We start from the raw sequence: 56,552 nt of genomic DNA on the forward strand, positions 1-56,552 counted from the left end.
AACTGGAAGTTGTCAAGATTGAGTTGGGACATGATCTCCACGCCTTGATCAAATCCTAACTCTGAGCAGGTCATCCCAACTAAAGCGGCTACGGAGAGGCAGGGCCGAGTTGGGAGGTTGTGGCGCCCCGTGACGGAGAAGTGGGGGGAAAGTGTGGGGCCGGGGGCTGGAAAGTGCGGGGTGGGCTGACCTGCGAAGCTGTACGCGGCGATCAGCTCGGCGGTAGGGTTGCGCGCGTTCCCCAAGAGCGTGTATATGGAGGCCCCGTGTCCCCCTCGGCCCTCCCGAGTCCGGTCCGCTGGACCCTCGGGATCGTCACCGGCCCGATGATGCTGATCGCGGCCCTCACGAACTTCGACCACCTGATCAACCTCGGGCGCGCGATCGGCATGGGCGGCCTCGCGTGGTCGCTGCCGGTGGCCGTCATCACCTACGAGGTCATCTCGACCGCCGTCTTCTTCACGACCCCCCGCCAGCACGCCGGGCTCCGCAAGTCGGCCGCGATCGGCGCGGTGCTCGGGCTGTCGATGACCATGGGGCTCAGTGCGCTGTGGCAGTCGATCGCCGACGGCGCGGTGGAGGTCAACCTGCTCTGGAAGCTCGTCCTCGTGCCGGTGCCGTCGCTCGTCGGCGCCGCCTTCCTCCACCAGCTCGTGCTGGCGATCTCCGGCGGCCACGGGGAAGCGGAAGCGGAAGCGGAAGCGGAAGCCGACGCGGAAGCGGACGCAGTGATCGCCGCGCTCCGGCGGCCGGAAGCGGAAGCAACTGAGACGGCAACTGAGACGGCGGCACCGGAAGCGGTGGTCTCAGTGGAAGCGGAAGCACCCCCGGCGCCGGAAGCACCGGAAGCACCCCCGGCGGAAGCACCGGCAGCGGACAGTGGCAGCGCGCCGGAAGCACCGCAGCCGGAAGCACCCGTGCTGCCGGTCGTCCCGGTGGCCGCTGCTTCCGCCCCGCCCCGGCGCCCGCGCGTCACCGCCGTGCTTCCGCCCCGGCCGGAAGCGCCGGAAGCAGTCAAGCTGCCCCGTGTGGCGCCCGAGCACGTGGACAGGGCCCTGGTGGTCCTGCGGCGCGCGGTGGAAGCAGGGCTGCGGCCGGAGGACGTCAAGAGCGGCAAGGTCCTCAAGGACTTCCCGGCGGGGGTCGGCGACCGTACGGTGCGGAACGCGCTGCGGGTCGCCCGCTTCCAGCTGGAGATGGAAGCACGGAAGCAGAACCGCCAGCAGGAGCTGCTTCCGGTGTAGCCTGGAAGCGGTGAGTGTCGAGAAGGGCCGGAAGCGGAAGCTCCGGCCCTTCTTCATGTCCGGAAGCAGGTGGTGCTTCCGCTTCCGCTGCTTCCAACTCCCAGATTTGGGAGCTGCTGGGAGTTGCCTGGGAGTTGCCAGATTCCGCCTGTTGCCAGCTGCTGGCAACTCGCCGTTTCTGGCAACTGCTTCCGGTGCTTCCGGTCAGTGGCGCGGCTCACCGTTGTATGCCTTGCACGGTGTGTGGTGCGTTGGGTATGGTGGTGGAAGCACTGAGACGGAGGAATGGAAGCATGGCTGAGCTGCTGAGCAAGGTCGACCACAAGACGTATCTGGATCTGCCGGTCGGCGTCGCGCGGGTCGACCGCATCCGCCGGGTCGGCACCGTGACGTACAAGGGGCACAAGGCGGCCGAGATCCGCGACTGGGTCGAGGTCATGGACGAGGACGGCGAAAACCTCATCTGGCACCCCAGTTCCGGCGTGATCATCCCCCTCGACCAGGTGGTGAAGATCCGCAAGGCCCTGCAGAAGATCGAGGTCGACAACGGCCTGGTGGACGAGGAGGTGTAGGTCTGATGGTGATGCTGAAGCGGGCCCGCCTGGCCAAGCAGACCGAAGAGGACCAGCTGTACCCCGTCCACTGCCGCGCCTGCGGCCGGTACCTCGGGATCAAGGCTCGGGGTAACCCCAACAAGCTGCGGATGTACTGCGCCGACGACCCGTGGTGCGCGGTCACCCGCGAGTGGGTGTTCCCCAAGGACCGCACGGTCGACGTCCTGAAGTGGCTGGTCGAGTACGAGGGGGAGCTGGTGTCCTCCTTGGCCCGCGAATTCGGTGAGGAGCGGGACGACCTGCATGCCTGGATCAACAACAGGGACATCCGGACGCTGCGCGCGAGGATGTAACTCCGAGAACTGTTAAGGCCCGTCGCCATTACAAACGCGGCGGGCCTTTTCCATACCCTCGAAATACGGACAAACGAGGGTACTCAATGACAGTTCAGACGGACGAATATATAAACGACGAGGCAGGCTACTTCGAGGACGAGACCGACGGGGAGCGCGAGGCCCGCGAAGCCCTGGAGATCAACCTCGACGAGCTGACGCAGCAGACGGTTGACATGGTCGTCGACCGGATGATGATCGTGATCGACGAGGTCTCCGGCCACCCCCTGTACGCCTACCAGCGGCCATTCGCTCGGCGAATCGTAGAATCCCTCATCATCGGTGACGGCGCGACCCTCACGGCCCTGTTCAGCCGTCAATCCGGCAAATCGGAAACGGTGGCCAACACCGTCGCCGCGTGCATGATCATGTTCCCGGTACTGGCCAAGGTCTTCCCCGCCCTCATGGGCAAGTTCCGCGAGGGCCTGTGGGTCGGCGCCTTCGCGCCGGTCGACGACCAGGCCGACAACCTCTACGGCCGGATCGTGTCCCGCCTGACCTCTGAGATGGCCCTGGAGCTGATGCAGGACCCGGACATCCAGGACGGGGTCAAGGCGCGCGGGCGCACGCTGACGCTGAAGTCCGGCTCGCTGGTGCGGCGCCAGACCTGTCACCCGAGAGCGATCATCGAGGGCCGGACCTACCACCTGATCCTGATCGACGAGTGCCAGGGCGCCGACGACCGCATGGTCTCGAAGTCGATCGTCCCGATGGGTGCGAGCACGAACGCCACGTATGTGTTCACGGGGACGCCGACGTACGTCAAGAACGTCTTCTACCGGCAGATCCAGGACAACAAGCGGGAGCAGACCAAGCGGAGCGCCCGCCAGCTCCACTTCGAGGCCGACTACCGCGAGGCGTCCAAGGCGAACGCCGACTACAAGACCCACTGTCTGAAGCAGAAGCTCCGGCTCGGCGAGGACTCCGACGAGTTCAAGTTGTCCTATCGCCTGATCTGGCTGCTGGAGCAGGGCATGTTCACCACCCAGGAGCGCATCCAGGCCCTGGGGGACAAGTCCATGCAGGTCGTCAAGGCGTGGTACCGCTCGCCGGTCGTGGTCGGCATCGACCCGGCGCGCAAGCAGGACTCCACCGTCGTCACGGTCGTATGGGTCGACTGGGACCACCCCGACGACGTCGGCCTGTACGACCACCGCGTGCTCAACTGGCTGGAGCTGGGCGGCGGCATGTCGTGGGAGACCCAGTACTACCGGATCATGGAGTTCCTGGGGCCGTACCGGATCCACGCCGTCGGCGTCGACACCGGGGGAGTCGGCGACGCGGTGGCCGACCGGCTGAAGGTCCTCATGCCGCAGACCGAGATCGTCGAGCTGGGCAGCCAGCGGCCGGAGCAGTCGGCCCGCTGGAAGCACCTGTACCAGCTCCTGGACCGGGGCAAGATCGCCTGGCCCGCGCACGCCAAGAGCCGGAACCTGCGGACCTACCGGCGGTTCGTCCAGCAGCTGTCCGACCTTCAGCTGGAATACACCGGGCCGTACATGCTCGCGGCGGCGCCGGACGAGGCCAACGCCCACGACGACTACTGCGACTCCCTAGCAATGGCCTGCGTGCTCACCAGCGGTGAGCACTTTATGCAGGAAGCCGAGCAGAGCAGCAACCCATTCTATTCCCGGTGACGAATTGGTCTACCCTGGAATTGAACCGCTCAGGAAGTGAGAAAATGGCAGACCCCACGAACGTTTCCCCGCTCGCCCCGGCGCCCCAGTATCCGGAGCGGCTGAACCCCGTCTACGAGCGCAAGTTCGGCGTGAACACCGAACGGCGCGGTCCGCTGCGTTTCGAGGAGGGCGTCGCGACCGACACCGACGTCCCGAACGAATTCCAGAAGGGCATCATGCAGGGCTACATCACCGCGCCCGGCCGTCCGAACCACAACGCCAACGTCTACGAGAAGTACCCCGAGGAGACAATGGCCCAGCGGGCCCACGTCGGCTCGGCCTCTTGGGTCGAGGCGCCGACCTTCCTCGGCGAATTCGCCCACGGCACCAACGGCGACAACGGCGCCGTCGAGTACGAGGTCGTGACCCGATATGGCGGCCACTACCTCCGGCAGAATCCCGCAAACGTGGTCGAATGACAACCGAATGGGCGGAAGTTCTCATAGGATAGTTCCGTGAGCAATTCCCCCACCAAGCAGGGGCCCTCGCCGAAGAAGCGGGGGCCTCGGCGTTCTCCGACCACCGTGAAGCTCGGTGACAAGTTCGGCCGCTGGAAAGTGATCGGTCCATTCGTCCGGCAGGCTGACGGCCAGGCCCGATTCCCCTGCCGCTGCGAATGCGGGACTGAACGGACAGTCCTCTGGCGCGGCATGAGGGAGTACGGCTCCTGCGGATGCGTCCAGCGGGAAAAGGCCTCCGAAACCCACACCAAGCACGGCTACCACCTGAAGGACGCACCGCGCCGGGCGAAGTGGCTGTGGGCGCAGTACCGCCTCGCGTGGGAGGACTATCTGGCCCGCATCGAGGAGCAGCAGGGAAAGTGCGCGATCTGCCCGAGGGGGATCGGCGCGGACGACCCTCGGACGCACGTCGACCACGACCACGAGTCCGGGAATGTTCGTGGCATTCTCTGTCACTACTGCAACCTGGCGCTCGGATATATGGAGGACGACGCGGAGCGGATGAGGCGGGCCGCCGAATACATCGAGCGGACGAGAAGCGTGCCCGACTGATCCGATATACTGGATTCGTCGATGTGGTGATCATCCGAAAGACCCCTGGCTTCCCCCAGGGGTCTTTTGGTTTTCCGGCACCTCCGAACTAAAGGCCCGGACGTTACCATTCCCGCGAGAAGCCTCCCTACGCTGGAATTCGTAACGCACGTTGCGCCACAAATGGCGCTGGGCCTGTAGGGGGTGATGCCGGAATATGTCCATCGCCTTCTATCCGCCCGGCCAGCGAGCTGCGGGTAGCGACCTCGCGATCTCCGTGAGCCCCCTAGGCCTGGTCGAGCTGGCCGACGAGGAGTTCGAGGTCCACGGAGTCCGGCTCAACCGGTACGCGACCAACTGGGCCTTCTATCTCGGCCACCACCACGCCTACCGGCGCGAGCCCGGCGAGGCCCTGATGACGTTCAACTACGTCAAGGCCCTCACCGACTTCAACCTGGCCTTCTGCTACAACCGGGGCGTCACCTTCCGGGCGGCCCCCGCCTACTCCCACATCGTCCCGGCCCTGCTGAACCGGGTGTGGGAGACCGACAACAACAAGCCGCAGGTCATCCGCGAGATCGCCCAGCAGGGCGCGGTGTCCGGCGACATGTTCGTCAAGGTGGCCTACGAGGATCCCTGGACCGATCCGGCGGGCAACCCCCACCCCGGCCGCGTCCGCATCCTGCCGCTGAACAGCAGCTTCGTCTTCCCTGAGTGGCACCCCCACGACCGCGATCGGTTGATCCGGGTGAAGATCAAGTACCGGTTCTGGACCACCTCGCTGGAGGGGACCAGGCAGGTCATGACGTACACCGAGATCATCGACGATCAGTGGATCGAGGAGTACATCAACGACGACCTGATCGACCGGCGGCCCAACGCGCTCGGGACCATCCCGATCGCCTACGCCCCGAACATCACGGTCTCCGGCTCCCCGTGGGGCCTGTCGGACGTCAACGACCTGATCCCGCTGAACCGGCAGTACAACGAGACGGCCACCCAGATCGCCGACATCATCGCGTACCACGCGGCGCCGGTCACGATCATCACCGGGGCGAAGGCCAGCAACCTGGAGAAGGGCCCCCGCAAGGTGTGGGGTGGCCTGCCGAAGGACGCCCAGGTGTTCAACCTGGAAAACGGTGTCGACCTGTCCGGCCCGCTGTCGTTCATGGACCTGCTGAAGCGGGCCATGCATGAAATGGCGGGCGTCCCCGAGACGGCCCTCGGCCAGGTGCAGCCGATTTCCAACACCTCCGGTGTGGCCCTGTCCATTGAATGGCTCCCGGCGACCAATAAGCGGGACGCCAAGCTCGTGAACATGACCGCGCTGCTGAAGCGGATCAACGAGCTGGTGCTGCGGACGCTGTTCCTGTTCGAGCCCGATTCCATGCTGTACAACCCGGACACCGACGGGATTATCGAGCCGGGCCAGCCGGAGTTCATCGACCCCACCGACCCGCTGGTTTACCGGACCGAATGCGTCTGGCCGGACGCCATGCCGACCGACCAGCTGATCAAGCTCAACGAAGTCCAGGCGAGAATGGCGCTCGGCCTTGAGTCGAAGCGTGGAGCCCTGCGTGAACTCGGAACGGAATTCCCCGACGAGAAGATGCAGGAGATCTTCAAGGAACTCGTTGAGGACGCGAAGGAGCAGGGAGCGCTTGACGTTATCAACGCGTACATCTCTGCTGCTATCGTCGAATTGACGGGGATGAACCCGGATGGTTCGCCCCCTGAACAACCGAATACTTCCCCGCAATCTGGCAGCTCCAACTCGAATCCTGCGGGTCCTGCGCCGAGAAAGCCGAATCCCGGTCCGATGAGGTCCGAGCTTCAGCAGATTATCGGCGCTCAGGAAAGCCAAGTCGCATCCGACATCGTGACACAGGCCTTCGGCACGAAACTGCCGCAGCGCCGAAATCCGGACGCCGACAAATAACAGGAGACGAGGAATTGAAGACCCGTACCCCGAACCTCGGTGACGTCATCGGCTACACCAGCCGAGGCCCCATCCGCCTCATCGGCGGTGGATCCACCGACACCCTGCCTGACGGCTCCCAGCCGCCCGCCCCGGCACCGACCCCCGACCCGGCCGTCCCGGCCCCGCAGGCGCCCACTCAGGGCCGCCTGTTCACCGCTGAGGAGGTCGAGCGCTTCAGGGCGCAGGAGCGTGACAAGCTCCACCGCGAGCTGGAGACCACACGCAGCCAGCTGAACGACGTCACCTCCAAGCTCTCCTCGTGGGAGCAGGAGCGTGCCGAGGCTCAGCGTCTCCGTGAGGAGGCCGAGCGCAAGGCCGCCGAGGAGAAGATGACGGCGGCCGAGCTGATCGAGGCCCGGCAGAAGGAGTGGGAGCAGCGTTTCGCTCAGCTGGAGCAGGAGCGCGCCCAGGAGCGGGCCATCCTGGAGCAGGAGCGCCGTTTCTCCGCGCTTCAGGCCTACGTCCAGCGTCGAGTCCGCGAGGAGAGCGACAGCATCGCTCCCGAGCTGATCGACCTGGTGAACGGCAACACGGAGGAGGAGGTCGAGGCCAGCATCACCACGCTGAAGGCCAAGACCGAGTCCATCCTGCAGAACCTGCAGTCGGCGGCGGCTGGCGTCGCTCCGGCCGCACCGCCCCGTGGTGTGTCCCCTGCGGGATACGCCGCAACTGGACCTCTGGAAACCGACTCGGTGCAGCAGCAGCTCTCGGAAGACGCGATCAGGTCCATGTCAATGGCTGAGTACGCCAAGGTGCGAGGATCCCTCCTCGGCCAGGCTTCTCAGCCGAACGGACGAGGACTCTTTGGGTAAAGGACCTAAGTAATCATGGCGATCGGTTTCCCCGCCACCAGTGCGATCACTGGTACCCCGAACCTGTCGACGAACGTCACTGGTTCGCTCTACGCTGGCGGCTCCAGCCTGTCGGCGGCCATCCAGACCATCTGGAGCAAGGAGATCTTGTTCCAGGCCATGCCGATTCTAAGGTATGAGCAGTTCGCTGTCAAGAAGACTGAGCTGGGCGTTCAGCCCGGTCTGACGATCAACTTCATGCGGTACAACAACCTCCCCGACGCCAGCCAGCTGACGGAAGGCGTCCGCATGACGACCTACGCGCTGTCGGCGAGCCAGTTCAGCATCACCGTGGCCGAGCATGGCATGGCCGTGGCGGTCTCCGAGCTGCTGCTGAACGCTTCGTTCGACGATGTCCTCGCGTCGGCCTCAAGGCTCCTCGGGCGCAACATGGCACTGTACCTCGACAAGAGCGCGAGGAACACCCTGCTCGGCGCCGCGAACACGCTCTACGGCTATAACAAGTACGACACCACGGTCAACGCGACCCGCACCGTCCTGTCGCCGTACGACCGGGGTACTCCGGCCACCACTCGTGACGAGCTGACCGGAAACTACCACTTCACCACCGCGCTGGTCAAGGATGCCGTGGAGACCCTTGCGAGTCTCAACGTGCCCCGTCTCGGCGAGACGTACGTCTGCTTCGTCCACCCGCACCAGAGCCGTCGTCTGCGCGACGACCCGACCTGGATCGAGATGACCAAGTACGCGTCGCCCGGCAACTTCGCCCTCGGCGAGATCGGCCGGATCGACGACGTGGTCTTTATCGAGACCACGCAGGTGAACCAGGTCACCAACACGGGCGGCAAGACGGTCTACCAGTCCACCGTGCTCGGAGACAACGCCTTCGGCCACGCCATCTCGCTGCCCGTCGAGCTGAGGGACGGGGGCGTGCTGGACCACGGACGTGAACACAGCATCGCCTGGTACGCGATCTGGGGCCTCGGGATCATCACCGACTCGGCGATCCTGACGCTTGAGACCAACTGACGTACGACAAGTTACCAGTCTCCGGGGCTGCCGTCAACTGGTAGCTCCGGGGGCTACCTCCCCTAACTCGACCAACACCTGGAGACAGTAGTGGCTGCCGCTGCATCCCGCAAGTCCCCCCGCGACCACACCGGCCGACAGGCCGAGGTCCTGGCCGCTGAGAACGCCGAGGAGCTGGCCTCCCGGCGCGGTTCCATCAGCACCCTGACTGAGGCTCCCGTGGCCGCCGAGGACGCGGCCGAGGACGGCGACGTGGTCTTCTCCGACGCTGTCGAGGTCGACCAGCCCATGGTCCGCATCCGCGTCAACACCGACCTCCCCGACCTCGTCATCGGCTACGGCAACCACTACAGCCTCTACCGGGGCCAGTGGTACCGCGTGCCGAAGAACGTGGCCGACGTGCTGGAGGAGAAGGGATACCAGTACCACTGATGGCCAAGATCACCATCGGGGCCATCTATCGGCTCCAGTCCGATTTCGGTGTCGGCCCCGGCTCCGTCCCCTCCGGCTCCGACGTGAAGGTGACCGGCATCTACCCGCCTGGCACCCCCGGCCTCGGGACGGCCGACGAGGACACCGTGCTGGCCGACTACGACACCCCCAGCGGCGCCGTCCAGTCCATCGCGGTCGGCGTCACCCAGTTCTCCCAGATCGCCCGTGAGGTGGCCTGATGGCAGGTAACCCGACCACGACCGCCGCCGCCGACGCGCTGGACTACTTCGTCGGCCGGGCGGTGGCCAAGACGACGCCGTACAGCACCTACGTGGCGCTGCTGACCTCGGCGCCGCCGAACAACGCGACCATCGCCCAGCTGGCCGAGGTCAACACCCCCGGCTACGCCCGGCAGCTGGTGTCCTGGGCCCCCGCGAGCGCGGCGGTGCCCTCCACCACGTCCAACACCAACGTTCTGACGTTCGGGCCCGTCACGGCGGACATGGCCGCCCAGGCGACCCACGCGGCCCTGGTGACGGCCCAGGTGGGCACCACGGGCGAGGTGCGCGAGGTCTGGACGCTCGACACCCCGCAGCAGGCCGTCAACGGCCAGGCCCTGCAGATGGGCGCGAACAAGCTGACGCTCTCCCTGGGCTAAGCTTCCCGGTCCCTTCGCTACCGCCGGGATGGTTAGGCCCCCGCACCCCGACTTGTCACCGGGATTCGTGCGGGGGCCATTCCCGTCGCTACTGCCGCCGGTTGAGCCAGCGGACGAACAGGGCCAGGAGCGCGAAGAAGATCGACAGGTAGAACACGCCGCTGGTGATCGCCGCCACCGCGTTGGCCGCCTGCCAGTTGTCCGGGCCCAGGGCCTTCTGGATCAGCGCCGAGCCGAAGAACAGGACGAACGTCCAGACCACGAACCCGACGACGGCCAGCCGCTTGATCCACACCGCACGGTACACGCGGGGGGCCACCTGCTGGTACAGCGGGACGCGGTCGAGCATCGGCGTGCCGTCGGCGTGGTAGACCGGCTGCCCGGTGCGGGGGTCGATGACCTGCTGCCACTGCGGGTTGTTCGCCGCGTCCACGATGGCGCCGAGAGCGTACCCCTGCAGAGCGGCGTCGGCCAGGCTCTCGTGGTGGTCATAACGGTCCATCTCGGGCTCCCGTTCGTGGTGGGGGAGAGGCGATCTTACCACTTTCATTCCCGGAAAATCGACAATTGATGTATGGCTGATATGTCCGTGATGCTGGCTCGTGTCCGGGGTGCTCTGGGTGACCTCGGCGAGCGCTTCCGCGTGACGTTCCCCGGCGGCCAGGACGAGTACGAGACCGGATACCAGCGGATCACCGAGGTCGTGGTCTCGAAGGTGTCCGGGTCGGTCGTCATGGACCTGGCCGAGGGAACCGACTACACCCTGGAGCCGGTCGACGGCATCGTCACCCTGACCACCGCGCTGGAAACGACCGACACCCTGATGGTGGCCGGGAAGGCCTTCTCCCTGTTCACCGACGAGGAGATCACCGGCTACATCACCGACGCGGTCCGGCGCCACACCCACGAGCGCGAGACGTCCCAGCGGGTCCGGGACGACCACGGCTTCATCCGCATCGAGCGGACCCCGATCACCCTGGCCAATCTGCCGGAGATCGAGCTGGAGCCGCTGACGGTACTCGCCACGATCGAGGCCCTGTGGGACATGACCACCGACGCCTCCTCGGACGTGGACGTGTGGACGGCCGAGGGTACCCACCTGTCGCGCGGCCAGCGTTTCCAGCAGCTGACGGCCCAGCGGGAGGCGCTGCAGGCCCGGTATGAGGACTTCTGCCGTCAGCTCAACATCGGCATGAACAGGATCGAGGTCGGCACCCTGCGCCGGGTCTCCTACCTCACCGGCCGCCTGGTGCCGGTGTTCGCGCCTAGGGAGTACGACGAGTACAGCCCGAAGGGTCCACGCCGTCTGCTGCCGCCGGTTGATGCGCCGAACGAGGACCCGTCCGAATTGCCAAGTCCCAACTGGGGCGGCTGGGGGCCCTGATGTCACGTCTTGATCGCAAGCAGGGTCGGTTCGACCCGACATATGAGAGCGTCGAGATCGAGTCGGCCCTGGCGGGCCACCAGAGCGTCTACGGCCAGACGATCTCCTACTTCCGCTACTCCCACGACCTGACCGAGACCCACGACGTCTACGGCGAGGCTGCGGGCGCCGGGCGGGTGTTCTACGAGCCGGTGGACATTCCCGTGCTCCAGGTGATCCGCGAGGAGGGCGCGGCCGAGCAGGAGGACGCCGGTTTGTACTGGACCGACACCATCCACGTCACCGCGTCCTTCAAGCAGCTGATCAACGCGGGTCTGGACCGGCTGGACGTCGAGCACAACCGCCGCCTGCGCGACCGGTTCGTCTACGACGGCCGGGTCTTCCGCATCACCGCCATCCATGTCCTCGGCCAGTTGAAGAAGCGCGACGTCATGGTCGGCATCGACGCCGTCCAGATGAAGCGCGAAGACCTGCTCGACGACCAGCAGTTCTCAGCGTGGTGGCACGGGGAGGTCGCCTACCGGCCGACGCCGGGGGCGCCGTACGTCCCGGCGCCGGAGTCTCTGCTGCGCGGGCCGAAGGGTGACCCGGGCGAGCCCGGTCCTCAGGGCCCGCAGGGCGAGCCCGGTCCTCAGGGCCCGGCTGGCCCGAAGGGCGACACGGGCGATCAGGGGCCACAGGGTGATCCCGGACCGCAAGGCCCGCAAGGGCTTCAGGGGGTCCAGGGCGAGCCGGGACCGAAGGGGGACGCCGGTCCTCAAGGCCCCAAGGGCGACCCCGGCCCGCAGGGCGAACAGGGAATTCCGGGCGAGCCCGGCCCGCAGGGCGAGCCCGGCCCGCAGGGAGAGCAGGGCCCACAGGGCCTCAAGGGCGACCAGGGTGATCAGGGGCCACAGGGTCCCAAGGGTGACCAGGGAATTCCTGGCGACCCAACGGCGTGGACACCAGCGGATCACGGATTCCTCACCTGGACTACGGATCCGCAGGGCCTGGCGACTACGGGTGGGCCGGTCCCGTCCGGGACGGTGTGGCTTCTGAGCGTGAAGCTCGCCGAGGCGGCGACGGTCAACCGCGTGACGGTGTACGTCACGGGAGCCGGTGCGGGCTTGTCCAGCGCCTACGTGGGTCTGTATGACTCCGACGGTGTCCTGCGAGCCGCTTCTGCCAACGTGGGGACGACGTTCCAGTCAGCGGGCATCAAGGCGATCTCGTTCACGACCCCCTACGAAGCTGCGCCGGGTCGGTACTGGGTGGCGGTGCTGAATGGTGGTTCGACGACAGCGCCGTCGCTGGCGCGAGCGGCCCTTGCTGCCGGGCTCCTCGGAATGCCCAATATCGGGCTGTCCTCCACTCCGGCGTCGCTCCGTTTCGCCACCTTCGGCTCGGGGCAGACCGCGTTGCCCGCGTCGTTCAGTCCGTCGTCGCTGAGTCAGCTGAACCAGTCGCCGTGGGCGGCTCTTTCGTAAGTCGTCGGTGTGACCGATTCGGCCCTTACCATTTCCGGGCGTGCTTTCTCTACCCTGAAAGTGAATGGTTGTCTTTCGGGAATGGATGTGTGACCGGGAATGCCGTGGATCCTCAATGAGGACGGCGCCGTGAAGGCGAAGCTGTCCGATATTGCGGTGTCCGCGCCGAGCGGTTCACTCGCCGTCCCCGTCCGTTTCTCGACGCCCGAGCCGGAAGTCGGGGACATGACGTACCCGGTCATCGTCATCGAGCGGGGGACCATTTCCCCGGCGCCGGATCGGATGCACCAGGGGTGGGGTCTTGTCCCCTTCGTCGAGGGAAAGCCGGAGCCGTCGGCTGGAGACCTGTGGAACTACTACGGGGACTGGCCGATTCCGCACGACGTCCATTACCAGATCTCCGTGCTGTGCCGGACCCAGACCCACCAGACCGAGCTGATCGGGATCCTGGCCAGGGGAGATCGGCTCCCGGCGAAGTACGGCTACCTGGAGATCCCGCAGACCCAGCGGTGCCTGCCGCTGAATCTGGTCAGCGGCCCGGAATCGCCTACTCCCATCACCGACACCAACGGCAAGCGGCTGTTCACGACGCATTACCTGGTACAGGTCCAGACGGAATTCATGCCGTGGGAAGCGCAGCGGTACGAGCTTATCCAGCACGTTCGCGGCGAGATTGTCGACGCCCAGACCAAGAAGTGGACGCTCGCCACTTTCGACGACCAAACGTGAGACCTTCTAGGAGAGTTTGCCAGTGGCCACCTACCTGACTCCCGGCGTTTACGTCGAGGAAGACCTGTCGTCGGGGGCGGCGAATGACGCGAGTGCGTCCCGCGCGATCGGCGCTTTCGTCGGCGTCGCTCCGATCGGCCCGTCCGTTCCGACGCTGATCCGTTCCTGGGCTCAGTTCGTCACGCTGTTCGGCGGATTCAATGGCCCCCGGAACTACTTGCCATTCGCCGTCTACCAGTTCTTCGCCAACGGCGGCGGGAACTGCTACGTCGTCCGCGCGGTGCGCGAGGACGCCACCAACGCCACCGCCACCCTGAACGACTCGACGGCGGCCGGTTCCGGCGGGCCCAAGCCCGCGCTGACCGTCACCGCGCTGTCGGCCGGTGCCGCGTCCAACGCCCTGTCGGTGGTCATCGCGCCGACCGGCGCCGAGGGCGGGCGGTTCGACCTGCGGGTGGTGAACGGGACCACGATCGTGGAGCGGTTCGCCGACCTGTCGAGCGATCCCGACGACGCCCGGTACGTGATCAGCGTGGTCAACTCCCCGGCCGACGGCTCGCTGCTGATCCGGCTGGTCAACCCCAAGGTTGTGGACGACTACGTCTACAACGCCACCACCGACGTCATCCCGGCCCAGACCGCCGCGCTGACCGGAGGTGAGGACGGCGACAGCCCGTATGACTACGTGGCGGCGGCCAAGAAGCTCGCCGACGTGCCGGGCAGCAACTTCGACCTCAACATCCCGGCCATGTCCGACACGGCGGTCCTCAACCAGGTGCTGGCCTGGGCCGAGTCCATCGGCCGGGTGTTCCTCGTGATCGACGGCCCTCGCGCGGCCGAGGGCGCGACCAGCGACCAGGTGAAGACCGGCTACACCAGCATGGTCACCGGCAACGGCGCGCTGACCCAGTCGAGCTACGGCGCCGTGTACGGCCCGTGGCTGATGTGCGCTGACCCCTCCTCCAACCGGTGGGGCGCGCGGCGGCTGCTGCCGCCCGGCGGCGCGGTCGTCGGCCAGATGGCCAAGACCGACCTGTCCCGCAACGCGGCCAAGGCTCCGGCGGGCGTGGAGAACATCGTGGCCAACGTGCTGAGCACCGAGGCGCGGTTCACCGAGGCGCAGCTGGACGAGCTGGCGCAGGCGCAGATCAACATCATCCGGCTGATCCCTGGGTACGGGCACTGCATCTTCGGCGCCCGCACGCTGAAGCTGTCCCTGCCGGACCTGTACGTGCCGGTCCGCCGGACGGTGATCATGCTGCGGAAGACGCTGATCGACCAGACGCGCTGGGCGGTGTTCGAGCCGAACGCGCCTGACACCTGGCAGAGGATCCGCCTGTCGCTGTCGGCGTACCTGTCCAAGCTCCGCAAGGCGGGTGTTCTCGCAGGTCAGACGGACCGGGAGAGCTTCTTCGTCAACTGCGGCCCGGACCAGAACCCGCAGTCGGAGATCAACGCGGGCCGACTCAACGTCGAGGTCGGGGTCCGACTCCTGTACCCGGCGGAATTCGTGATCATCAAGCTCTCGCACTACGAGGGCACCGCCGCCAGCAACGAGGCCTGATCCCTTCTAGGAGCGCACACCCATGGGTACCCCTCTGCCCCCCGGCGGTAGCTCGACGAGCGTCGAGGACCGCACCAAGACCGACCCGCTGCGGTCGTTCCGGTTCAAGGTCGTCTTCTCCGACACCAAGAACTACGGCTTCAACAACAACTCCGGGACCGCCAATGGCGCGACCGGCGTCACCGGTTTCATGAACGTAACCGGACTTTCGATGACAACTGAGGTCATTCCGTACCGCGAGGGCGGGATGAACACCACGACCAGGAAGATGCCGGGCCAGTCGGACTACAGTCCGATTTCGCTGTCGCGTGGCCTGACCCTCGGCAACCACGCGATGTACAACTGGATGCTGGAGCTGTTCGACGTCCTCCAGGGCAACACGACCCAGTCGAACACCGACTTCAGGATGAACGTCGCGATCTACCTGCTCGCGCACCCGTGGCCGGGCCCCAACCCGCCGCAGCTGGCGGGCTGGCGGATCTACAACGCCTGGCCGACGTCCCTGGCGTTCTCCGACCTGGACGCGGGCGCGAACTCGATCTCGATCTCGCAGATGACCCTGGCCCACGAGGGCTGGGAGATGATCTTGTCCGACGACAGGTCCAACATCGACTTCCAGTAGTCCTGGAACGTTCCACAGCCGCCCGGCCCGCCAGGGTCGTCGACCACGAAAAGGACACCTGTCATGGATCTCAACCCGCCGTTCCCCGTACTGCCCGGTCAGGGCCAGTACGTCAGCCCCGAAGACAACCCCGGCGTGCTGGCGGCCACCCAGCAGGTGCTGGCCAACGCCATCCGCTCCACCCCCATGACGCCCCCTGAGCCGAACATCGTCCGCCTGCCGGGCGGCGTCTCGGTCAACGGCCAGTGGATCACCGAGGCCCGCGTGCGCGAGCTGAACGGCGCCGACGAGGAGGCCATCGGCCGCGCGGCGGTCTCCGGCCTGCCGGAGAAGATCCCGGACGCGATCCTGTCCTGCGGCGTGATCAGCCTCGGCGACAACCCGGTGACCCCCGCCCTGCTCGACGACATGATCATCGGCGACCGCGAGGCGCTGATCCTCGGCATCCGGCGGGTCACCTACGGCAAGACCATCGACTTCGACCCCCTGACCTGCCGCGACTGCGGCACCCAGATGGTGGTCAAGTACGACCTGGCCGACATCCCCGTCAAGCAGCTCGACGCCGAGACCAACGAGTTCGAGGTCACCCTGCGCGACGGCCGGATCGCCACCGTCCGCCTGGCCACGGGCGGCGACCAGAAGGCCGTCATGACGGCCAGCCGGGCCAAGGAGCTGTCCACGCCCGAGCAGCAGACCATTCTGCTGGCGCGGACCGTGCTGCGGATCACCTCGGCCGACGGCACCCAGCAGACGGCCTTCGGCACCCGCCAGGCCCAGATGATGGGCGCCGCCGACCGGCACGCCATCCTGCGCGAGCTGAGCGAACGCAAGATCGGCCCCGACCACGACCAGGCCCTGATCAACTGCACCGGCTGCGGCGAGAAGGTCGAGGTACCGGTCAACATCGACACCTTGTTTCGCGACTGAGGTCCCCGAACTCTTCGACATCTACGAGGCACTGGTGCTGGCTTACCCCGGATGGACGCTGACCGACGCGCGGGCCCTGACCCCGCGCGAGCGGCACTTCTTCATCAGCCGGGCGTCCGAACGCGCTGAACGGAGGGCCTTGCAGCAGTGACCACCCCCAACGATCCGGCGGCGCAGTACATCGTCCGGATCCTCAACATCAACAAGCTGGAGCAGGCCTCCACGAGCTTCGCCACGGCCACCACCAAGCTCCAAAAGCACAACGACAACCTGGGCCAGCAGCTGTCCAAGCTCACCACCACCCTGGACAAGCTGGTCCAGCAGCTCCAGCGCGGCGGCGGGGGCGGTGGTGGCGCGCTGCCGTCCACCGGCAGCGGGGGCAAGACCCGCATCGGCGGGGACGCCACCTTCGGCGGGATCCCGCACGGCCAGCACCAGCCGGGCGCGTCCGGCTCCTCCGGCGGCGGGTCCGGCTCCTCGGGCGGGACCTTCTCCGGCCAGTCCGACCCGTCCGGCTCGGGCGGCAATCCCAAGACCCCCAACGGGGGCGGGTCGAAGTTCACCGTCACCCCGACTACCGGCCAGCGCATCATGGCCGCCATCGGCGGCACCACCCCCAAGCACTGGAAGACCTCCAGCGGCACGCCCGCCATGTTCGGCGCGCTGGAGACCGGCATCGCCTCGGCCAAGTACTACGCGGGGATGTTCGAGCAGCAGGCCATCGCCCAGCAGGACACCAACCTCCAGTTGGGCATGCTCAAGTCGTTCGGCCAGCAGTACCGCCCGGCCGGGATGTCGGCCGACGCCTACCGGCAGCAGATCCAGCACTACGCCGTCGGCACCATCACGGGCGACAGCACGGCCCTGGGCAACATCTCCATGGCCCTGTCCGGCGCACGCGGCTACGCCCTGTCTGACCTGGACAACTACCAGTACACCTACAACATGTACCGGTACGCCTCGGGCCTGGACAACGCCAAGGCCCAGGGGCTGGAAAGCCTGTCGTCGGCCATCGGGGCGGTCGCGCCCGGCATCGGCGCCACCGGGGCCCTCCAGCGCGCCCACTCCATGGTCACCCCCGGCGCGCGGATGCGGTCCCGTCGCCTCGGCCTGGGCGACCCCGTCGGCAAGAACGGCAAGTTCGAGGGCGCCACCCAGTGGGCCAAGCGCTTCCTCAAGCGGATCTACCAGGGCCGCGAGGCGGTCGATCCCGCCGTGTTCGACATCGACTTCCAGACCGACGCGACCGGCTACATCGACCTGCAAGTGGCCCTCGGCCGCGAGGACGTGGACGACTTCGTCCAGATCCTGCGCTCGGTCAACAAGCAGCTCTACCGGGGCCAGGACGTGTCCTGGATGGACCAGGCGCTGACCGACGCCCACAAGCCCGGCACCAAGTTCGACAAGACCCGTGACCGGCTGGCCAAGGCGGACATCACCTTCCCCAGCACCGACGCGGCCGACATGGCCCGCTCGGAGGCCGTCCAGCGCGGCCAGGCCCTCATCGCCAACGACTCCTACCTGGCGATGCAGGACAAGATGACCACCACCGTCGATACCTTCGACGCGGCGGTGAACAACTTCACGAACTCGCCGATCATCAGGGACCTGTCGGCCTGGGCCAAGAACGTCGCGGTCACCCTCGGCCCGATGCTGGCCAAGGTCATGTCCGGCGCGAGCGCCGTCAGCAGCGTGGCATTCCCCGGCGCCGCCGTCTCCGGACAGGACGCCCAGGGCTCGGCCGCCGTCTCGGCCTCGCCGATCACCTCGACCAACTCCAGCGCCACCCACGGGGACTCCGGCAAGGGCGGCAAGGAGTCCGGCGTCAGCCTGGCCAACGCGGTCATCAACGAGGCCAAGCGCTGGCGCGGCAAGATCCACTACAGGATGGGCGCGGGCCGCGACAAGGCGGGCAACGGCAGGCTCAAGGCGGGCGGCCTGGCCGACTGCTCCTCCTTCGTGAACTACGTCTACGCCAAGGCGGCCGGTATCCACCTGGGCAGCTGGACCGGCCCCATGGCCGCCAAGGACGGCATCGACGTCCCGCTGGACGAGGTCGTCGCCGGGGACATTCTGCTGATGAACCCCACCGCCCAGAACGGGCACGTGGGCATCGCGATCAGCCGGGACAAGTTCATCGACAACAGCAGCAGCGCCAACGGCGTGACGATCAAGCCGATGAACGCTGTCCGCTGGACGCGGGCCAAGCGGGTCATCGGCTACGAGAAGTCCTCCAAGGGGAAGTTCGGCCCGGTCAAGCCGGGCGACAAGTACGACGGCAAGGCCGCCTTCGACTCCAAGGGATCCTCCGGCGGCGGGTCGTCCAGCTCCTCGGGCGGCGGCTCGGCCAGCTCCTCGTCGGGTAGCTCCTCGGGCGGCTCCAGTTCCGCCACGGGGGACTGGGGCGGTGGTGGCGGCGGTGGCGGAAGGGCCGTCGGCGGCGGCGGCATCGGCCTGGGCGCCCCTGGCACGGCGTTCGGTACCGACGAGATCAGCGCGCTGGCGGGCATCTTCGCCGGAGGCGGCGCCGGAGCGTCGGGCGGCGGCGGGGGAGGGGGCGAGACCACCGACTGGGGCGGCGGCGACTTCGGCGGCGGCGACAGCGGCTCCTCGGTCAGCGGCGGCACCGGCAGCGCGTCGACCAGCTCCGGCGCGTCGACCGGCGGCGCCACCAACGACCCCGACGGCACCAAGTCCAAGAACACCTCGGCGGCCGAGGGCGGCAAGCGCGGCGACGGCGACGGGAAGGGCTGGAAGAAGTATCTCGACCGCCTGCGCCCTGGCGACCTGAAGATCCCCAAGACGCCTGTCAGTCAGCTCGGCTCCCGCGCCCGCCGGAACATGGAACTGGGCCACCAGCTGGCCGCCAAGTACGGGTGGGGCGAGGGCCGCGACTGGGCGGCCCTGCAGTACATCTGGTTCCGCGAGTCCGGCTGGAACGACAAGGCCGAGGAGCGCTCCTCCGGCGCGTACGGCATCCCCCAGGCCAACCCCTCCGGCGGCCAGGGTGTGGCCAAGTCCAAGGAGTACCGCTCCTCGGCCGCCAAGCAGATCTCCTGGGGCCTGAACTACATCAAGGGCCGGTACGGCGACCCCGAGGGCGCCTGGGCGTTCTGGCACGACAAGGGCTGGTACGACAAGGGCGCCTGGAAGCTGCCCAAGGACGAGCTGGCCGTCGTCCACAAGGACGAGATGATCATCCCCGCCCGGCAGGCCAAGACCATCCGCGAGGCCCTGGTCGAGGAGAACATCAAGGCCGGGAACGGCGGCAAGTCGGCCGAGGGCGGCAGCGGCGGCGGCGGGAAGGTCGTGCTGCAGATCGCCTCCGGCGCGATCGTCGTCCACGCCAACGGCCCGGTCACCGAGGACACCGGAAAGACGATCATTCGCGGGATGCTCAAGGAGCTGGACCGCAAGAACCTGTACGCCCAGATCGCGCGAGGAGTCACCGACGATGACTAGCCCTGTGCCTCCGAGCCTGCCGACCACTCCGGACGCGGCCGAGGCCTGGACCGGGGGTAGCGGCGATGACCGCAACTCCAACAAGCCGTTCCACCCCTGGATCCAGGGCTACGACGTCTGGTGGGGCGGGCGCAACCCGGACGGCTCGGTCGGGTCCGACGTCGTCACCCACCCTATCGAGCGGGGCTTCATCCGTACCGACACCAGCCAGACGGACTACGAGGACAACGCCACCCCCGACCGCAAGCTGTACTTCCTGTACAACCCGGCGACGCTGGACATGGGCTTTTCCCCGGACGGGGCGGACTTCGGCGCGACCTACGTCTACACCCGCAAGAACGGCGGCCAGGCGTCCATGATCGCCGAGCTGAACCAGTCGATGTCCTTCCAGCTGCTGTTCGACCGCACCTACGAGGTGTCCTACCCGAACGTGTCCAACTGGACCAACCCGCAGATCGCCGAGGAGGGCGTGTGGCGCGACATCCGCGCGCTGCTGGCCTGGGCGGGCATCCTGGACGACACCAAGGGCGACGTCTACCAGATGACACTGGCCGGATTCTCGACCGCCACCATGGTCCAGTACCCCTCCTACTTCCACTTCGGGGCCACCGACAAGGCCCTGACGGTCTACGGCATCTGCACGGGCATCTCGATCAGCTGGACGCACTGGAGCAAGTCCATGGTGCCGATCCGCGCCGGAGTGTCGATCGACGTGCAGCTGCTGCCGAAGGTGGACTTCGAGCACTCGCCGGGGTCGGGCAACGCCTCCAGTAACAGCGACGCCTCCAGCGCCGTCGGCGGATCCGGTAAGGGCACCTCCGGCTCCGGCGCGGGCGGCTCCAAGCCGGTCATCGTCGACCCGACCCCGCAGGTGCCGATCGGCAACGGCGGCTCGACACCCACCCCGGCGCCCGGACCGAGCCCGGACCCCGGCACGCCCCTTCGTCGTCTGTCGAACATCTGGGGGAATGGATGAGCAGCAGGTATCAGGATCTCGGGACCGAGTCGCGGTCCTGGCGAGGCAAGCTCGTACGCGGGCAGGAGCTGCGGCCCCCGAGGACGTGGTGGTTCGACTACACCGACCACACCTGGCGCGAGGGTACCCGCATCGACCTGGTGGCCCACCAGTACTACGGCGACCCCTACGACTGGTGGCAGATCGCCGACGCCAACCCGGAGATCTTCTGGTGGGGCGAGCTGGAGCCGGGCACGATCATCAGGGTGCCGTATGTCTGATCGCGGGATCCTCCACTACGAGTTCTACATCGACGAGCAGCAGATCACCCCCGGCCCACTGGAGGTGGTGCTGAAGCCGTCGATCGCCAACAACACCGTGGCCCAGGTCCAGGTGCTGTACCACGGCCCCGGCCAGATGAAGAAGCGGCTGACGCTGCCCAAGCAGGGCACGCCGGTCCGTCTGGTGTGGGGCAAGAAGCCGTCCCAGCTGAAGACGTGGTACGGCTACATCGCCCACAGCGAGCCGACCGGGCGCCTGCCCGGCGGCCGGTACGGCAACACGATCGTCACTCACGTCCTGGTCGGCAACTCCCACCAGCTGCGTGCGGAGAAGACCCGGCGGTGGGAGGAGGTCACCGACTCCGGCATCGCCAAGCAGCTCGCGAGCGAGTACGGGCTGAGCCTGGTCGCCCACCGCACGAGTAAGGTCTACCCCTACCTGTACCAGCACGGCATCTCCGACATGGACTGGCTGCGCGAGCGGGCCAAGGCCTCGGGCCGCCAGCTGTGGATCGAGAACGGCACCCTGTACTTCACCGACCCCGCCTCGCTGGCGCTGGCCACCACCTCCACTCCGGTCAAGGGCCTGATGAACCGCTCGCGCAACCGCGCCGACAACGTCCACGACGCCGAGCCGCTGGTCGGCTCCCTGGTGCCGGTGGCGGGCAAGCAGGCCAACCGGCAGCTGACCGGCCTGGACATCGAGGCGAACGAGTTCCTGTATGACCGGTCGGCGGCCGACGAACCGGCCCCCGAGTGGGTTCGGCGGAACACGGCGATCACCTCGGTCAGCGACCTGTACCAGACCTCGGACGCGGTGAAGATCGAAAACGAGCAGTGGCTGCAGGCGCACATCACCCTGCACGGCGAGGTCGAGGCCATCCCCGGCAACCTGTTCGAGCTGACGGGCAAGGCGGTCCCACAGACCCTGGAGGGCCGGTGGCTGATCACCGACGCCACCCAGATCCTGCGCACCCGCGACTCGTCCGGCAACGGCCAGCGCTGGGGATATGAGTGCGAGGTCACCGTGGCCCGTAACCGGGAGGACAACCTGGCTCTGCGCGACACGACCATGCCCAAGGTGAACGACGCCTGCACCCTGGCGGGCGGCCGATGGATCGCCCGCTCCCGCAGGGAGGTGCTGCTGTGAGGGACCACAACGGCCTGTACCAGGGGATCGTGGTGTCCTCGGCCGACCCGGAGAAGAAGCGCCGCATCACCGCGCGGGTGCCCGACGTGCTCGGCACGACCATCTCCGAGTGGGCCCGCCCGGCCTCGATCGTCGACTCCCCGCTCAAGGCGGGCGACCCGGTGTGGATCGGCTTCCCCAACGGCGACTACCGCTGGCCGGTCTACCACGTCTTCAACGACCCCAAGTGGGGGCACGTCGTCCCCACCCCGGACCTGCTCACCGTCCACGGTCCCGACGAGCAGACCAGCGTGGAGCTGGCCAAGGAGTCGGCGCACGTACTTGGCCCCGGCGGCAATTCCGGCGCCCTGCTGAACGGGGACCTGCACGCACGGGGTAAGGGCGGCTACCACAACGTCTACGCCACCGACTTCATCAAGGTGTCCTCGCCCACTCTCAAGACCGATATCCGGCCGCTGGATTTCGACCCGGTAAAGGCCGTGGTAAATGCCCCCGTCTATTCGTTCAAGTACCTCGTCAATGGGCAGCCCGCCGTCGGCCCCATGCGGTCTGACCTGCCAGAAGTCGCCCAGATCGGCGACGAGCACGTCTCTGAGGGAACCATCGTCGGAATCCTGTGGGGCGCCGTACAGCAGCTCGCGGAGCAGGTCGAGGAATTGCAGGCCAAGCTCGCCGCTGTAAACGTCAGCGATCGTCCAAATACACTGGGAAAGGACGTATAAATCGCTGACGTAAGCAGGAGGTGGAATTGGACGTCACGGCTCCTGCGGCCATTGATTTGCCGTTCCGATTCGACGACAGCGGCCAGGTCGTCGCGACCTACGACGTGGACCGGCAGATCCGCCAGCGGCTGATCGGCATCATCGGCACCAACCCCACCGAGCGCGTCATGCAGCCCGACCTCGGCGTGGGTGTCGCCCGCATGGTCTTCGAGACCAACCCCGAGCACGTAGTCGCCGAGCTGACCGTCGACATCACCAACCAGGCCGCGCGGTACGAGCCGACCGTCGCCATCCGCCGGATCGTGCCCTACCCCAACGCCCAGAAGGGCGAGGCGAGGCTGGACGTGCAGTACTCCCGCACCGACACCACCGGCCGGACGGCCTCCCGCTTCGTCCACCGCGCCGCCGTCGGCTCCGGCGGCCTCATCAAGGAGGTTCGTGGTGGCTGACGCGCAGCCGGTATCCCTGGACTACACCGCCCGTGACTACGACGCCGTCGTGGCCGAGCTGATCCGGCGCGGCCAGCAGGTCCTGCCGAACTGGCAGCCCAAGGGCGAGGGCGACTTCGTCCTGCTGCTCACCCAGATCATGGCGTCGAGCACCGACCTGGCCAACTACTACATCGACCGCGTCCTGGGCGAGTCGACCCTGGCGACCGCGAGCACGCGCCAGGCGGTGCTGTCGCTGGCCGAGCAGGTCGGCTACATCACCCACGCCCGCATCCCGGCCACCGCCCAGGTGACGCTGGTGACCGACACCGGGGCGGGCGACATCCTCGTCCCGCGCGGCACGCAGGTGATCACCGACTACGTGGCCGAGGTCGACGGCCCGATCGTGTTCGAGACCGACGACGAGGTGACCGTCCCGGCCAACGGCGGCACCGCCACGGTCAACGTCACCGAGGGCCGCACCGTGCGGCCCTACCAGCTCGGCGTCGGCACCGCCGAGTCCAACCAGACCTTCACCCTGCCCAACCAGGGCGTCATCGAAGGCAGTGTGCGGGTGTGGGTCGAGGCCCCTCACGCCAACATCGAGTGGGTCCGCATCACCCGCATGATCGACGCCGCGCCGACCGACCGGGTGTTCATCACCCGCCAGCGGCCGGACGGCTCCACCATGATCGTGTTCGGCTCGGGCGTCAACGGCTACATCCCCGAACTCGGCGCCCGCATCTACGTCGCCTACCGGATCGGCGTCGGCAAGGCGGGCAACCTCGCGGCCGGGCGGATCCGCCTGCTGGCCTCCGACACCCTGACTGGCGTCCAGGTCGCCCGCGACAACTCCGGCAAGGCGGCCTCCACCGCCGCCGTCGGCGGCGCCGACGAGGAGGCCAACGACGAGATTCGCAGGAACGCCCCGCAGGCGTTCGCCGCGCAGCAGCGCTGCGTGACCACCGACGACTTCGCCCGCCTGGCCCTGGAGGTCCCCGGCGTCAGCGCGGCCCGCGCGGTCTCGGCCCGCTCCGGCTCGGTGACCTGCTACCTCACCGGCCCCGACCGGTCGGTCCCCAGCGCCCTGCTGATGCAGACCGTGCAGGACCACCTGCAGAGCCACGCGCTGGCCGGGACCAAGGTCGTGGTGGCCGCGCCGACGTTCGTCAAGGTCAACTTCGGCTCGGCCGACAACCCCTTGCGGATCTACGTGGCGCCCGGCTGGCGGGACATCCTCGTCAAGGCCAGCGTGGAAACGGCCCTGACGAACCTGTTCCGCTCCGATGCGGTGACCTTCGGCACCCGCATGACGCTGTCGCAGGTGTACACCAGCCTGGCCAGCGTCCCCGGCGTGATCAACATCAACATCCCGATCATGGCCCGAGCGGACGCCCCGCAGTCCGGTGCCGACGACGCGGTGATGGCCGACTACGAGCTGCCCGTCCTGGGGACCGTCGAGATCGCCACGGTGGGCGGCGTCATCACCCCCGTGTAAGGAGCGTTCGTGACCGCGTCGTACCCCGGTGGTATCCGCACCTGGACCACCAAGCTCGGCTGGCGCAACATCGTGTGGGCCAGCCACGTCAACGACCTGCAGACCGAAGTCGACGCCACCCAGCGCACCCTCGGCCTCAACCCGCACATCTCCCGCAACAACCCCGGCGGGCTGACCCGCAACTACGGCACCGTCGAGCAGCGGATGACCTCCCACGCCCGTGGCGAGGACCTGCTGTACTACCGGGGGCAGGTCAAGAACTTCGTCCCCGCGCCGGGCGAGTGGGTGGACGTGCCCATCACCGTCGGCGACGCCGTCTTGTCCGACCCGTTCCTGCTGTCCACCCCCGCCGGGGTGCGGCTCAACAGCACCGGCATGTGGATGATCGAGGCCCGCACCGAGTGGCAGGCCTCGGGCTACAGCGTCGTCAACCAGGCCCGGCGGATGCTGCGGGTGCTGGTCAACGGCGCCGACGTCGGCATGTCCCACCTGCTGTATGAGGACGCCCGCAACTCCTTCGCCCTGCACAACGCCGTCACCTGGCCGGAGATCTGGCCGCTCGGCACGGTCATCCGGGTGCAGGTCCGCGCTGACATCGAGCCCTCACCGACCACCACCCCACCGGCCGACCCGCTGCCGGGCAAGGTGTGGTGCCGCCGCCGCGCCCCGTGGAAGCTGCTGCGCTGCTGGAACGGCGCCGAGTGGGAGCCGTTCACCGGCACCCAGGACACAACCATCTCCAGCCCCACCGCGCCGTCCAGCGGCACCGGCAAGCTGTGGATCGATACCTCCGGAGACGAGCCGGTCGTGAAGGTGTACACCTCCGGCTCCTGGCGCGAGTTCACCGGCTGGAGCGAGATCACCACCGTCCACGACGGAGCCGCCGCGCCCACGCCCACCCAGGCCGGGCAGGTGTGGGTCGACACCATGGCCACGGCCAACCTGGTCCAGGCCTACCTGGAAGGCGCCTGGAAGCCGCTGTGCGGTCGCGACGTCGAGGACGGCGGCGGTAACCCCGCCCCGGTGCCCACGCCAACCCCGAACTACGGGCTGAAGGTCAACGTGTCCCTGCGGCTGCACCAGATGCGATCCCTGGACGCCGTCCCCCCGACCGGCACCGTCCGCGCGCCGCGCGACGTGCTGACCCCATAGGAGGACCCGCATGGCCACATACCCCAGCGCGTACCCCGTCTGGACGACGAAGTTCGACTACACGACCGTCGTCTACGCCGAGCACATCAACACCCTGCAGACCGAGCTGATCGACGGCGTCCAGCGCACCCTGGGCACCACCCCGCAGATCGCCCGCCACGACCCCGGCAGCACGCCGTTCGAGCTACTGGGCGTCGTCGACTGGATCGGCGAGGCCGACCGCGACAACCTCGACAAGATCATCAGAATCTGCCGGGACGACGCGACCTCCCGCCACAACTTCGACCCCAAGGCGGTCCTGGACGCCCTGTATGAGGCCTGGCCGCAGTGGGCCGAGCGCTACCCGAGGCAGGCAGCATGAGCGACTTCCTGGCCACCGACCCGCGCCAGATCGCGCGCTGGCTCACCACCACCGACCGGGGCAACCTGCGCACGATCACCGACCGGCTGGCCGACCGCTACGACCGGGGCGACCTGCCGCGCCGCAGCGACGTCACCGGCTGGCTCGGCACCGACCCCTCCCGGCCCACCGTGGGCCAGACCAAGCCGCCGCTGGTCGGCTCGCGCGACCACGTCACCGTCGCCTCCCGGCTGCAGTTCCAGGGACGGATGCTGCACCTGCCGTACTACCGGGGGACCGCCTACAACGTCCCGGTGGTCGCCGGAGCCTGGCAGCAGGCGAGCCTGCGCGCCTACGACGACCCCTTCCAGATGGCCTCGGGCAAGGGCCTGGTGCTCAACCAGGACGGGCTGTGGCGGTTCGTCGTCAAGATCGACCACTCGCCGGTTCCCGGCGCCGAGGCGCCCGCGACCTCCCGCGCCGCCCGGCTGGAGGTCAACGGCCAAGACGTCGGCCTGCGGGACTACCTCGACGACGACGCCGACATCACCAAGGAGGTCATCACGACCTTCACCTGGACTGAACAGTTCAAGGCAGGGTCGTCGCTGAACCTGTCCATGCGGGTGGAATCGGTGCCCTCGGGCTACAAGACCTTCGCCAACATCTACTTCCGGGCGTATCTGGTGCGCTGCGCCGAGGGCGGTTTCGACCACTACGCCTTCCCGCCCCCGCCCCCGCCGCCGGACGTGCCCAAGCCGCCGCCGGGCGGCCCGCCGGTCCGGGGACGGGTCATCGAGACCACCCGGCCCGAGACCCCGGTGTCGCCGAGCTACAGCAACACGGTGATCAACACGTGGTACGCCGACGGCACGCCGATGGTCGTCCACTCCGGCGGGACCACCTACTACTCCAGCGGGCCCGGCCAGCCGGTCAACTCCATGCCCGAAAACCAGTGGTGGGGGCAGCCCGCCGTTCCGATCATCCGACCGGGGTTCTGACATGGCCACCTATCCCACCGGGTTCCGCACCTTCACCACCAAGCGGGACTTCAGCCAGACGATCTTCGAGTCGCACGTCAACGACATCCAAGACGAGCTGTTCGCCTCCCAGACGGTGCTCGGGATCAACCCCCAGATCAGCACTCGCGATCCGGGCAACCTCGCCATCGACTACACCACCGTGGCCGACCGGCTGCAGGCCTACCTGCGCGGCGAGCAGCTGCCGTATTACCAGGGCGGCGTGCTCGCCTACCCGCTGACGCCCGGCAACACCTCCGTCCCGCCGCCGACGAGCACGCCCAAGCCGCCGCAGTCCGGCGGTGGCGGCTGCGCCGGGCACGAGTCCGGGCGCCAGTGGTTCCCGCCGATCCACTCCCGCTCCCACACCACCACCCCGATCAGCTCCTACCTCAAGCTGGTCAACGGCATCTTGACCCCCCTCGACGACGGCCCCTCGATCGCCGCCGACGAGCCTGGCCCCGGCCGGTACCGCTCGATCACCACCGGCAAGTGGTGGCAGGCCGACGTCGAGCGCGACAACATCTGGCAGTACCTGGTCGGCGACGACTGGGATCCCGACGACCACCAGGTGGGCCTGCCCCAGGTCGACGACGACAAGACCACCGAGGACGGCCGGTGGTGGCGCCTGCCGCTGGCGGCGACCGCCGACCCCTACACCATGCACTGGGGCGACGGCATCATCCTCAACGAAACCGGCCTGTGGTCGATCTCCTTGCGCGTGGACGGCGTCCCCACCACGCAGACCCGCGACGCCAAGGCCATCCGCCAGGCCCGGCTGGAGATCGACGGCAAAGACGTCATGCTGCGCCACCGCCTGCGCGAGCACGACGACAACGGCGACTTCCTGGTCAACACCGTCCACTGGACCGAGATCCTGCCGCGCGGCACCGCCATCAGCGCCTCGGCGCGCATCGACGGCCCCGGCCTGACCACCCCCGTGCCGATCAACGCCTACCTTCGCGTGCAGCTGGTGAGGTGCATCGACAACCCCAACCCCGACGGCGGCCTGGCCGACGCCCCGACGCCGATCTACACCCCGCCCCCGCCGCCGCCGCGCGTGGTCACCTCCAGCCCGAGCAGCAGCACCACCCCGAAGTGGACGCACGTCGACTCGACCATGAGCGTGATCATCGACGGGAACGGCAACGCCACCCGCGTGGTCAACGGGCCCGCGATCGAATCCCCGCCCGGCAGCGGTCACTACGTCGGCGCCTACGACGTCGGCTCGGTCCGATCCGGGGGGACCACCATCATCACTCAGTCGTCCTACTTCGCGTAACGGAGCGATCACATGGCTGTCTATCGCGTTGACCAGTACGCGAGGACTTTTTATGGTCCGAATCCGGACCCCAGGCCGGGCTTCGACGAGAAGACCTTCACCGCCTACTCCGTCGGCTACGACCGGATCTTCTTGACCTGGGACCTGCCGACCGGCGAGTTCGGCGGATTCCGCCTGGTCACCTCCCGCTACGGCTACCCCTCCGGCGCCGAGGACGGCAAGGTGCTGGTCGACTCCGGAACGCCCCCGGCCAACTACGTCGACACCGACGTCATCGGCGGCCACTTCCACTACTACGCGATCTTCCTGAAGGTCGACCAGGTGTGGGTCCGCGCCGGTACGGCCTCCACCCTGCACGTCAAGGACCACCGGGCCGCCGACTGGTTCTGGACCCGCATCCCCCACCACTACCGCCTGCTCCTGGGCAACTACCTGACGATCGACGCCGACTCCAACACCGACCTGCGCGACACCATCACCGCGCTGGCCTACGGCATCGACCGGCTGCGCACCTCCCTGGAAGCGGCGCTGACGTCAGCGGACCTGCACACCACCCACATCGGCACCGCCGCCAACATCGCCGCCTCGATCGGCGCCTACGTCCCCGCCGGGATCTCCCCGGAGCGCATGCGCGCCATCACCGTCGACTCGACCTACCTGGCAGCAGGCCGTGGCCACCCCGACACGCTGCGCGCGGCCGGGCGCGCCGCCTCCGGCTGGGACGTGATGATCCGCCCCTCCCACAACCTGATGCCGTCCCCCGACCAGGCCGAGATCATCCACCCCGCCGCGCCGGAGTGGGACGCCAGCATCCACTACACCGTCGGCGCGCTGGTCACCACCGACGACCACCTGTACCGGTGCATCGTCCCGGCCTACGGCATCGACCAGGCGCCGCCCGGAAACGGCTCCAACAACACCTGGTGGCAGGTCTACACCACAGTCGACGACCGCACCGTGGCCTACGACCCGGTCCTGCTCACCCAGCACGGCTGGATCGCCAAGCCCAAGACCGCAGGCGTGGCCGACAACCTGGTGGCCGCCAAGATCGCCATCGGCCTGCCCGATCCCGTGCGCGAGGGCATCAACACCGCCAACGCCCTGACCATCCACAACGCCTCCGGTCAGGCCGCCGACGTGGCCGCCTGGTCCCTGCCCGACAACCCGAGCGGCGATCCTCTGGTGCCCGTCCTGTACGGCATCCCCCTGCCGCGCGTGGCCGCCTACGAGCACACCCGCAGCTACCGGGCCGGTGACTTGGTCACCTACAAGAGCATGGTGTGGCGCGCCACGCGGCCCGTCACCGGCCAGACGCCCAAGACGACCCAGCCGTATTGGACGCTGTGCTCAACCGACGCCCGGCTGCGGCTGACGGTGTCGGCCTACACCCACTCCCCGCACGCCACCGCGCAGGCCTCGGTCCCGGTCTACCCCTTCATCACCTGGTACGACGAATTCGGCAAGCCGATCGGCACCTCCGACACCCGCGTGAGCGCCGACACCACCCGCGCGCTGGACACCTTCACCCTCTACTACTTCGGCGCGATGGACCCCCTCGACGCCCGGCCCTTCGAGACCGGCGGCTACACCTGGACCGACCCGATACCCGGACTGGTCCGCGACTCCTACCTCGGCGGTGTGGCCCGCCCCGAAGACCCCGACCAGCGGGCGCTGTCCGTCGTCGACTACGGCTCGGCGAACGCGACCGTGGCCGCCACGTTCGTCTCCGACGCGCCCGGCCGCCAGCAGTGCCTCATCCTGCGCTACGTCGACTCCCTGAACTACGTGCGCGCGACCAGGACGGCGCTGCAGACCGTCACCGCCGGGGCCGTCACCACCCTGGTCACCTACGCCACCCCCGTGGCCGACGGCGACCGCCTGACGGTCAAGGTCGTCGGCACCAACTACACCGTGCTCCGAAACGGCGTCCAGGTCGCGACCGCCAGCACCAGCGCAGGCAGTACCAGTACCCGATTCGGCCTTGCCGTGGAGGAATGACGTGGCCATCGCGAACTACATCTTCTCGCCGAGCTTCGAGCACAGCTCCTGGAAGTCGGCGGGCGGGCAGGTGTGGGAGTACTTCTGCGACACCTCCGACACCTGGTCCCTGACCACGTCGACCACGGCATCCAAGGGCACACGGGCCCTGCAGCTCACCACCTCGGGCTTCCACCCCGGCCTGCGCCTGCGCGGACTCGTGCTCCCGCCGACCACGGTCAACAAGCAGTGGACGCTCAGCTGGGACCACCAGGATCCCGGATCGTTCGGCTCCAGCTACAGCAACGTCCGGATCTTCAACGTCACCGGCACGCAGCTGGCCACCACCTCCATCTTCCTCGGCTCCTCCTACACCCGCCAGAGCATCACCTTCACCCAGACTCCCGCCGTCACCGAGGTCTACCTGCAGATCCCCATGGGCGCCCTGTCGTCAGGGGAGACCAAGACCTGGCGCATCGACGGGGTCCGGCTGTCCGAGGGAACCTCCACCACCTACGTGGACGGCGACACCGCCGGGCACACCTGGGCGGGCACCCCCGGCGCCTCGCAGACCGTCACCACGCCCACCCCTGACGCCGCCACGCCGACCAACGTCTACAACTACTGGCGCACCCCGCACCCCTCGGGGACTGGCTGGACGGCCTCGTCGGCCAATGCCTCCGTGACCGACAACGGCCAGTCGATCACCGCCGGGATCTTCTGCCAGGACACCGACAGCCCCAGCACCACCCCGACCGTCAACAGCGTCGCCAGCCCCAGCCTGAGCGTGGCCGGACTGCAGGCCAACACCACCGCCTACCTGTCCCTGGACGTCTCCGGCATCAACTACTCGGCCTCCACCGCCGCCAGCTACACCGACTTCTCCCTGAGCATCGACCAGCTCGACGGCTCCGGCGTACTGGTGTCGCGCACCACCTACCAGCTCGACCGCGACGTCGTCCGGCAGTCCTACCCGTTCATCACCGCCCCCGGCGTAACGTCCATCCGCCTCGGCCTCCGCGCGTTCGGCACCAGCGCCGCCCGCTGGATGTACGCCACCCTCGACAAGATCCGAATCGACACCCGAGCTGACGCCGCCTACATCGGCGGCGACACCACCGGCTACATGTGGCAGGGGCAGGCCAACTCCTCCTACACCGTCCTCGGCGTCAAGGCCATGCAGGCCTCCGCGACGATCACCGTCACCGGCACGGCCAGCGAATCGGTACTCATCAACCCTCTGAAGGCCTCAGCGGCGATCACGCTCACCGGCCAGGTGCTGAAGGTCGACAAGCTCGGGGTACTGCAGGCCTCGGCCAGCCTGCCCACCACCGGATCGGCCACCCTGGTCGTCAACGGCGCCATGGCCGCCAGCGCCCAGATGACCGCCACCGGCTCGGCCCCGCTGTACGCCATCGTCCCGATCTCCGCGAGCGCCACCACCCCGACAGACGGCAGCGCGAGCGTGACCATCGCCGTGCAGACGGCCACCAGTGCCCACATCGCCCTGGATGGGAGCGCCGACCTCGGCATGGTCGAGATGGTCGAGATCTCCGCGTGGGCCCATCTACCGGCGACCGGCCAGGCACAGCTGGGGATCGGCCTGCAGATGTCGGCCCGCGCCGCGCTCATCACGGACGGGTCGGCCGACCTGAGCGACGCCGTCCCCAAGGGCGCCTTCGGCGACTTCGCCGTCTACGGCACCGCCGCCACCGACACCGACCCCCTGCTCCTCGGCCGGGGGGACACCAACGCCGGGATCACCACAGGCGCCACCGGCCAGCCGTGGGCTCGCGTCCACGCCACCTTCCACGCCCCCGACGAGCAGGCCGCCTGGCCCAGAGCGGCCTACGCTGCGGTCGGCTTCACCTTCACCGGCATGGGCGCAGGCACCTACCAGGAGATCGGCAACGTGCAGGTGGAGCTGGTCACCGACGTCGCCGAATCCGGGCCGAGCGAATACATCCGCCCGCAGCTGATCCGGCCCATCGTGGTCCCCGACAGGCTCAACTACGCCCCCTGGTACGCCAGCGCCATGGACCCCTGGTTCAACGATGACGGCCTGATCACCGAGACGCCGACCGCCGGTCCGGTGGCTACCGCGCACCCGGCCTCGACCTACACCATCAACGCCGGAGCCGGGGGCATGATCGGCGGCCACGTCGCGCCCCTGGAGCCCGGCCAGCAGTACACCTATTCGGTCTACGTCCGCCTCGACGGCAACATGGACGATCTGCAGGTCAAGGTCATCGACAACGACACCTGGGAGACCATCGCCAGCGCCAACGCCCTGGCGTTCCCCTCCGACGAGAACGGCTGGCGGCGGGTCGTGGTCCGCTTCACCGCACACGACGACCAGTTCCTGTCGTTCAACTGGGCGCCCGGCGGGGACTACCCCAAGGCCTTCTCGGTCACCGGGACGCTGGTCGAACGCGGTTACGTCGTCGGGGACTACTTCGAGCTGCAGCCCGGCAGCCGGGACTACTTCTACGCCGACATGGGCACCGATCCGGCGGGCGGCGTGTTCTGGTACCCGAATATCGACGAACGCGAACACCTCCTCGTGGACGCCCTTGAGGAATACGCCCCGTCAGACGTCACCGTAGGAGCGCCCGAATTCGGAATCCACCCCCACGTCGTGTAGCCGGGCGTTACAAACTCCGGGCGGAATTCCCATACCGTCGAATATGCGGATCCGAATTCTCGCGAGGAGTTTCAATGGGTGGTTTCGATCTGGTACTGGTGCTCGGCGTCATCGTCGCGCCGCTGCTGTCCCTGGCCGTCGGCTTCGTGACCAAGGAGTCCTGGAGCCCGGCGGTCAAGGCCCTGGCCCTGGCCGCGCTGTCGGCCGCCGACGGCTTCGTGGTCGCCTGGCACGACACGGTGCAGGACGGCGGGGTCTTCGACTGGAAGACCGCGCTGATCTTCGCCATCGGCGCCTTCATCGCTGGTGACAAGGCTCACCGGTACGTGTGGGAGCCGAGCGGCGCCGCTGGGGTCGCCCAGCGGTCCCTGGTCAAGGACCGCCAGGACCTGGCGGCCTGACCGATGATCCAGCTCCTGCTGGTCGGAGCGGCGGCGTGGATGGCCTACGAGGTCGTCCGCGCCGTCGTTCCCATCCCGGCCCCCATCCAGCCCCTTCTCGTGGTGGCCGCCTGCTACGGACTGACCCGCGTCCCGCCGGAGGTCCTGGCCGCCCTCGACGCCGCAGCCGTGGCCGCATTCATCCGAGCCGCCGCCACCTGGCTGATCCGCCCCGAGCCCATCATGGCCTCCCGGAAGGCGCTCCGGCAGATGCTGGCCTCCTCCAAGCCGGGCCGGGTCTCGCGGATTCCCGATCTCCCCTGACAAATTCCTGAGTTAGGACTTCCCGCATTAGTTGGGATCTGAACTTGCGGAGTGAGTTCGGACGTATCGGATGCTTTCGGGGTCGGAATTCCTGACCCGAAACGGAGCACGACGAGTGGCGCTGAACAAGCCCAAGAAGAAGCCGACAGAAACCGACGACGAGCCCATGCGGGTCATTGTCGTCGCGGGCGCCGGGCCGGTCGAGTTCAACTACATCGACGACCAGCTGAGCGACTGGCTGGCGATTGAGGACGAGGACGGACCGGAGTTCCGCTTCTACCTCCCCGCCGACCGGCAGGCGACCACCGACGCCGTCGTCCACGTCGCCCACTGGCTGGACGAGGTCCGCGAGCCCTACACCGCGATCACCACCGACAAGATCGGCCGCAAGGGCCGGGGCATCGCTGACGACGCCGAGGACGTGATCGACGACGAGGGCATCGGCATCGTCAACATGACCATGGACGTCCTTGGCAGGGCCCGCTCGCGCGGTGAGGAGCCCTACCTGCTGCTGTCGTGGGGCCCCGACGCCGACAACGCCCCCGACGAGCTGACCGCCGAGCTGCTGGACCGCGCGGTGGGGGAGGGCTTCCCCGTCCTGGACCTGTCCATGGGCCTGGAGGACCTGGGCTACAGCGAGCCGGTGGACGACGACACCTCCGAGATCGCCGACGACGGCGAGAACGACGACGTGCCCGCCGACGATCCGGAGGTGACCGGCGAGCTGACCGAGGACGAGGTCGAGCTGGGGGTCACCTCGGCCGAGGTCGTCGAGGAGCCCGGAAAGTCGATCCGCCAGCGGCTGCTGGACAAGCATGGCCACGAGATCGAGAACGTCGCCGACCTGGACAATCCCGACGAGGCCCAGGCCGCCGTCGAGCAGGTCTACGGCCCGTCCGACGACGAGCGCTTCCCCGACCTGGAGCGCACGCTGGCCCTGGCCGTCCAGGCCTTCACGCTGGAGGACGAGCGCAACGCGGCCATCAACTGCGCCGAGGTCCGCTACCGGCCGCTGACGCTCGCGCTGAAGTACCACGCCGAGCAGATCGAGGGCTACAGCAAGATCATCGACCGAGCGAAGGAGAACCTTCTGCGCGCGGCTGAGAAGCCCGCTGAGGCCCCCGCATCGCCGGAGCAGCCCAAGAGGCGCGGCAAGCCGCGTGACACTGCCAGCGACGACGTGACGGTCTACCACGACCCGAACAAGCAGACCGTCCGGCTCGTGCCCGGCCGTGGCCGCCCGCGCAACGGCGAGGTCAAGGAGATCATGACGCGGGCCGCGTTCGAGGCCCTGCTGGCCGAATACGAGGCCGACTGATGCACGGGGACACCGAGCCCGGCCGGGCCGAGATCGGCTGCGGCTGTGTGATCTGGGCGGTGCTGGCGGCGCTCGCCGTCGGCGTCCTGGTCGCGGTCTACGTGACCGTCCGGGCCTTCGGCGGATGAACGCGAAAGGGCCCAACCGGCGGAAAGGCGACACCGGTTGGGCCCTGATACCACACCACGCCTCGCAAGGGATCGGAGGAAGGGATTCCGACCGCGAGTGACGTGAAAACGCTACAGCCGATTCCCCTGGAAAAGCAATTCTCGTTTCAAATATTAAGTAGAGGGTCGAAATAGTGGCTGCAGACAATCCTTCCGAACTCAATCCGGCGGACGACGCCGAGATCCACATCGTCGGAGGTCGTCAGCCTGCACCGTTCGCCATGGTCCCGCTGTGGGTGATGTTCTCGACCACCCCCCAGGCCCAGGCCCTGTACGGCATTCTCGCCGCCCACGTGAATCCCGACCGCGACGACCGGAACGTCTGGCCGAGCCGGGCGACGCTCGCCGAAATGCTCGGCTTCAACAGGCCCGCATCAGTCGACCGATACCTTTCCGAACTTCAGGAAATCGGCGCGGTGGATGTCATCGTCCGCAGGCGGACCAACGGCTCGCAGATGGCCAACGCCTACGTCGTTCACCACCAGCCGCCGGACGGCTACACCGGGATCCGGTCGATGCGGGACTACTACGCCCGCCGGAAGGACAACGCCGCAGGTCAGAGCACCCCTGGCGAAGAAACCGCAGGTCAGGACAGGGTACGCCAGAGCGTACCCCCCCTGTCCGCTGTAGCGGACACCCCCCGTACGCCACAGCGGACACGAAGTAGAACAAGAGAAGTAGAACAAGAAGAAGATCTTCACTCAGCGCCGAAGGCGCTGAGTCGGCGGGCCAGGAAGAAGAAGACGCCACCGGCCGAGGAGATCCAGGCTCCCGGCGAGTTCCTGTTCGGCGACGAGGAGATCCCCGGCCTCGCGGAACGCGCCCGGCGCAGCTCCCGCAGCCCCGGTTCCGACACCGGGATGGGGCTGGCCGACCACTTCGCCCGCCGGATGGTGGAGTTGGGGGAGCTGCAGGGCCTGGACGTGTCCAACCGGGCCGCACTGGCCGCCACGTTCAACCGGTGGAAGAAGGCGGGCGCTACGCCCGACCAGATCCGCCACATGATCGAGGCCTACGCGTCCAACTCCAAGCTGCGCAGCCCCGGCGCCGTGCCCTGGATGGACTTCCTCGGCAAGCGTGCCCGGCTCCTGGCCGAGGCCCAGCGCCGGATCGACTTGGAGCGTTCCAGGCCCGAGAACTTCCGGCCCGAGGACTGGGAAGCCCCCGCCGACACCCCGCACCCGTTCGCCACGCCTGACGGCGAGTTCGACGCCGAGGCCTGGATGAGGAGCTTCGAGTGATCCCCGACGACATCTTCGCCCGGCGGCTCAAGCCGTCCGGCGTCCCCGCCAAGTACCGCGCGCTGCGGCTCCCGCAGTGGAAGCCCTACAACGGCGCCTCGGAGATGGCGCTGGCCGCCGCCAAGGAGTTCGTGGAGTCCTTCCCGGACCGCTGGGCCGCCAGCTCCGTGCCGGACTTCAGCGAGCTGATCGGCAAGGGCCTGGCCCTCATCGGCACCCCCGGCGCCGGGAAGACCACCCTGACCGCGCTCACGGTCATGGAGACCGCCCGCCGCCACAACGTGGTGTTCGTCTTCACGACGATGTCCGACTACATCGGCAAGCTGCTGGAGCAGATCAGCCTGTCGCCGATGGTCAACGCCGGGGATCCCCGCGCGATCGACCGCTACTGGAAGATCGACGACTTCAAGCGCCGGATGTACAACGCCCCGCTGGCCGGGGTCGACGACGTCGGCAAGGAGCACCACACCGCCAGCGACTTCGCCCGCGACGAGGTCGACAAGCTGCTGCGCGCCCGCTTCCGCAAGGGCTTCCCGACGGTCGTCAACTCCAACACCCCGCTGGCCAAGTGGGGCGACCTCTACAACCCGTCGATGGAGTCCTTCGTCCAGGAGGCATTCACCAGCGTCACCCTCGGCGGCCGGGACCTTCGCCGTGCTGCCTGACCTCCCCCTCACCAGTTCCAAGGAGTCCCCGATGACCCTGTCCGACAGCCACGACGAGACCCCCGAGCACCTGGGCAAGGCCCTGCACCGGCTGCGCCGCCGCACCAACGCGCCGCTGATCGTCAACGCCGACGGCGAGACCGTTTTCGACCCCAACGTCTGCTGGCTGTACGGCTCGGTGACCTCCTTTCGGTACGGCCAGCTCATGGTCGACGGGGACTACGACCTCGCGCACCGCTGGGCCTGGCGCATCTACGTGGGCCCGATCCCCAAGGGCCGCCAGGTCCGCCACTCCTGCGGCGAGGACCGCTGCTGGAACCCGGCCCACCTGACGCGGAGCAAGGGCCCCAAGCAGCGCGACCCGGCCGTTCGGGCCGCCGCCGTCGTCCGCATCACCAAGGCCGCCCGCGACCGCTCTCCGCTCACCTGGGAGGCCGTGGACGCCATCCGCGCGAGCACGGCCACCCTGGCCGAGCTGTCGGCCGAGCACGGCGTGAGCACGTCCACCATCTGGAAGATCCGGCACAACATCACCTGGGTCCGCGAGCAGCAGGCGGTCGCAGCCTGATGGAGCACGGTGACATCGACAACTCGATCGCCCCCAAGGTCCTGGTCGAGTTCGAGGACCTGATCGCCCACCAGAACCAGCACTTCCCCAAGCCCCGGATGCTGCGCCGCCGACGGGCGACGGTGTCCGACTGGGACCTCGATGACCTGGTGGTCAAGGTCATGTGGCACATGGTGTGGAACCTGCACCTGCAGATCGAGGTCATCACCTCTCAGGGTGAGGAGTTCGCCGGGCAGTTGGCGGGCTGGCTCGACGCCGAGGACGTACCGGCGCAGCGCGTGTGGGCCTACGAGCCCCGAGCGCTCGCGCGCCGCCTGGCGACCATGCCGTACGTCTCAGTCATCTACACCGGCCGGGCTGACCACGCCGCTCTGTACGGCCGGTGGGGCCGCCTGGTCACCGCCGCGAACGTCCAGCAGATGGGGCGGTTCTGATGGATACCGAGCGCCTGCTGATCTCCAAGGTCATCGAGACCGGCCAGATCGCCCCGGCCGCCCGCGCCGGGGTGGGCCCGAAGTGGTTCACCGACCCGGCCTCGGCCCAGGTCTGGAAGATGCTCACCGAGCACGTCAGCCGGTACGGCAACGTGCCGACGATCGGCGTGGTCAAGGCCGACTACCCCACCTACAAGCTGCTGGCCACGCCGGAGACCCTGGACTACCTGGTCGACCGGATGGTGCGCCACCGCAGCCTGTCGCTGCTGGAGATGGCGCTCACCGACGCCGCCAGCGCGCACGTACGCGGCGACCTGGAGGGCGTCACCGCGCGCCTGCACGGCGTGCTGGCGGACGTCGCCCGCGCCACGATGACCTCGGCCGACATCAACCTGACCAAGAACGGCGCCGACCGGCTGGCGCGCTACCGCGAGCTGGCCGAGCTGGACGGGCGCCTGCGCGGCATCCCGTCGGGCTTCTCGGCGATCGACGCCGCCTTGCAGGGCTTCGAGGGCGGCCAGCTGATCACGTTCGTCGGACCCCCCAAGGCGGGCAAGTCGACAGCGCTGCTCCTGATGGCCAAGGCCGCTCAGGAGAGCGGGAAGACGCCGCTGTTCGTCGGCTTCGAGATGTCCAACTGGGAGCAGAGCGACCGCCTGGACGCCGCCCGCGCGGGAATCTCCCACGCCCGGCTGCGCAACGGCACGCTGAAGCCCGCCGACTGGAAGCGCCTGGAACGCTCCATCGCCCAGATGGAGTCGATGCCGGACTTCCACATGACGGCTGACGCCCAGTCAGTCCTGACGCTGACCGGCCTGCGCGCGAAGATCGAGGCCATCGGCCCGGACATCGTGTTCGTGGACGGCGTCTACATGATGCAGGACGAGAACGGCGAGCCGTCCGGATCCCCGCAGGCGCTGACCAACATCACCCGTGGCCTCAAGAGGATGGCCCAGCAGCTGGGCATCCCCATCGTCATCGCGACCCAGGCCCTGGAATCCAAGATGGCCGGGAAGAAGCTGTCGACCTTCTCGATCGGCTACTCCTCCTCGTTCGTCCAGGACTCCGACGCCGTGATCGGCGTGGAGAACACCGAGGACCCCGAGATCAAGAAGATGCGCCTGCTGACGGCCCGCAACGCGAGCCCGATGGAGGTCTTCTACCAGTGGTGCTGGGATCCGGTCTCCTTCGAGGAGCTGGAGGGTGACCCGTTCGGGTCGGCCGGGGGCGACTGGGATGAGTAGGCGCCGCCGCCAGGTCTTCACCGAGGGCTGGGACGCGATCGTCAACGTCGTGCCCGGCGACGTGGTGGACGCCCTCGGCAAGCTCGGCCTGGAGGTCATCCGGCTCGACGAGTCCGGCGAGGCCACCGTGCGCTGCCCGGCCCACCTCGAATACGTCGGCCGCGAGGACCGCCACCCCTCCTACTCGGTGAACATCAACACCGGCCTGCACGGCTGCTGGAGCTGCGGCTTCCGGGGCACCTTCGCCGACCTGGTCGAGTACGTCTCCAAGTGCTCGCGCGAGGAGGCGGTGGCCTGGATCCGCGCCCAGGGCACGATCAAGCGGGTCGAGCGGATGCTGGCCAAGAAGGCCACGCCCGAGGTCGACACCACGAAGATCGTCAATGAGGCCAGCATGGCCCTGTTCGTCGACCCGCCGGACTGGGCGCTGCGGGAGCGCGGGCTGACGGCCGAGGCGTGCGCGCGGTACGGCGTGCTGTGGGACACCTCGCGCGAGGCCTGGATCCTGCCGGTGCGGGATGAGACCGGCACGCTGATGGGCTGGCAGGCCAAGGGATCGGGCTGGTTCGAGAACCACCCCCCGAAGTTGAAGAAGTCCCACACCTTGTTCGGGTTGTGGGCCCTGCCGCCGAGGTGCGAGCGGATCATCCTGGTCGAATCCCCGCTGGACGCGGTCCTGATCGCCTCGGCCGGGCTGGAGTGGGCCCTGGCCTCTTACGGCGCCTCGATCTCCGACGCCCAGATGCGGCTGATCCTGGAGCGCACCGACCACCTGGTCCACTTCCCCGACAACGACAGCCCCGGCCGGAAGGCCGCCGTCGACACCTCCGCGCGCTGGCGCGGCCGGGGCCTGGGCTACTCGATCGTCGACTACCGGCCGATCGAGGCCGAGCGCGGCTGGCTGGAGGGCTTCGACCCCGGCAACTTCTCCCGCCGCAGCCTGCGCTACCTGGTCAACTCCTGTGCCGTCCCCGCGCTGCTCTACCGCCCCTGACGAGGACCCCTCTCATGCTCTTGACGACCCTGCACGCCTCCTACCAGGACCCCGACCTGGACTACTTCCTCGACCGGGGCAACCTGCTGCTCGCCTACGACATGGGACTTGGCAAGACGATCTTGTCCATCGCGGCGGCCGAGGAGCTGATCGCCAGGGGAGAGGTCGGCGGGGACGCCGGTCCCGCGCTGATCGTCTGCCCGTCCGGCCTGAAGCTCCAGTGGGCCGCCGCCATCGCCCGCCACACCGACGTGGCCACCAAGGAGATCACCAGCCAGGGCGAGACGTTCCTGGTGCCCGAGGACCGCTACGCCGTGGTGCTCGACGGCGGCCCCGAGCAGCGGCGCGAGCTGTACAAGCAGATCGAGGAGACCCGGCCGGACTACGTCATCGCCGGGTACCAGACCGTCGCCAACGAGCTGCGGATGTTCCGCCGCATGAAGGCGGCGTTCATCGTGCTCGACGAGGGCACGGCGATCAAGAATCCGGCGGCCGACGTGACCAAGGCGGTGCGACGCCTGACCGCGCCCTGGCGCCTGATGCTGACCGGCACCCCCGTGGACCGCATCCTGGAGGACCTGCTTCACCTGATGGCCTGGGTGGACGTGACCATCCTCGGCGACCCCGACGACGAGAAGCAGGCGCTCGCGTTCGACCGGGCCTACCTCAAGCGCAATCACTGGGGCAAGGTCGTCGGCTACAAGAACATGGACGTGCTGCACCGCAAGGTCGCCCCGGCGCTGATCCGGCGCCGGACCACCGACCCCGAGGTGGCGCCGCACATGCCGAAGGTGAAGCACGGCCGGTGGACGGTCCACATGGGGCCGGAGACGCAGGTGGCCTACCGGCACATCATGGAGGACCTGGCCTACGAGCTGCAGTCGCTGCCCGCGCGCACCAGTCTGGACCTCGGCGCCTACTACCGGGGGGAGCCGGATGAGAAGACCACGGCCGGGCGGGTGATGGCCGTCCACCTGGCCGCCCAGCAGTTCCTCGACGACCCCAAGCTGCTGGCCGACTCCCCGAGCCCGTACGCCAAGGCCAAGGTCGACGAAGGGCTGCTCGACAACGTGGGCGACTCGGCGAAGATGCACCGCCTGGTGGCCGCCGTCCCGGCGATCCTCGCCAACCCAGAGGCCAAGGTGATCATCGTCTCGCGGTTCCGGGGGATGGTCAGCCGCCTGCAGAAGACCTGGCCGGAGCAGTCCGTGGTCTACCACGGGGAGATGAACGCCGCGCAGAAGCAGGCGGCGGTCAACCGCTTCCAGACCGACCCCACCAAGCGGATCTTCCTCATGTCCCACGCCGGGGCCTACGGCGTGGACATCCCGATCGCCACCCATCTGATCAACGTCGATCCGGCGCGGTCGGCCGGTCAGCGGGCCCAGATCAACCACCGCCACGTGCGCGCGTCCAGCACCCACGCCGAGGTGCAGGTGATCGACATGGTGACGGCCGGGACGATCGAGGAGCGCGCCTACGAGCGCCTGGAGCTGCGCAAGAAGGTCGGCGCGGCGGCGGTGGACGGCGTCGGCGCGGACGCGCGCGGGGAGATCGAGGACACGGTGGGGTCGCTCACCGAGCACGTGGAGGCTGTTCTCGCTGCGTGACCGAAGCTTTACCTCCAGTTGATCAAAACGGTTGCATCATGGCCGTTTATCACTTCGTACGATGTCTGAGACATCTAGGAGGTAAACTGGTGGATTCAGGCGATTTGAGCGGATACTCGGCCGAGCACAGCCAGGCGCACCGGTTCCTCATGGCTGTCGGCCACGAGTACCCCGAGCCGCTCCACGACCTGGGCGTGCTGGAGTACATGGTCATGTACGTCGAGTCCCTGCGCGAGGACCTGTCGATGGCCGAGGAGATGCTGGGCCTGTGGGTCTGGAAGCTGGTGGAGGAGGACCACTACCTCGGATCGACCATCGCGCGCGTGCTGGACACCCCCAGCGGCGAGGTGGCCGTCACGAGGATCAAGAAGAAGTACCGCAAGACCTACGAGCGGATGCGCGCCGGGGAGCGTATCCCCGCGCTGCGCCTGATCGACGACACGATCGCGCTGGCCGAGCAGATCCTGGCCGACGATCGGATCCCCTGCTGGGCCCGCGACCGGCACAAGGGGAAGCTGGTCCACCTGTACGACTTCAGGAAACGGGTTTCGGGCCAGGCCTGAGCAGCTGTTACCATGCGGTGACATGTCTATACCTGGCACCACATATACGCAGGTGATCGACATGTCGAGCAGTGCAGGTCAGGACCGAACACGTCCGTTACTACTTACGATCTTGTAACTTTCGGTCCTTACGTAACGTTTACGGCCCACAGGTCGGGATGTTAACTGTTAGTGGCCTGCCGGACGCCCCCGACACCACAGGGGCGGCACGCGCGCCCGGCGGGCACTCATCACCACGCACAGACTGCCGGGGGCCTCGACCAAGAGGCCCCCGGCCAGGGGTAAGGGGGATTGATGCCGCACAGGCGTCATATCGAGGTCGTCGACATGATCCTGGAAGTGGGGGAGCACATCCCCGCCTTGCGCACGGGCAGCCTGGACGCACTGGACAACCAGGACCTGTTCACCATCGTGGCCGCACTGTCGGCCGAGCAGCGGCTGATCAAGGAACGGCATCAGCTGTGCGAGGAGGCCATCGTCATCTTCGCCGCCGAGCTGAAGATGCGCGGCCAGACTCATGAGGCCATCCAGCGCCGGATGAGGGCGCCGGGGGAGAAGCCCAACGCCAGCGAGATCACCCGCCTGCTGCGGCGCTGGGAGCCGTTCCTGTCCGAGCTGCGCGAGCACTCGGGGACCGACACCGCGCCGCTGCACAGCAGCTTCCTGTCCGTCGTCGAGTCCGCGCGCCGGGCCGAGGAGGCCCTGGCCGCCGACCCGACCACCCCGCCGGAGGTCCGCGAGAAGGCCAAGCACCGCGCCGAGCAGCTGGGCTTCTGGTCGTTCGTCAGCCGGATCAAGTCCGGCGCCGCCGTCGTGGCAGGACTGCTGGGAATCGGCGCGGCGGCGAGCGCGGTCGCCGTAGCCAACCCGCAGGTGGAGCTGACCCACATGCATTCTCCGGCGCCGAGCGTGGCCGCGACGGTGGAGGCGGCGGTGACCACCCGCCCGCCCGCAGTCAGCGTCACGCCGATCGCCTACCGCCGCCCGGCCGTCGTGCGCGCCACGCTGCGCCACAGCCCGTCGCCGAGCCTGTGGCCGTCGCCGTCGCCGAGCCCTATCCCGAGCCCCACGCCGAGCCCCACGCCGGAGCCTGCGGTGGTCGTGGTGGACGTCGATCCTGTGGCCGACACCCCCGTGGGCCCGTAGCAACCTGCAAAAACGTAGCTTTTTCAAACTGCAAAAGGCTGGGCCTTCCGGCCCTTGAAGTCTCAACCATCCGGGTTGTGTACTGATAGGGCCGCAGCTCAGCAGCCTGCGGCCCCCGCCGAGTCTCGTACTCCGGCCGGGGCCGCTTTTTGTTGCACGGCTCGTCCAATACGTCGGCGCGGGGGCGTCCGCCGTCCATTCCCTGGACCATTCCGGGCCAAGTACCGGACGTCCTGGACGTATTTAAAGGTGAGCAAGTACTTGACACGTTAGCGATCTACACTGACACATCTTGACTGGTCAGAGCACATCCCAACTCGTCAGTGAATTCCCAACTCTTTCCCCAAATCCTATGTTGCGGACCACCTGAAACAGGAGTAGCGTTCATCCCCCCTGGGGGAACATCCCAACTAGCGACGGAGATCGCCCAGATGCGCCGAGTGTCCCGTACCTCCCAGATGTCCGAAACGGACGCCAAGGCCGAGGCCCTGGAACTCGCGCGCATGAAGCGGCTCTACCGCCAGTACAAGTCCCTCCAGTACCAGGCCAAGCAGATCGAGGCGCGGCTGAACGAGCTGAAGCCCCAGCTGCTGGCCTACGCCGAGGCCCATGGCGAAGAAGCCGCCAACGGGCACCGGGACGTCGAGCTGGACGAGTCGGACTACTTCGTCGACCCGTCCGGCAAGACCCACACCGGCTGGCGCCGAGAGATCCGCGTCAGCCGGACGATCAACGAGGAGCGTGCCCGCGAGCTGGCCGAGCGGAAGGGAATCGTCGCCGACCTGTTCGAGAAGCAGGTCGTCGAAGTGCTCGTCCAGGAGAACCTGTACCGGTTCCAGCAGGAAGGCCTGCTCACCAACGAGGAGCTGGACTCGCTGATCGACGTAACCACCACACCCGCCCTGAAGGGACTGTAAGTGACCACTCTCCCCGAGTTCGGCGAAGAAGCCGCCGTCCTCCCCTGGAAGCCGGTCAAGGCACAGCTGTCCGCCCCCACGGACCCGCTGGCCGGGGTCAAGCCCAAGATCTACATGGTCGCGGGTAAGCCCACGAAGTTCTACGGCATCGGCGCCCTGGCTCGCGCGTTGAACCGCCAGTCCGACACCATCCGCAAGTGGGAGACCAACGGCTGGATCCCCAAGCCGACGGCGGTCTTCAACGGCAAGGACCCCCGCGACGCCATCAGCGCCAAGCACGGCAGGCGCCGCCTGTACACGCGCGAGCAGATCCTCGGCCTGGTGAAGATCGCCTTCGAGGAGGGCATCTTGGAGCCGCACGCCCGCCCGATCACCGAGACCGACTTCACCGCCCGCGCCAAGCGGCTGTTCGCCGACCTGGTCGCCAAGGAGAAGGCCGCCAGGAGCGCCGCATGAAGGTCGTGAAGGTCGGCAAGAAGATCACCCACAAGCCGCACCTCGGCAACTACGAGAGCATCGGCTTCGAGGTCTGGGCCGAGGTCGAGTTCGAGGACGGCGAGAACATCCTGGAAGTTCTGGACAAGATCGACGCCGATCTGACCGAGCACGTCCAGGAAGACCTGGAGAAGGTCTCCCAGATCACCGCCAACGAGAACACCTACGTGGACGAGCTGGTCGACCGGCCCCGCCGCAGCCGCAAGTCCCGTAGTCGCGGGTAACCACCACAGCTTCACCACCCGCCGGACATCCCCCACCACCGCGCACAGCGAAAGGGAACCACATGCCCCGTAACGTCGCCCGCCGCAACGAGCGGCCGGTCCGCAGCCGGGACGTCGAGCCCGAGGACGAGGACTACGAGGACGACGACCTCGACGACGAGGAAGAGGAGGACGAGGAGCCCCCGGCCCGCCGCGAGCGCGCCGCCGCCCAGCGTCGCCACCCCGCCGGTCGTTCCCGCCGCGCCGCCGTCGAGGACGACGACGACGACGAGGACGACGACGACGACGAGGAGGAGCGCCCCACGCGCCGGTCCCGGACCGCCAGCCGCCGCCCCGGCGGCCGAGGCGACTCCGAGCGCCCGTCCCGTGGCCGCCGGTCCCGCGACGAGGACGGCGAGGGCCGCCGGTCCCGCCGCCGCAACCGCGACGACGACGGCGAGGGCGGCTGGGACGAGTTCCACAGCAAGGTCAAGAAGGCCAAGTTCGCCGACAACTTCAAGGTCGGCGACAACGACGAGATCATCATCAAGTTCGTCGAGAACAAGCCGATCACGACGTACTACGAGCACTGGATCCAGGAGGCGACGGGCAAGAAGTCCCACGTCTGCCTGGGTGAGGACTGCCCGCTGTGCGACATCGGCGACGAGCCGCGCGCCAGGGTGCCGTTCAACATCATCTCCTTCTCCGACCCGGCCAAGCCGGAGCTGGTGGTGTGGACCACCGGCATCAAGGTCGCGCAGAAGATCGAGGGCCTGAACAAGAACAAGCGGACCGGTCCGATCGACAAGGACGGCCTGTACTGGGCCATCACGAAGACCGGCAAGGGGACGAAGACGGAATACAACCTCCAGGCCACCAGCGAGACCGACCTGGAGAAGTACTACGACATCACCCCGCTGTCGGACGACGAGATCGCGGAGTTCGAGGAGAAGAAGTACGACAAGTCGCTGATCAAGGTCACCTCTCGCGAGGACCTTGAGGAACTGGTCGACGAGATCTCCTGACCCCAGCCCCCGCAGCCCGCCACCATGTCTCTCCTGGTCCGTGGTGGCGGGCTGTGGTGTCCCAGGAAGGCCCCACCACGCCATGCTGAGCCGCAGCATCGTCCTCGACACCGAGCATCTGGACCACGTCGTCCGGCACTTCTCCCGCCACGGCGCGTTCTTCTTCGACATCGAGTCCATCCCCCCGTACCGGGGGATCCCCGCCCACAACACCGTCTCGTGGATCTCCCTGGCGACCTACGGCATGGCCGTCACGATCCCCATGGGCCACATCAAGGGCGACCGCATCATCGGCGAGCGCGTCGAGATGTACGAGACCAAGACCGGCAAGATCCGCAAGCGGAAGATTCCGGTCTGGTCCACCGCGCCGGAGCAGCTGCGCCCCTCCCAGGTCTTCGAGGCCTTGGAGCCGCTGCTGTTCAGCGATCGGGAGAAGGGCGCCCACTCCCTGCCCATGGACGTCGGCTCGGTCGCCAAGTACTACGGCGGCAAGATCCCCCCGCCGCCGTATCACGACACCTACACCTCCTCGGTCCTGCTGGACGAGAACAGGCTGAACGGGCTCAAGCCCCGGATCAAGCAGCTATACAAGATCGCCTACGACACCGAGGACACCGGCCGCCGCGTCGAGGCCCACAGCTTCCGCAAGGTCGCCCGCTACTCCTACGCCGACTCCGCACTCGGCTGGCTGCTGTACAAGCACAACGACCCGCTCATCGACAAGCAGGGCCTGCGCGACCTGTTCGACATGGAGATGGAGCTGCTGGAGGAGGTCATCGACATGGCCGCCTACGGCGACCCCGTCGACAAGGCCGTCTTGGAGGAGCTGGAGCGCGAGCTGACCGCCGCCCTCGTTGAGCACGAGGCCCGCATCTACCGCGCCGTCGGCCGCGAGTTCAACCTGAACAGCCCCCCGCAGAAGGCCCAGGTGTTCTGGGGCCCGAAGGAGCAGGGCGGCCTGGGCCTTAAGCCCGTCAAACTCACCGATGGCGGGGTGAAGAAGAAACGGCGCGGCGAGAAGCTGACGATCACCGACTGGTCCACCGACGCCGACTCCCTGAAGAAGTACAAGGGCCATCCGGCGGTCGACGCCATGCTCGACTACCAGCGCGACGACAAGCTCAAGGGCACCTACGTGGACGCCCTCCTCCACCCCGACGAGGACGACTGCCTGATCATCAACGGCCGGGTCCACGCCCGCTTCAACCCCATGGGCGCCCGCACCGGCCGCTGGTCCAGCTCCAGCCCGAACCTGCAGAACATCCCCGTCCGCACCCCGCAGGGCAAGAAGATCCGCAGCGCCTTCCGCGCCGAGGACGACTACCTGGAGCTGATCGCCGACTACGGGCAGATCGAGCTGGTCATGCTCGCCCACTTCATCGGCTACGGCGCGTTGTTCGACGGCTTCTGGAAGGGGATCGACCCCCACACCATCACGGCGGCCCTCGTGTTCGCCCTGCCGCCGGACGAGGTCAAGGCCAACCGGCCGGACCTGCGCTCGATCGCCAAAGGCTTGAACTTCGCCATCGTGTACGGCGCGGGCCCGGACACCGTCGCGGAAATGGCCGAGATCACGGTCAACGAGGCCCGCAAGCACATGAAGAAGCACCGGGCCGAGTTCCCCGAGGTCTACGCCTATAAGGCCCACGTCATCGACACCGCCCGGCGCCAGAAGTACCCCCACACCACGACCCTGCTCGGCCGCGTCCGCCGCATGCCGGAGCTTCGCAGCCGCGACGACGAGAAGCGCTCGGCCGCCGAGCGCCAGCTGTTCAACAGCAAGATCCAGGGCAGCGCCGCCGACCTGATCAAGCTGGCGATGATCCGCTGGCGCCGCAACCACCCCGCAGGCGCCCACATGACCCGCACCGTCCATGACGAGGTCGGCGTCCACACCCCCAAGCACCTCGTGGAGGAGTCCAAGGCCGCCCTCCTGGACGCGATGGTCGGCCCCGGCATCCAGAAGCTGGTCAAGGTACCTCTGACCGTCGACATCCACGCCGTCGAACGCTGGAGTGACGCTAAGTGATCAAGGAGACCCCGTGAAGATGAACCTGCTCGCCGAGCCCGAACTGCTGCTTCAGCGCGTCGTGTTCGACGGCTACCCGCACAAGATGGCCGACGACCTCCTGCGCCAGCTGGGGAAGATCCCCCCGAACGAGGAGGGCGCCGATCTGGCCCGCAAGGAGAGCAAGCTCCGCGTGGCCCGCGCCCTGCGCGCGGCCCCCGAGCTGGACGCGATTTCCGAAATGATGGCCACTGTCCTGGTTCGCTCTATGCTGAAGGAAGCGGCCGATGCACTCGGCGAAGAACTCGTAGCTCAGATGGTCCACACGTACCACTCGGTGATCCGCTCCGGCGCGCTGGTCGTCCTGGCAAACCTGCTGGACGCCGAGGTCATCCGGTACACGGAGAACATCTGATGAGCGACTTCTGGTCCCGCAAGCTCGCGGCGGTCCGGCCTGCTGCCCCTGCCGCGCCGTACGCCCCCGCACCGGCCCCCCAGGCGCCGCCGACGTCCCTCGCGCGCCCGTGGTGGGATCCGACACCCGCGCCCGCTCCCCAGGCCCCGCAGATGCCCGTCCAGGGCGTTCCGGACGCCGAGATCGCCAAGCACCTGGCGAAGGCTCCCTCCTCGCAGATGACCGACCGCTGCGGGGCCCCCGGATGTGGCTCGACGAACTTCGGCGCTCCTCCGGGCACCCAGGCTCGCGCTCGCTGCTTCGACTGCGGCTGGCCCCTGGTCCAGGCGGGCTCCGGCGGCGTCGGGATGCCGTCCGGCCAGGCCGGTCAGGTCACCCCCGCCCGCCAGATCCACGACGGCACCTCGAACTACAACCCGGCGCACATCATCGCCCACGTGAAGTAGTGGTAGGTGATTTGTCGGTCGCATCCCATAGTTTCCGATCATGAAGTTCATCGAGGACCCCCCGGAGGGGCAGTACCTTCCCGCGCTCTACAAGGGCGAGGACCAGACCGGCAAGGTGTTTGGCCGGTACAAGGTGCTCGGTCGGTCGAGCACCAAGCGGTACGGCGGCAACAAGATCGTCGCACGCTGGACCGTGTTGTGCTTGGACTGCGAGACCACGTACTCGATCTCGGCTCAGCGGGCCCGCGAGAACAAGTACGGGTGCCACACCTGCGCCCACAAGTCAATGGCGGGAAATAACCACGCGAACTGGCGCGGCGGGAATCACGTCCCCGGCTATTTCGTTGCCCAGTTTCGCGTCAAGTCCCGCACTCGTGCGCGCGGAACCCTCGAATGGGATCTGACGATCGAATACCTCGACGAACTGTGGGTCAAGCAGGGCGCCAAGTGCGCCTACACCGGCTGGCCCCTCCAGTTCGGCAAGCAGGGACTCCTGGAGCAGGAGCAGACCGCGTCGCTGGACCGGATCGACTCCACCAAGGGCTACGTCCCCGGAAACGTTCAGTTCGTCCACAAGGACATCAACCGCTTGAAGTGGGACCTCCCGGAAGATCGTTTCATCGAACTCTGCCGGGCGGTCACTGATTACGCCAACGAAGGTGATCCCCCTCATGTCGATTCTTGCCGCTGACGGCTCGATCATTGCTCCGTACGAAAACTTCATCGCGACCTCCCGGTACAGCAGGTACATCGACGACCTCGGTCGCCGCGAGGTCTGGCGCGAGAGCGTCGGCCGGTACATGGACTTCATGCTGGGCCACCTGAAGGCCAAGCAGAACTACGTGCCCAGCGACTCGCTGGTGGCCGAGATCCGCCAGGCGATCGAGAACCTGGACATCGTGCCGAGCATGCGGGGCATCATGACGGCCGGTCCCGCACTGGAGCGCTCCAACATCGCGGGCTACAACTGCTCCTACCTGCCGGTGGACGATCTGGCCGCCTTCTCCGAGACGCTGTACATCCTGCTCAACGGCACGGGCGTCGGCTACAGCGTGGAGCGCCGGTACACCGAGAAGCTGCCGCCGGTCGCGCCGATCACCCGCTGGAACGTCCCCAAGACGATCGTGTTCGGCGACAGCAAGGAGGGCTGGGCCGCCGGATTCCGCGAGTTCCTGAAGGCCGTGTGGGTGGACGGGGAGGTGCCCGCCTACGACCTGTCGAGCATCCGCAAGGCGGGCAGCCGCCTGAAGACGTTCGGCGGCCGGGCGTCCGGCCCCGAGCCGCTGGCCGAGCTGCTGAAGTTCACCGTCCATCTGCTGCACCAGGCCGAGGGGCGCCGCCTGCGGCCGATCGAGGTCCACGACCTCATGTGCAAGATCGCCTCGGTGGTCGTCGTGGGCGGCGTGCGCCGGTCGGCGATGATCGCCCTCACCGACGTGAGCGACAAGGAGCTGGCCGAGGCCAAGGCGGGGGAGTGGTGGGAGACCCACCCGCACCGCGCGCTGGCCAACATCTCGGCGGTGTTCGAGACCCACGGCAACAACTACATCTCGCGGCCGGTGTTCGACGAGCACTGGGCGGCCATGGTCGCCAGCGGGTCGGGGGAGCGCGGCATCTTCAACCGGACGGCGGCCCAGAAGCAGGCCTCCCGCTGGAGCCGCCGTGATGCGCAGATCGAGTACGGCTGCAACCCCTGTAGCGAGATCGTTATGCGCCCGTTCTCCTTCTGTAACCTGTCTGAGGTGATCGTCCGGCCGACGGACGAGATGCCCGACCTTATCCGGAAGGTCGAGCTGGCCACCGTGCTCGGCACCTGGCAGGCCACGCTGACGGACTTCCCCTTCCTTCGCGACATCTGGAAGAAGAACGCCGAGGAGGAGCGTCTGCTGGGCGTGAGCCTGACCGGCGTGTTCGGCAACAAGATCACCTACGAAGCCGACCAGCGGGTCAACGCCCTGAAGATCCTCCGCTCGGTCGCCCGTCAGGTCAACGTCGCCGAATCCGCCCGCGTCGGCATCACCGCCAGCCACGCGATTACGTGTGTGAAGCCGAGCGGAACTGTGAGTCAATTAGCCCAGGTCAGCAGTGGTATCCACCCCTGGCACGCCCCCTACTACATCCGCACCGTCAGGGCGGACAAGAAGGACCCGCTCGCGCAGCTGATGGCCGACTCCGGCGTGCCGCACGAGGACGACGTCACCCAGCCGGAGACCACCTGGGTCTTCTCATTCCCGATCGCCGCGCCCAAGGGCGCCGTCACCCGCGCTGACCTCACGGCGATCCAGCACCTGGAGCTGTGGCTGGACTATCAGCGGCACTACTGCGAGCACAAGCCCTCGGTGACGATCAACGTCAAGACCGAGGAGTGGAACGCGGTCGGCGACTGGGTGTTCGAGCACATCGACGAGCTGTCCGGCGTCTCCTTCCTGCCGTACGCCGAGCACACCTACCAGCAGGCGCCCTACCAGGAGGTCGACCAGGCCACCTACGAGGCCGCTGTGGCAGCCTTCCCCTCAGTGCGGTGGGCCGACCTGCCCTTCTACGAGCACGGCGACCAGACCTCCGGCAGCCAGGAGCTGGCGTGCTCGGCGGGCGGCTGCGACGTGGTCGACCTGGTGGCGGCATGAGGCGCCCGCAGAAGCGGCCCGGCGAGAGCCCGGCCGACTACGAGGAGCGCATCGCGCCCTGGGAAACCATGACCAAGGCGGCCACCGAGTTCAAGCGGGCGCGGGCCAACCTGCACGACGCCCTGGCGGGTATCCGGGGGATCCAGGGCCGCGAGGGCGGTCCCTGGTACTGCCGGGAGATCCCCGAGTCCCAGCGCGATCGAGTCCAGGATTGGCGGCGTCGTCTGGAGCTGGCCCTGTCCCACCTGGAAGAGGCTCACGTGGACGAGTGGAAGACCGATCTGTACGGGGAGGGGAAGTAATGGCCGCTACCCCCCGCCTGGGAAATCCGGCGGAAACAGTGGCCGCTGTCGAGTGGTGGCACTTCTCCGACGTCGAAGTAGTCCGCGTCATCGACGGAGACACCGTCGCATTCCGGGTGAACGTCGATATCGGATTCCACGTGAAGGCCAGCGCGGAAGTCGTGGTCCGGCTCGACGGACTCAACTGCCCCGAGAAGACCGACCCCATGGGAATGGAGGCCACGATTTTCACGACCGGCTGGCTTCTCCGAAACAAGGGGAAGATCGAGCTGGCCACTCGAAAGTCGCGCGAGAAGTACGGGCGCTGGCTCGGCACCATCCGTGCAGGTCAGGAGTGCCTGAACGACGACCTGATCAACGAGGGATACGCCCGCCCCTACCACGGGGAGCGGCGGATCTGAGAAAGTCCGAATTCCGAGTTGGGGCCTAACTTGTGACCGTGTGAGGTGCGCTCGTAGCGTTTCCTCACACGGTCTTCGTTTTCCCCGAGCTTGGGTTGGTGAATCGGCTTGTGAGCATTTCCCCGGAGGCTCGCGCCCTTATCGCGCAGATCAACAAGAAGCACGGCGACGGCGCCATCGCCCTCGGCTCGGAAATGGTGCTCGGCGGTCGCTACCCGACCGGCAGCATCGGGCTCGACGTCATCCTCGGCGGCGGCTGGCCGGTCTCCCAGTGGGTCGAGATCATCGGCAAGGAGTCCCAGGGAAAGACCGCCATCGTGCTGAAGACGGTGGCCGAGAACCAGCGGCGCAACCCCGACTTCACCACCACCTGGGTGGCCGCCGAGCCGTACGACGTCGACCAGGCCGCCGCCCTCGGCGTCGACAACGACCGCGTCCTGGTCGTCGACACCCGGCAGATGGAGCTGGCCTACGACACCGTCATCCAGTTCGCCGAGTCCAAGACCGTCGACATGATCGTCATCGACTCCTACCCGGCCCTGGTGCCGGACGAGGAGGCCGAAAAGAGCATGGACGAGGCCACCATGGCCCTCGGCGCCCGCCTCAACTCCAAGTTCTTCCGGAAGGTCGGCGCCGCCACCCGCCGCGCCCTGGACGGAACCGAGAGGCCCCTGCTCGGCGTCATGATCAACCAGTACCGCGACGCCATCGGCCAGTTCTCCCCGCACGGCACCCCGCAGACCACCCCCGGCGGCAAGTCCAAGAACTACAGCTTCTACGCCCGCGTCGAGGTCAAGAAGGACGAGGACATCATCGAGGCCCGCCCCGGCAAGGGAAAGGTCGTCGTCGGCCAGACGATCAAGCTGCGGACGCTGAAGAACAAGAGCGCCCCGCCGCGCCAGGTCGCCACCGTCGATTTCTTCTTCCGCGACGCCCCGCTGTTGGGCTTCTACCGGGGCGACTACGACACCGCCAAGGAGCTGCTGACCTACGGCGTCCTGTTCGACATCGTCGAGCGGCGCGGCTCCTACTACTCGATCGGCGAGCGCCGCTGGGGCCCCGGCAAGGACAAGCTCCTGGACGACCTGCGCGCCGAGGTCGATCTCCAGGAACAACTGCGGCTGGCCATCCTCGAAGCCGCCGCCAAGCCCGACCGCGAACTCATCACCGGAGCAGCCAATGCCGCGTAAGACGACCGTAGCCCTCGCCGCCGTCGCGCTGGCGGCCGGGCTGACCGCGTGCAGCGACGACAGCTCCGGTGACTGGTGTGAGGCCCCGGCCGACCAGACCGGCGGGACGCAGATCGAGGTCGAGTACGACGTCCACCACAACCCGGTGGCAACCCACTACGTCCCGATCCCCGTGCCGTACCGGCCGCGCGTAACCAACCGGCCGCTGACCCCGGTCAAGCCGTACACCCCGCCCAAGCCGCTCACGCCGGTCAAGCCGGTCGTGCCGCAGCCCAAGCCGTACACCCCGCCCAAGATCGGCAGCTTTGGAGGGAAGCGCTGATGAAGATCGACATCAAGACCTGCGTGAGCGCCATCGTCGTCGCCGCCGTCGTGCTCGCTGCCGCCGTCGCCTGCGGCAACACCCCGGCTGTCGCCGACAACCCCAAGCCGCCGGTCCACATCACCACCGAGGCCTGGTACGAGGGCAGCGAGGTCGACGAGGCCTTGGTTCACCTCTCGGACGGGACCGTCGTGACCTGCGTCAGCGTCTACAAGGGCGGCCTGAGCTGCGACTGGCCTCGTCGGAGCACCAACTGATGTACCTGAACTTCGACAACGAGACCTACGTCGCCGTGTTCCTCGGCCTCGCCCTGTTCATCATCCTCGGACTCGATGGGATGCGCGGGGTTGTGGAGCGCCGACGGCGTCAGAGGAAGAAGCGCTCGTGAGCAAGCTCCACCGGGCCTCCCGGAGGCAGGAGGACCAGCAGGCCGCCAAGATCGGCGGCAGCAGGAACGCCGCCTCCGGGGCGCTCGACTTTCGTAAGAACGACGTCCGCAACGAGACCGAGTCGTGGGAGCTGAAGTACACCACGGCCAAGCAGTACACGCTGCGGCTCGCCGACCTCCTGGAGGCCGAGAAGCAGGCCCTGCTCGACAACGGCCGGTTGATGCGGTTCGGCCTGCGGATGGGTGACCGGGACTGGGTCATTTTGTCGCAGGAAGACTACGACATGCTGAAGGAAGAGGCCCTGTAGTGGTCCTCAAGCCTCGAATCCCGGCGCCGGACTGGTTCGGGGGCGGCAACGAGGCCAAGGCCGCCAAGTGCATCAAGTTCCGGGCCCCCAGGCGCGGCGGCAAAGACCCCTGGTTCGACCGCAAGCAGGCCGATGACTGCGTCGAGTTCTGCAACGGCGACGCCGACGGCCGGGTCTGCCCCCTACGACATGCGTGCCTGGAGTGGGCCGTGATCAACAACGAGGCGACAGGAATCTGGGGCGGCATGCACCCCCATGACCGCCGCAACATTCGGTTCGCCCGCAAGGAAGACCCCTACCTGGAGATCACGTGGCATCCCCCGACGCCGAAGATTCCCGACCTCGACGAGGACGACTTCCTGCTGGAGGACGACGAGGACGAGGACGAGCTGCTGGTCTGAAGCCCGCCGGTCGGCTGGCCGACCTGGTGAACGCGCGCAAGGACGGCGGCCTGCTGGCCGACATCCGCACGCACCTGCTGAACAAGGCCGACCAGCCGACCGACCGGCGCCAGGACGTGATCCACCCCTCGGAGATGGCCCACGACGACTGGTGCCCGCGCGCCACGTACTACCGGATCCGCGACGCCCGCGCCGGGATCCCGATCAAGGGCGAGCAGTTCGCCGTCGGCACACTGTCCATCTTCGAGGAGGGGCACTCGATCCACTCGAAGTGGCAGGGCTGGCTGGACGACATGGGCCTGCTGGAGGGCCGCTGGAAGTGCCTCAACTGCAAGCACCTTCACCGCGACATCACCCTCCGGCCGCCGTCGTGCGTGACCTGCGGGTCCGAGGCGCTGCAGTACGCCGAGGTCACCCTGGGCGATGAGTCGTCGCTGATCCACGGCCACGCCGACGGCAAGGTGCCGAAACGGCTGATCGAGATCAAGTCCATCGGCAAGGGGACGCTCCGGATGGACGCCCCGAAGCTGCTGAGCGAGCACACGCACGAGACCCGCAGCGGCAAGAAGCTCGTGGATCTCGACGGCCTGTGGGATGGCCTGAAGCGCCCCCTGACGCCCCACGTCAAGCAGGGCAACATCTACCTCTGGCTGGCATCCCGTTCCGGGATCGACGCAGAGGAGATGGTCTTCCTCTACGAGTTCAAGGCCAACCAGTTGACCAAGAGCTTCACGATCCGCATGTCGGACCGCATCTTGGACCCGCTGCTGGCCAAGGCGGGCGAGATCAAGATCGCGCTCAATGGCGGCCCCGAGCCCGAGCGCGCCCACGACAACAAGACCAAGAAGCCGTGCTCGGGCTGCCCCTGGGCGGCCGAGTGCTGGGAGGACGAGGATGCGGACGATCCGCAGGAACCCCGCGACCGGCGGCGCCGAGCGGCAGGCGAGGGCCCGGCGCGACCGCGCGCTCGCGGAGCTGCACGAGCCGGAGCGGCCCGACGAGCACCCGCCGAGGCTCCCGCGCGACCTGACCGAGGTCGACGACGGCGAGCTGATGGTCCTGTTCAGGGAGTTGACGG

The 56,552-nt window shown here is 67.8% G+C and carries 63 protein-coding genes (1 of these 63 running past the window's edge); 62 read left to right on the forward strand and 1 reads right to left on the reverse strand.

The window, feature by feature from the left end:
• The first annotated feature begins 326 nt into the window (after positions 1-326).
• The 12 genes from AB0J39_RS00785 (at position 327) to AB0J39_RS00840 (ending at position 9,773) form a co-directional block, all read left to right on the forward strand.
• A complete protein-coding gene (locus AB0J39_RS00785) occupies positions 327-1,244 on the forward strand; it encodes a hypothetical protein (RefSeq protein WP_363460340.1) in 918 nt (305 codons plus the stop codon).
• Between the two features lie 293 nt (positions 1,245-1,537).
• Complete coding sequence (locus AB0J39_RS00790; protein WP_363460342.1) at positions 1,538-1,816, forward strand: hypothetical protein; 279 nt, start codon at positions 1,538-1,540, stop codon at positions 1,814-1,816.
• A 5-nt stretch (positions 1,817-1,821) separates the two neighbouring features.
• Positions 1,822-2,151 (forward strand): hypothetical protein, encoded by a 330-nt coding sequence (locus AB0J39_RS00795; protein WP_363460344.1) that lies wholly within the window; start codon positions 1,822-1,824, stop codon positions 2,149-2,151.
• Positions 2,152-2,237: 86 nt separating this feature from the next.
• A complete protein-coding gene (locus AB0J39_RS00800; RefSeq protein WP_363460346.1) occupies positions 2,238-3,827 on the forward strand; it encodes a hypothetical protein in 1,590 nt (529 codons plus the stop codon).
• Positions 3,828-3,871: 44 nt separating this feature from the next.
• Positions 3,872-4,288 carry a hypothetical protein gene (locus AB0J39_RS00805; RefSeq protein WP_363460348.1) on the forward strand — a complete coding sequence of 139 codons (417 nt, stop codon included), beginning with the start codon at positions 3,872-3,874 and terminating at the stop codon, positions 4,286-4,288.
• Between the two features lie 231 nt (positions 4,289-4,519).
• Positions 4,520-4,882 (forward strand): endonuclease VII domain-containing protein, encoded by a 363-nt coding sequence (locus AB0J39_RS00810; RefSeq protein ID WP_363460350.1) that lies wholly within the window; start codon positions 4,520-4,522, stop codon positions 4,880-4,882.
• Positions 4,883-5,138: 256 nt separating this feature from the next.
• A complete protein-coding gene (locus AB0J39_RS00815) occupies positions 5,139-6,800 on the forward strand; it encodes a phage portal protein (protein ID WP_363460676.1) in 1,662 nt (553 codons plus the stop codon).
• A 14-nt stretch (positions 6,801-6,814) separates the two neighbouring features.
• A complete protein-coding gene (locus AB0J39_RS00820) occupies positions 6,815-7,654 on the forward strand; it encodes a hypothetical protein (protein ID WP_363460352.1) in 840 nt (279 codons plus the stop codon).
• A gap of 15 nt (positions 7,655-7,669) precedes the next feature.
• Positions 7,670-8,683 carry a N4-gp56 family major capsid protein gene (locus tag AB0J39_RS00825; RefSeq protein WP_363460354.1) on the forward strand — a complete coding sequence of 338 codons (1,014 nt, stop codon included), beginning with the start codon at positions 7,670-7,672 and terminating at the stop codon, positions 8,681-8,683.
• 90 nt (positions 8,684-8,773) lie between these two features.
• Complete coding sequence (locus AB0J39_RS00830; RefSeq protein ID WP_363460356.1) at positions 8,774-9,115, forward strand: hypothetical protein; 342 nt, start codon at positions 8,774-8,776, stop codon at positions 9,113-9,115.
• A complete protein-coding gene (locus AB0J39_RS00835; protein WP_363460358.1) occupies positions 9,115-9,354 on the forward strand; it encodes a hypothetical protein in 240 nt (79 codons plus the stop codon). Before AB0J39_RS00830 ends, AB0J39_RS00835 begins: the two co-directional genes overlap by 1 nt.
• Positions 9,354-9,773 carry a hypothetical protein gene (locus tag AB0J39_RS00840; RefSeq protein ID WP_363460360.1) on the forward strand — a complete coding sequence of 140 codons (420 nt, stop codon included), beginning with the start codon at positions 9,354-9,356 and terminating at the stop codon, positions 9,771-9,773. The genes AB0J39_RS00835 and AB0J39_RS00840 overlap by 1 nt, the downstream gene beginning before the upstream one ends.
• 88 nt (positions 9,774-9,861) lie before the next feature.
• Here the strand turns inward: AB0J39_RS00840 and AB0J39_RS00845 are convergent, their stop codons facing one another.
• The gene (locus AB0J39_RS00845; protein WP_363460362.1) at positions 9,862-10,275 is read right to left on the reverse strand and encodes a hypothetical protein; all 414 of its coding nucleotides are present in this window, start codon (positions 10,273-10,275) and stop codon (positions 9,862-9,864) included.
• 72 nt (positions 10,276-10,347) lie between these two features.
• On the opposite strand from AB0J39_RS00845, the gene AB0J39_RS00850 reads away from it, so the two are divergent.
• From AB0J39_RS00850 to AB0J39_RS01095, 50 genes are all read left to right on the forward strand, one after another.
• Positions 10,348-11,157, forward strand: coding sequence for a hypothetical protein (locus AB0J39_RS00850; protein ID WP_363460364.1), 810 nt, complete (start codon positions 10,348-10,350; stop codon positions 11,155-11,157).
• Complete coding sequence (locus AB0J39_RS00855; protein WP_363460366.1) at positions 11,157-12,623, forward strand: hypothetical protein; 1,467 nt, start codon at positions 11,157-11,159, stop codon at positions 12,621-12,623. The genes AB0J39_RS00850 and AB0J39_RS00855 overlap by 1 nt, the downstream gene beginning before the upstream one ends.
• A 129-nt stretch (positions 12,624-12,752) precedes the next feature.
• Positions 12,753-13,352 carry a hypothetical protein gene (locus tag AB0J39_RS00860; protein ID WP_363460368.1) on the forward strand — a complete coding sequence of 200 codons (600 nt, stop codon included), beginning with the start codon at positions 12,753-12,755 and terminating at the stop codon, positions 13,350-13,352.
• 22 nt (positions 13,353-13,374) lie between these two features.
• Positions 13,375-14,916, forward strand: a complete 1,542-nt coding sequence (locus AB0J39_RS00865) for a phage tail sheath C-terminal domain-containing protein (RefSeq protein ID WP_363460370.1) — start codon at positions 13,375-13,377, stop codon at positions 14,914-14,916.
• Positions 14,917-14,938: 22 nt separating this feature from the next.
• Positions 14,939-15,538, forward strand: a complete 600-nt coding sequence (locus tag AB0J39_RS00870) for a phage tail protein (RefSeq protein ID WP_363460372.1) — start codon at positions 14,939-14,941, stop codon at positions 15,536-15,538.
• 63 nt (positions 15,539-15,601) lie between these two features.
• Entirely contained in the window at positions 15,602-16,465 is an 864-nt protein-coding gene (locus AB0J39_RS00875) for a hypothetical protein (protein WP_363460374.1), read from the forward strand.
• 147 nt (positions 16,466-16,612) lie between these two features.
• On the forward strand, positions 16,613-19,927 hold the full coding sequence (locus tag AB0J39_RS00880) for an NlpC/P60 family protein (protein ID WP_363460376.1): 3,315 nt from the start codon (positions 16,613-16,615) through the stop codon (positions 19,925-19,927).
• A complete protein-coding gene (locus AB0J39_RS00885; protein WP_363460378.1) occupies positions 19,920-20,903 on the forward strand; it encodes a hypothetical protein in 984 nt (327 codons plus the stop codon). The genes AB0J39_RS00880 and AB0J39_RS00885 overlap by 8 nt, the downstream gene beginning before the upstream one ends.
• Positions 20,900-21,163 carry a hypothetical protein gene (locus tag AB0J39_RS00890; RefSeq protein WP_363460380.1) on the forward strand — a complete coding sequence of 88 codons (264 nt, stop codon included), beginning with the start codon at positions 20,900-20,902 and terminating at the stop codon, positions 21,161-21,163. The genes AB0J39_RS00885 and AB0J39_RS00890 overlap by 4 nt, the downstream gene beginning before the upstream one ends.
• Positions 21,156-22,313 (forward strand): hypothetical protein, encoded by a 1,158-nt coding sequence (locus AB0J39_RS00895; RefSeq protein WP_363460382.1) that lies wholly within the window; start codon positions 21,156-21,158, stop codon positions 22,311-22,313. Before AB0J39_RS00890 ends, AB0J39_RS00895 begins: the two co-directional genes overlap by 8 nt.
• On the forward strand, positions 22,310-23,035 hold the full coding sequence (locus tag AB0J39_RS00900; protein WP_363460384.1) for a phage baseplate assembly protein V: 726 nt from the start codon (positions 22,310-22,312) through the stop codon (positions 23,033-23,035). The genes AB0J39_RS00895 and AB0J39_RS00900 overlap by 4 nt, the downstream gene beginning before the upstream one ends.
• 26 nt (positions 23,036-23,061) lie before the next feature.
• On the forward strand, positions 23,062-23,484 hold the full coding sequence (locus tag AB0J39_RS00905; RefSeq protein ID WP_363460386.1) for a GPW/gp25 family protein: 423 nt from the start codon (positions 23,062-23,064) through the stop codon (positions 23,482-23,484).
• Complete coding sequence (locus AB0J39_RS00910; RefSeq protein WP_363460388.1) at positions 23,477-24,961, forward strand: baseplate J/gp47 family protein; 1,485 nt, start codon at positions 23,477-23,479, stop codon at positions 24,959-24,961. Before AB0J39_RS00905 ends, AB0J39_RS00910 begins: the two co-directional genes overlap by 8 nt.
• A 9-nt stretch (positions 24,962-24,970) precedes the next feature.
• Entirely contained in the window at positions 24,971-26,113 is a 1,143-nt protein-coding gene (locus AB0J39_RS00915) for a hypothetical protein (protein ID WP_363460390.1), read from the forward strand.
• A 10-nt stretch (positions 26,114-26,123) separates the two neighbouring features.
• Complete coding sequence (locus AB0J39_RS00920; RefSeq protein WP_363460392.1) at positions 26,124-26,474, forward strand: hypothetical protein; 351 nt, start codon at positions 26,124-26,126, stop codon at positions 26,472-26,474.
• Positions 26,471-27,451, forward strand: a complete 981-nt coding sequence (locus tag AB0J39_RS00925; protein ID WP_363460394.1) for a hypothetical protein — start codon at positions 26,471-26,473, stop codon at positions 27,449-27,451. The genes AB0J39_RS00920 and AB0J39_RS00925 overlap by 4 nt, the downstream gene beginning before the upstream one ends.
• Position 27,452: 1 nt before the next feature.
• Entirely contained in the window at positions 27,453-28,751 is a 1,299-nt protein-coding gene (locus tag AB0J39_RS00930) for a hypothetical protein (RefSeq protein ID WP_363460396.1), read from the forward strand.
• 12 nt (positions 28,752-28,763) lie between these two features.
• On the forward strand, positions 28,764-30,749 hold the full coding sequence (locus tag AB0J39_RS00935) for a hypothetical protein (protein ID WP_363460398.1): 1,986 nt from the start codon (positions 28,764-28,766) through the stop codon (positions 30,747-30,749).
• A 1-nt stretch (position 30,750) separates the two neighbouring features.
• Positions 30,751-33,372, forward strand: coding sequence for a hypothetical protein (locus AB0J39_RS00940; RefSeq protein WP_363460401.1), 2,622 nt, complete (start codon positions 30,751-30,753; stop codon positions 33,370-33,372).
• A 74-nt stretch (positions 33,373-33,446) separates the two neighbouring features.
• Positions 33,447-33,773 carry a hypothetical protein gene (locus AB0J39_RS00945; protein ID WP_363460403.1) on the forward strand — a complete coding sequence of 109 codons (327 nt, stop codon included), beginning with the start codon at positions 33,447-33,449 and terminating at the stop codon, positions 33,771-33,773.
• Positions 33,774-33,776: 3 nt separating this feature from the next.
• A complete protein-coding gene (locus tag AB0J39_RS00950) occupies positions 33,777-34,076 on the forward strand; it encodes a hypothetical protein (RefSeq protein ID WP_363460405.1) in 300 nt (99 codons plus the stop codon).
• A gap of 115 nt (positions 34,077-34,191) precedes the next feature.
• A complete protein-coding gene (locus AB0J39_RS00955; protein ID WP_363460407.1) occupies positions 34,192-35,394 on the forward strand; it encodes a hypothetical protein in 1,203 nt (400 codons plus the stop codon).
• Positions 35,394-35,522, forward strand: a complete 129-nt coding sequence (locus AB0J39_RS00960) for a hypothetical protein (RefSeq protein ID WP_363460409.1) — start codon at positions 35,394-35,396, stop codon at positions 35,520-35,522. Before AB0J39_RS00955 ends, AB0J39_RS00960 begins: the two co-directional genes overlap by 1 nt.
• Positions 35,523-35,695: 173 nt before the next feature.
• A complete protein-coding gene (locus tag AB0J39_RS00965) occupies positions 35,696-36,802 on the forward strand; it encodes a hypothetical protein (protein WP_363460411.1) in 1,107 nt (368 codons plus the stop codon).
• Positions 36,799-37,467: a hypothetical protein gene (locus tag AB0J39_RS00970; RefSeq protein ID WP_363460413.1), complete on the forward strand. Its 669-nt coding sequence runs from the start codon at positions 36,799-36,801 to the stop codon at positions 37,465-37,467. Before AB0J39_RS00965 ends, AB0J39_RS00970 begins: the two co-directional genes overlap by 4 nt.
• A 31-nt stretch (positions 37,468-37,498) precedes the next feature.
• Positions 37,499-38,035: an HNH endonuclease gene (locus tag AB0J39_RS00975; RefSeq protein ID WP_363460415.1), complete on the forward strand. Its 537-nt coding sequence runs from the start codon at positions 37,499-37,501 to the stop codon at positions 38,033-38,035.
• A complete protein-coding gene (locus AB0J39_RS00980; protein ID WP_363460417.1) occupies positions 38,035-38,469 on the forward strand; it encodes a hypothetical protein in 435 nt (144 codons plus the stop codon). The genes AB0J39_RS00975 and AB0J39_RS00980 overlap by 1 nt, the downstream gene beginning before the upstream one ends.
• The gene (locus tag AB0J39_RS00985) at positions 38,469-39,713 is read left to right on the forward strand and encodes a DnaB-like helicase C-terminal domain-containing protein (protein WP_363460419.1); all 1,245 of its coding nucleotides are present in this window, start codon (positions 38,469-38,471) and stop codon (positions 39,711-39,713) included. The genes AB0J39_RS00980 and AB0J39_RS00985 overlap by 1 nt, the downstream gene beginning before the upstream one ends.
• A complete protein-coding gene (locus AB0J39_RS00990; RefSeq protein WP_363460421.1) occupies positions 39,706-40,707 on the forward strand; it encodes a toprim domain-containing protein in 1,002 nt (333 codons plus the stop codon). Before AB0J39_RS00985 ends, AB0J39_RS00990 begins: the two co-directional genes overlap by 8 nt.
• A 14-nt stretch (positions 40,708-40,721) precedes the next feature.
• The gene (locus tag AB0J39_RS00995; protein ID WP_363460423.1) at positions 40,722-42,317 is read left to right on the forward strand and encodes a DEAD/DEAH box helicase; all 1,596 of its coding nucleotides are present in this window, start codon (positions 40,722-40,724) and stop codon (positions 42,315-42,317) included.
• Positions 42,318-42,406: 89 nt separating this feature from the next.
• Complete coding sequence (locus AB0J39_RS01000) at positions 42,407-42,880, forward strand: hypothetical protein (RefSeq protein ID WP_363460425.1); 474 nt, start codon at positions 42,407-42,409, stop codon at positions 42,878-42,880.
• Between the two features lie 294 nt (positions 42,881-43,174).
• Positions 43,175-44,026, forward strand: a complete 852-nt coding sequence (locus tag AB0J39_RS01005; protein ID WP_363460427.1) for a hypothetical protein — start codon at positions 43,175-43,177, stop codon at positions 44,024-44,026.
• A gap of 458 nt (positions 44,027-44,484) precedes the next feature.
• On the forward strand, positions 44,485-44,943 hold the full coding sequence (locus AB0J39_RS01010) for a hypothetical protein (protein ID WP_363460429.1): 459 nt from the start codon (positions 44,485-44,487) through the stop codon (positions 44,941-44,943).
• Complete coding sequence (locus tag AB0J39_RS01015; protein WP_363460431.1) at positions 44,944-45,399, forward strand: hypothetical protein; 456 nt, start codon at positions 44,944-44,946, stop codon at positions 45,397-45,399.
• Positions 45,396-45,662: a hypothetical protein gene (locus AB0J39_RS01020; protein WP_363460433.1), complete on the forward strand. Its 267-nt coding sequence runs from the start codon at positions 45,396-45,398 to the stop codon at positions 45,660-45,662. Before AB0J39_RS01015 ends, AB0J39_RS01020 begins: the two co-directional genes overlap by 4 nt.
• A gap of 62 nt (positions 45,663-45,724) precedes the next feature.
• On the forward strand, positions 45,725-46,666 hold the full coding sequence (locus tag AB0J39_RS01025; protein ID WP_363460435.1) for a hypothetical protein: 942 nt from the start codon (positions 45,725-45,727) through the stop codon (positions 46,664-46,666).
• An 82-nt stretch (positions 46,667-46,748) separates the two neighbouring features.
• Entirely contained in the window at positions 46,749-48,695 is a 1,947-nt protein-coding gene (locus AB0J39_RS01030; RefSeq protein ID WP_363460437.1) for a DNA polymerase, read from the forward strand.
• Between the two features lie 13 nt (positions 48,696-48,708).
• Positions 48,709-49,089, forward strand: coding sequence for a hypothetical protein (locus tag AB0J39_RS01035; RefSeq protein ID WP_363460439.1), 381 nt, complete (start codon positions 48,709-48,711; stop codon positions 49,087-49,089).
• Positions 49,089-49,535, forward strand: a complete 447-nt coding sequence (locus tag AB0J39_RS01040; protein WP_363460441.1) for a hypothetical protein — start codon at positions 49,089-49,091, stop codon at positions 49,533-49,535. Before AB0J39_RS01035 ends, AB0J39_RS01040 begins: the two co-directional genes overlap by 1 nt.
• Positions 49,536-49,575: 40 nt before the next feature.
• Positions 49,576-50,226, forward strand: coding sequence for a hypothetical protein (locus AB0J39_RS01045; RefSeq protein WP_363460443.1), 651 nt, complete (start codon positions 49,576-49,578; stop codon positions 50,224-50,226).
• Positions 50,207-52,162, forward strand: coding sequence for a hypothetical protein (locus AB0J39_RS01050; protein WP_363460445.1), 1,956 nt, complete (start codon positions 50,207-50,209; stop codon positions 52,160-52,162). The genes AB0J39_RS01045 and AB0J39_RS01050 overlap by 20 nt, the downstream gene beginning before the upstream one ends.
• A complete protein-coding gene (locus AB0J39_RS01055; RefSeq protein ID WP_363460447.1) occupies positions 52,159-52,464 on the forward strand; it encodes a hypothetical protein in 306 nt (101 codons plus the stop codon). The genes AB0J39_RS01050 and AB0J39_RS01055 overlap by 4 nt, the downstream gene beginning before the upstream one ends.
• On the forward strand, positions 52,464-52,865 hold the full coding sequence (locus tag AB0J39_RS01060; RefSeq protein ID WP_363460449.1) for a thermonuclease family protein: 402 nt from the start codon (positions 52,464-52,466) through the stop codon (positions 52,863-52,865). Before AB0J39_RS01055 ends, AB0J39_RS01060 begins: the two co-directional genes overlap by 1 nt.
• A gap of 110 nt (positions 52,866-52,975) precedes the next feature.
• On the forward strand, positions 52,976-54,055 hold the full coding sequence (locus AB0J39_RS01065) for a hypothetical protein (protein WP_363460451.1): 1,080 nt from the start codon (positions 52,976-52,978) through the stop codon (positions 54,053-54,055).
• Positions 54,045-54,377, forward strand: coding sequence for a hypothetical protein (locus AB0J39_RS01070; RefSeq protein ID WP_363460453.1), 333 nt, complete (start codon positions 54,045-54,047; stop codon positions 54,375-54,377). The genes AB0J39_RS01065 and AB0J39_RS01070 overlap by 11 nt, the downstream gene beginning before the upstream one ends.
• Entirely contained in the window at positions 54,377-54,634 is a 258-nt protein-coding gene (locus tag AB0J39_RS01075) for a hypothetical protein (RefSeq protein WP_363460455.1), read from the forward strand. The genes AB0J39_RS01070 and AB0J39_RS01075 overlap by 1 nt, the downstream gene beginning before the upstream one ends.
• On the forward strand, positions 54,634-54,765 hold the full coding sequence (locus AB0J39_RS01080) for a hypothetical protein (protein ID WP_363460457.1): 132 nt from the start codon (positions 54,634-54,636) through the stop codon (positions 54,763-54,765). The genes AB0J39_RS01075 and AB0J39_RS01080 overlap by 1 nt, the downstream gene beginning before the upstream one ends.
• Complete coding sequence (locus AB0J39_RS01085) at positions 54,762-55,073, forward strand: hypothetical protein (RefSeq protein WP_363460459.1); 312 nt, start codon at positions 54,762-54,764, stop codon at positions 55,071-55,073. Before AB0J39_RS01080 ends, AB0J39_RS01085 begins: the two co-directional genes overlap by 4 nt.
• The gene (locus AB0J39_RS01090) at positions 55,073-55,474 is read left to right on the forward strand and encodes a WhiB family transcriptional regulator (protein WP_363460461.1); all 402 of its coding nucleotides are present in this window, start codon (positions 55,073-55,075) and stop codon (positions 55,472-55,474) included. Before AB0J39_RS01085 ends, AB0J39_RS01090 begins: the two co-directional genes overlap by 1 nt.
• A 26-nt stretch (positions 55,475-55,500) precedes the next feature.
• A protein-coding gene (locus tag AB0J39_RS01095; RefSeq protein ID WP_363460463.1) for a hypothetical protein crosses the window boundary here: on the forward strand, positions 55,501-56,552 show its 5' portion. It continues 130 nt past the right edge of the window; 1,052 of the gene's 1,182 nt are visible here — the first part of the coding sequence; its start codon is at positions 55,501-55,503; its stop codon lies off the right edge, out of view.

It is taken from the genome of Microbispora sp. NPDC049633 (assembly GCF_040675265.1).
Lineage (GTDB): Bacteria > Actinomycetota > Actinomycetes > Streptosporangiales > Streptosporangiaceae > Microbispora > Microbispora maris.

Coding starts and splice junctions, on each gene's coding strand:
- AB0J39_RS00785 (WP_363460340.1), top strand. CDS start 327: ATGATGCTGATCGCGGCCCTCACGAACTTCGACCACCTGATCAACCTC.
- AB0J39_RS00790 (WP_363460342.1), top strand. CDS start 1,538: ATGGCTGAGCTGCTGAGCAAGGTCGACCACAAGACGTATCTGGATCTG.
- AB0J39_RS00795 (WP_363460344.1), top strand. CDS start 1,822: ATGGTGATGCTGAAGCGGGCCCGCCTGGCCAAGCAGACCGAAGAGGAC.
- AB0J39_RS00800 (WP_363460346.1), top strand. CDS start 2,238: ATGACAGTTCAGACGGACGAATATATAAACGACGAGGCAGGCTACTTC.
- AB0J39_RS00805 (WP_363460348.1), top strand. CDS start 3,872: ATGGCAGACCCCACGAACGTTTCCCCGCTCGCCCCGGCGCCCCAGTAT.
- AB0J39_RS00810 (WP_363460350.1), top strand. CDS start 4,520: ATGAGGGAGTACGGCTCCTGCGGATGCGTCCAGCGGGAAAAGGCCTCC.
- AB0J39_RS00825 (WP_363460354.1), top strand. CDS start 7,670: ATGGCGATCGGTTTCCCCGCCACCAGTGCGATCACTGGTACCCCGAAC.
- AB0J39_RS00835 (WP_363460358.1), top strand. CDS start 9,115: ATGGCCAAGATCACCATCGGGGCCATCTATCGGCTCCAGTCCGATTTC.
- AB0J39_RS00840 (WP_363460360.1), top strand. CDS start 9,354: ATGGCAGGTAACCCGACCACGACCGCCGCCGCCGACGCGCTGGACTAC.
- AB0J39_RS00845 (WP_363460362.1), bottom strand. CDS start 10,275: ATGGACCGTTATGACCACCACGAGAGCCTGGCCGACGCCGCTCTGCAG.
- AB0J39_RS00850 (WP_363460364.1), top strand. CDS start 10,348: ATGGCTGATATGTCCGTGATGCTGGCTCGTGTCCGGGGTGCTCTGGGT.
- AB0J39_RS00855 (WP_363460366.1), top strand. CDS start 11,157: ATGTCACGTCTTGATCGCAAGCAGGGTCGGTTCGACCCGACATATGAG.
- AB0J39_RS00870 (WP_363460372.1), top strand. CDS start 14,939: ATGGGTACCCCTCTGCCCCCCGGCGGTAGCTCGACGAGCGTCGAGGAC.
- AB0J39_RS00875 (WP_363460374.1), top strand. CDS start 15,602: ATGGATCTCAACCCGCCGTTCCCCGTACTGCCCGGTCAGGGCCAGTAC.
- AB0J39_RS00885 (WP_363460378.1), top strand. CDS start 19,920: ATGACTAGCCCTGTGCCTCCGAGCCTGCCGACCACTCCGGACGCGGCC.
- AB0J39_RS00890 (WP_363460380.1), top strand. CDS start 20,900: ATGAGCAGCAGGTATCAGGATCTCGGGACCGAGTCGCGGTCCTGGCGA.
- AB0J39_RS00895 (WP_363460382.1), top strand. CDS start 21,156: ATGTCTGATCGCGGGATCCTCCACTACGAGTTCTACATCGACGAGCAG.
- AB0J39_RS00920 (WP_363460392.1), top strand. CDS start 26,124: ATGGCCACATACCCCAGCGCGTACCCCGTCTGGACGACGAAGTTCGAC.
- AB0J39_RS00925 (WP_363460394.1), top strand. CDS start 26,471: ATGAGCGACTTCCTGGCCACCGACCCGCGCCAGATCGCGCGCTGGCTC.
- AB0J39_RS00930 (WP_363460396.1), top strand. CDS start 27,453: ATGGCCACCTATCCCACCGGGTTCCGCACCTTCACCACCAAGCGGGAC.
- AB0J39_RS00935 (WP_363460398.1), top strand. CDS start 28,764: ATGGCTGTCTATCGCGTTGACCAGTACGCGAGGACTTTTTATGGTCCG.
- AB0J39_RS00945 (WP_363460403.1), top strand. CDS start 33,447: ATGGGTGGTTTCGATCTGGTACTGGTGCTCGGCGTCATCGTCGCGCCG.
- AB0J39_RS00950 (WP_363460405.1), top strand. CDS start 33,777: ATGATCCAGCTCCTGCTGGTCGGAGCGGCGGCGTGGATGGCCTACGAG.
- AB0J39_RS00960 (WP_363460409.1), top strand. CDS start 35,394: ATGCACGGGGACACCGAGCCCGGCCGGGCCGAGATCGGCTGCGGCTGT.
- AB0J39_RS00975 (WP_363460415.1), top strand. CDS start 37,499: ATGACCCTGTCCGACAGCCACGACGAGACCCCCGAGCACCTGGGCAAG.
- AB0J39_RS00980 (WP_363460417.1), top strand. CDS start 38,035: ATGGAGCACGGTGACATCGACAACTCGATCGCCCCCAAGGTCCTGGTC.
- AB0J39_RS00985 (WP_363460419.1), top strand. CDS start 38,469: ATGGATACCGAGCGCCTGCTGATCTCCAAGGTCATCGAGACCGGCCAG.
- AB0J39_RS00990 (WP_363460421.1), top strand. CDS start 39,706: ATGAGTAGGCGCCGCCGCCAGGTCTTCACCGAGGGCTGGGACGCGATC.
- AB0J39_RS00995 (WP_363460423.1), top strand. CDS start 40,722: ATGCTCTTGACGACCCTGCACGCCTCCTACCAGGACCCCGACCTGGAC.
- AB0J39_RS01005 (WP_363460427.1), top strand. CDS start 43,175: ATGCCGCACAGGCGTCATATCGAGGTCGTCGACATGATCCTGGAAGTG.
- AB0J39_RS01010 (WP_363460429.1), top strand. CDS start 44,485: ATGTCCGAAACGGACGCCAAGGCCGAGGCCCTGGAACTCGCGCGCATG.
- AB0J39_RS01020 (WP_363460433.1), top strand. CDS start 45,396: ATGAAGGTCGTGAAGGTCGGCAAGAAGATCACCCACAAGCCGCACCTC.
- AB0J39_RS01025 (WP_363460435.1), top strand. CDS start 45,725: ATGCCCCGTAACGTCGCCCGCCGCAACGAGCGGCCGGTCCGCAGCCGG.
- AB0J39_RS01030 (WP_363460437.1), top strand. CDS start 46,749: ATGCTGAGCCGCAGCATCGTCCTCGACACCGAGCATCTGGACCACGTC.
- AB0J39_RS01040 (WP_363460441.1), top strand. CDS start 49,089: ATGAGCGACTTCTGGTCCCGCAAGCTCGCGGCGGTCCGGCCTGCTGCC.
- AB0J39_RS01045 (WP_363460443.1), top strand. CDS start 49,576: ATGAAGTTCATCGAGGACCCCCCGGAGGGGCAGTACCTTCCCGCGCTC.
- AB0J39_RS01050 (WP_363460445.1), top strand. CDS start 50,207: ATGTCGATTCTTGCCGCTGACGGCTCGATCATTGCTCCGTACGAAAAC.
- AB0J39_RS01055 (WP_363460447.1), top strand. CDS start 52,159: ATGAGGCGCCCGCAGAAGCGGCCCGGCGAGAGCCCGGCCGACTACGAG.
- AB0J39_RS01060 (WP_363460449.1), top strand. CDS start 52,464: ATGGCCGCTACCCCCCGCCTGGGAAATCCGGCGGAAACAGTGGCCGCT.
- AB0J39_RS01070 (WP_363460453.1), top strand. CDS start 54,045: ATGCCGCGTAAGACGACCGTAGCCCTCGCCGCCGTCGCGCTGGCGGCC.
- AB0J39_RS01075 (WP_363460455.1), top strand. CDS start 54,377: ATGAAGATCGACATCAAGACCTGCGTGAGCGCCATCGTCGTCGCCGCC.
- AB0J39_RS01080 (WP_363460457.1), top strand. CDS start 54,634: ATGTACCTGAACTTCGACAACGAGACCTACGTCGCCGTGTTCCTCGGC.